This is a genomic window from Klebsiella sp. BIGb0399, assembly GCF_003752615.1.
GTDB classification, from domain to species: Bacteria; Pseudomonadota; Gammaproteobacteria; order Enterobacterales; family Enterobacteriaceae; genus Klebsiella; species Klebsiella lignicola.
Genome location: NZ_RKHT01000005.1, coordinates 1420041 through 1477577 on the forward strand (window position 1 = coordinate 1420041; position 57537 = coordinate 1477577).

The 57537-nt window shown below is 55.1% G+C and carries 54 protein-coding genes (2 of these 54 running past the window's edge); 23 read left to right on the top strand and 31 right to left on the bottom strand.

Annotated elements, in window-relative coordinates; translation table 11 throughout:
- The 3 genes from EDF82_RS07060 to EDF82_RS07070 form a co-directional block, all read right to left on the bottom strand.
- A protein-coding gene (locus EDF82_RS07060) for a carboxylesterase (RefSeq protein WP_154144838.1) crosses the window boundary here: on the bottom strand, nucleotides 1-1378 show its 5' portion. Its footprint begins 113 nt before the window's first position; 1378 of the gene's 1491 nt are visible here — the first part of the coding sequence; it begins with the start codon at nucleotides 1376-1378; its stop codon lies beyond the left edge, outside the window.
- Between the two features lie 211 nt (nucleotides 1379-1589).
- Complete coding sequence (gene dadX, locus EDF82_RS07065) at nucleotides 1590-2660, bottom strand: catabolic alanine racemase DadX (protein WP_123754842.1); 1071 nt, start codon at nucleotides 2658-2660, stop codon at nucleotides 1590-1592.
- 9 nt (nucleotides 2661-2669) lie between these two features.
- Nucleotides 2670-3968 (bottom strand): D-amino acid dehydrogenase, encoded by a 1299-nt coding sequence (locus EDF82_RS07070; RefSeq protein WP_123754843.1) that lies wholly within the window; start codon nucleotides 3966-3968, stop codon nucleotides 2670-2672.
- Between the two features lie 321 nt (nucleotides 3969-4289).
- On the opposite strand from EDF82_RS07070, the gene EDF82_RS07075 reads away from it, so the two are divergent.
- Entirely contained in the window at nucleotides 4290-5822 is a 1533-nt protein-coding gene (locus tag EDF82_RS07075; protein WP_123754844.1) for a SpoVR family protein, read from the top strand.
- 70 nt (nucleotides 5823-5892) lie between these two features.
- Here EDF82_RS07075 and fadR read toward each other — a convergent pair whose 3' ends face one another.
- Entirely contained in the window at nucleotides 5893-6612 is a 720-nt protein-coding gene (gene fadR, locus EDF82_RS07080; RefSeq protein WP_123754845.1) for a fatty acid metabolism transcriptional regulator FadR, read from the bottom strand.
- Nucleotides 6613-6851: 239 nt separating this feature from the next.
- Here fadR and nhaB point away from each other — a divergent pair, with 239 nt between their 5' ends.
- The 3 genes from nhaB to EDF82_RS07095 all read left to right on the top strand — a co-directional run bounded on the left by nhaB (nucleotide 6852) and on the right by EDF82_RS07095 (nucleotide 9629).
- On the top strand, nucleotides 6852-8402 hold the full coding sequence (gene nhaB, locus EDF82_RS07085; RefSeq protein ID WP_123754846.1) for a sodium/proton antiporter NhaB: 1551 nt from the start codon (nucleotides 6852-6854) through the stop codon (nucleotides 8400-8402).
- A gap of 133 nt (nucleotides 8403-8535) precedes the next feature.
- Entirely contained in the window at nucleotides 8536-9066 is a 531-nt protein-coding gene (gene dsbB, locus EDF82_RS07090) for a disulfide bond formation protein DsbB (RefSeq protein ID WP_123754847.1), read from the top strand.
- 215 nt (nucleotides 9067-9281) lie between these two features.
- A complete protein-coding gene (locus EDF82_RS07095; protein ID WP_123754848.1) occupies nucleotides 9282-9629 on the top strand; it encodes a DUF6694 family lipoprotein in 348 nt (115 codons plus the stop codon).
- Between the two features lie 250 nt (nucleotides 9630-9879).
- Here EDF82_RS07095 and EDF82_RS07100 read toward each other — a convergent pair whose 3' ends face one another.
- The 4 genes from EDF82_RS07100 to EDF82_RS07115 all read right to left on the bottom strand — a co-directional run bounded on the left by EDF82_RS07100 (nucleotide 9880) and on the right by EDF82_RS07115 (nucleotide 12004).
- Entirely contained in the window at nucleotides 9880-10395 is a 516-nt protein-coding gene (locus tag EDF82_RS07100; RefSeq protein WP_123754849.1) for a DUF4823 domain-containing protein, read from the bottom strand.
- Between the two features lie 108 nt (nucleotides 10396-10503).
- On the bottom strand, nucleotides 10504-10950 hold the full coding sequence (locus tag EDF82_RS07105) for a YcgN family cysteine cluster protein (RefSeq protein ID WP_123754850.1): 447 nt from the start codon (nucleotides 10948-10950) through the stop codon (nucleotides 10504-10506).
- 95 nt (nucleotides 10951-11045) lie between these two features.
- Nucleotides 11046-11705, bottom strand: coding sequence for a fumarylacetoacetate hydrolase family protein (locus tag EDF82_RS07110; protein ID WP_123754851.1), 660 nt, complete (start codon nucleotides 11703-11705; stop codon nucleotides 11046-11048).
- A 17-nt stretch (nucleotides 11706-11722) separates the two neighbouring features.
- The gene (locus EDF82_RS07115; protein ID WP_123754852.1) at nucleotides 11723-12004 is read right to left on the bottom strand and encodes a YcgL domain-containing protein; all 282 of its coding nucleotides are present in this window, start codon (nucleotides 12002-12004) and stop codon (nucleotides 11723-11725) included.
- Between the two features lie 126 nt (nucleotides 12005-12130).
- Here EDF82_RS07115 and minC point away from each other — a divergent pair, with 126 nt between their 5' ends.
- From minC to minE, 3 genes are read left to right on the top strand one after another with little or no spacing between them, the layout of a single operon-like run.
- Nucleotides 12131-12829: a septum site-determining protein MinC gene (gene minC, locus EDF82_RS07120; RefSeq protein ID WP_123754853.1), complete on the top strand. Its 699-nt coding sequence runs from the start codon at nucleotides 12131-12133 to the stop codon at nucleotides 12827-12829.
- 23 nt (nucleotides 12830-12852) lie between these two features.
- Complete coding sequence (minD, locus tag EDF82_RS07125; protein WP_123754854.1) at nucleotides 12853-13665, top strand: septum site-determining protein MinD; 813 nt, start codon at nucleotides 12853-12855, stop codon at nucleotides 13663-13665.
- Between the two features lie 3 nt (nucleotides 13666-13668).
- Complete coding sequence (minE, locus tag EDF82_RS07130; RefSeq protein WP_123754855.1) at nucleotides 13669-13938, top strand: cell division topological specificity factor MinE; 270 nt, start codon at nucleotides 13669-13671, stop codon at nucleotides 13936-13938.
- A 93-nt stretch (nucleotides 13939-14031) separates the two neighbouring features.
- On the opposite strand, the gene rnd is transcribed toward minE, so the two are convergent.
- The 5 genes from rnd to EDF82_RS07155 all read right to left on the bottom strand — a co-directional run bounded on the left by rnd (nucleotide 14032) and on the right by EDF82_RS07155 (nucleotide 20416).
- Nucleotides 14032-15147 carry a ribonuclease D gene (gene rnd, locus EDF82_RS07135; RefSeq protein WP_199733687.1) on the bottom strand — a complete coding sequence of 372 codons (1116 nt, stop codon included), beginning with the start codon at nucleotides 15145-15147 and terminating at the stop codon, nucleotides 14032-14034.
- 81 nt (nucleotides 15148-15228) lie between these two features.
- Nucleotides 15229-16914, bottom strand: coding sequence for a long-chain-fatty-acid--CoA ligase FadD (gene fadD / locus EDF82_RS07140; protein WP_123755502.1), 1686 nt, complete (start codon nucleotides 16912-16914; stop codon nucleotides 15229-15231).
- 208 nt (nucleotides 16915-17122) lie between these two features.
- Entirely contained in the window at nucleotides 17123-17704 is a 582-nt protein-coding gene (locus EDF82_RS07145) for a Slp family lipoprotein (RefSeq protein WP_123754857.1), read from the bottom strand.
- 38 nt (nucleotides 17705-17742) lie between these two features.
- Nucleotides 17743-18438, bottom strand: coding sequence for a tRNA (adenosine(37)-N6)-threonylcarbamoyltransferase complex dimerization subunit type 1 TsaB (gene tsaB / locus EDF82_RS07150; RefSeq protein WP_123754858.1), 696 nt, complete (start codon nucleotides 18436-18438; stop codon nucleotides 17743-17745).
- 67 nt (nucleotides 18439-18505) lie between these two features.
- Nucleotides 18506-20416 (bottom strand): ATP-dependent DNA helicase, encoded by a 1911-nt coding sequence (locus EDF82_RS07155; RefSeq protein ID WP_123754859.1) that lies wholly within the window; start codon nucleotides 20414-20416, stop codon nucleotides 18506-18508.
- A gap of 130 nt (nucleotides 20417-20546) precedes the next feature.
- On the opposite strand from EDF82_RS07155, the gene EDF82_RS07160 reads away from it, so the two are divergent.
- Entirely contained in the window at nucleotides 20547-20891 is a 345-nt protein-coding gene (locus EDF82_RS07160; RefSeq protein ID WP_123754860.1) for a RidA family protein, read from the top strand.
- A gap of 57 nt (nucleotides 20892-20948) precedes the next feature.
- Here EDF82_RS07160 and EDF82_RS07165 read toward each other — a convergent pair whose 3' ends face one another.
- The 5 genes from EDF82_RS07165 to EDF82_RS07185 are packed head-to-tail and all read right to left on the bottom strand — an operon-like array spanning nucleotide 20949 to nucleotide 26292.
- Nucleotides 20949-22088: an alginate lyase family protein gene (locus EDF82_RS07165; RefSeq protein ID WP_032687010.1), complete on the bottom strand. Its 1140-nt coding sequence runs from the start codon at nucleotides 22086-22088 to the stop codon at nucleotides 20949-20951.
- Between the two features lie 7 nt (nucleotides 22089-22095).
- Complete coding sequence (locus EDF82_RS07170; RefSeq protein WP_032687009.1) at nucleotides 22096-23190, bottom strand: ABC transporter ATP-binding protein; 1095 nt, start codon at nucleotides 23188-23190, stop codon at nucleotides 22096-22098.
- A gap of 10 nt (nucleotides 23191-23200) precedes the next feature.
- Nucleotides 23201-24040 carry a carbohydrate ABC transporter permease gene (locus EDF82_RS07175; RefSeq protein ID WP_004121979.1) on the bottom strand — a complete coding sequence of 280 codons (840 nt, stop codon included), beginning with the start codon at nucleotides 24038-24040 and terminating at the stop codon, nucleotides 23201-23203.
- Nucleotides 24041-24049: 9 nt separating this feature from the next.
- Nucleotides 24050-24991 (bottom strand): carbohydrate ABC transporter permease, encoded by a 942-nt coding sequence (locus EDF82_RS07180; protein WP_227540109.1) that lies wholly within the window; start codon nucleotides 24989-24991, stop codon nucleotides 24050-24052.
- An 11-nt stretch (nucleotides 24992-25002) separates the two neighbouring features.
- Nucleotides 25003-26292: a sugar ABC transporter substrate-binding protein gene (locus EDF82_RS07185; RefSeq protein ID WP_032687008.1), complete on the bottom strand. Its 1290-nt coding sequence runs from the start codon at nucleotides 26290-26292 to the stop codon at nucleotides 25003-25005.
- Nucleotides 26293-26817: 525 nt separating this feature from the next.
- Here EDF82_RS07185 and EDF82_RS07190 point away from each other — a divergent pair.
- Nucleotides 26818-28056 (top strand): alginate lyase family protein, encoded by a 1239-nt coding sequence (locus tag EDF82_RS07190; RefSeq protein ID WP_032687007.1) that lies wholly within the window; start codon nucleotides 26818-26820, stop codon nucleotides 28054-28056.
- Nucleotides 28056-30086, top strand: a complete 2031-nt coding sequence (locus tag EDF82_RS07195; RefSeq protein ID WP_099972945.1) for a heparinase II/III family protein — start codon at nucleotides 28056-28058, stop codon at nucleotides 30084-30086. Before EDF82_RS07190 ends, EDF82_RS07195 begins: the two co-directional genes overlap by 1 nt.
- Nucleotide 30087: 1 nt before the next feature.
- Here EDF82_RS07195 and EDF82_RS07200 read toward each other — a convergent pair whose 3' ends face one another.
- The gene (locus tag EDF82_RS07200; RefSeq protein ID WP_032687005.1) at nucleotides 30088-30267 is read right to left on the bottom strand and encodes a YoaH family protein; all 180 of its coding nucleotides are present in this window, start codon (nucleotides 30265-30267) and stop codon (nucleotides 30088-30090) included.
- 88 nt (nucleotides 30268-30355) lie between these two features.
- Between EDF82_RS07200 and pabB the strand changes: the two genes are divergently transcribed.
- From pabB to EDF82_RS07220, 4 genes are all read left to right on the top strand, one after another.
- Entirely contained in the window at nucleotides 30356-31711 is a 1356-nt protein-coding gene (pabB, locus tag EDF82_RS07205) for an aminodeoxychorismate synthase component 1 (protein WP_123754861.1), read from the top strand.
- 3 nt (nucleotides 31712-31714) lie between these two features.
- Entirely contained in the window at nucleotides 31715-32293 is a 579-nt protein-coding gene (locus EDF82_RS07210; protein WP_123754862.1) for a CoA pyrophosphatase, read from the top strand.
- Between the two features lie 245 nt (nucleotides 32294-32538).
- On the top strand, nucleotides 32539-33903 hold the full coding sequence (gene sdaA / locus EDF82_RS07215; protein WP_123754863.1) for an L-serine ammonia-lyase: 1365 nt from the start codon (nucleotides 32539-32541) through the stop codon (nucleotides 33901-33903).
- A 122-nt stretch (nucleotides 33904-34025) separates the two neighbouring features.
- Nucleotides 34026-35582 carry an EAL domain-containing protein gene (locus tag EDF82_RS07220; protein ID WP_123754864.1) on the top strand — a complete coding sequence of 519 codons (1557 nt, stop codon included), beginning with the start codon at nucleotides 34026-34028 and terminating at the stop codon, nucleotides 35580-35582.
- Between the two features lie 57 nt (nucleotides 35583-35639).
- Here EDF82_RS07220 and yoaE read toward each other — a convergent pair whose 3' ends face one another.
- On the bottom strand, nucleotides 35640-37199 hold the full coding sequence (yoaE, locus tag EDF82_RS07225) for a CNNM family cation transport protein YoaE (RefSeq protein ID WP_123754865.1): 1560 nt from the start codon (nucleotides 37197-37199) through the stop codon (nucleotides 35640-35642).
- Nucleotides 37200-37646: 447 nt separating this feature from the next.
- Here yoaE and manX point away from each other — a divergent pair, with 447 nt between their 5' ends.
- From manX to mntP, 5 genes are all read left to right on the top strand, one after another.
- Entirely contained in the window at nucleotides 37647-38618 is a 972-nt protein-coding gene (gene manX / locus EDF82_RS07230; RefSeq protein ID WP_123754866.1) for a PTS mannose transporter subunit IIAB, read from the top strand.
- Nucleotides 38619-38674: 56 nt separating this feature from the next.
- On the top strand, nucleotides 38675-39475 hold the full coding sequence (manY, locus tag EDF82_RS07235; RefSeq protein ID WP_123754867.1) for a PTS mannose transporter subunit IIC: 801 nt from the start codon (nucleotides 38675-38677) through the stop codon (nucleotides 39473-39475).
- 12 nt (nucleotides 39476-39487) lie between these two features.
- The gene (locus EDF82_RS07240) at nucleotides 39488-40339 is read left to right on the top strand and encodes a PTS mannose transporter subunit IID (RefSeq protein WP_123754868.1); all 852 of its coding nucleotides are present in this window, start codon (nucleotides 39488-39490) and stop codon (nucleotides 40337-40339) included.
- A 55-nt stretch (nucleotides 40340-40394) separates the two neighbouring features.
- Nucleotides 40395-40853: a DUF986 family protein gene (locus EDF82_RS07245; protein ID WP_123754869.1), complete on the top strand. Its 459-nt coding sequence runs from the start codon at nucleotides 40395-40397 to the stop codon at nucleotides 40851-40853.
- Between the two features lie 425 nt (nucleotides 40854-41278).
- Nucleotides 41279-41845 (top strand): manganese efflux pump MntP, encoded by a 567-nt coding sequence (mntP, locus tag EDF82_RS07250; protein ID WP_123754870.1) that lies wholly within the window; start codon nucleotides 41279-41281, stop codon nucleotides 41843-41845.
- Between the two features lie 3 nt (nucleotides 41846-41848).
- Here mntP and rlmA read toward each other — a convergent pair whose 3' ends face one another.
- From rlmA to mgrB, 6 genes are all read right to left on the bottom strand, one after another.
- A complete protein-coding gene (rlmA, locus tag EDF82_RS07255; RefSeq protein WP_123754871.1) occupies nucleotides 41849-42643 on the bottom strand; it encodes a 23S rRNA (guanine(745)-N(1))-methyltransferase in 795 nt (264 codons plus the stop codon).
- A gap of 61 nt (nucleotides 42644-42704) precedes the next feature.
- The gene (gene ftsI, locus EDF82_RS07260) at nucleotides 42705-44453 is read right to left on the bottom strand and encodes a peptidoglycan glycosyltransferase FtsI (RefSeq protein WP_154144711.1); all 1749 of its coding nucleotides are present in this window, start codon (nucleotides 44451-44453) and stop codon (nucleotides 42705-42707) included.
- 188 nt (nucleotides 44454-44641) lie between these two features.
- Nucleotides 44642-44851 (bottom strand): transcription antiterminator/RNA stability regulator CspE, encoded by a 210-nt coding sequence (gene cspE / locus EDF82_RS25275; protein WP_001062678.1) that lies wholly within the window; start codon nucleotides 44849-44851, stop codon nucleotides 44642-44644.
- Nucleotides 44852-44863: 12 nt separating this feature from the next.
- Nucleotides 44864-45010 (bottom strand): DUF2627 domain-containing protein, encoded by a 147-nt coding sequence (locus EDF82_RS25280; protein ID WP_154144708.1) that lies wholly within the window; start codon nucleotides 45008-45010, stop codon nucleotides 44864-44866.
- Nucleotides 45011-45645: 635 nt separating this feature from the next.
- Nucleotides 45646-45930: a YebO family protein gene (locus EDF82_RS07270; protein ID WP_123754872.1), complete on the bottom strand. Its 285-nt coding sequence runs from the start codon at nucleotides 45928-45930 to the stop codon at nucleotides 45646-45648.
- A 74-nt stretch (nucleotides 45931-46004) separates the two neighbouring features.
- Nucleotides 46005-46148, bottom strand: a complete 144-nt coding sequence (gene mgrB, locus EDF82_RS07275; protein WP_041146201.1) for a PhoP/PhoQ regulator MgrB — start codon at nucleotides 46146-46148, stop codon at nucleotides 46005-46007.
- Between the two features lie 284 nt (nucleotides 46149-46432).
- Here mgrB and EDF82_RS07285 point away from each other — a divergent pair, with 284 nt between their 5' ends.
- Nucleotides 46433-46672: a YobH family protein gene (locus tag EDF82_RS07285; protein ID WP_123754873.1), complete on the top strand. Its 240-nt coding sequence runs from the start codon at nucleotides 46433-46435 to the stop codon at nucleotides 46670-46672.
- A 64-nt stretch (nucleotides 46673-46736) separates the two neighbouring features.
- Here the strand turns inward: EDF82_RS07285 and kdgR are convergent, their stop codons facing one another.
- Nucleotides 46737-47528, bottom strand: coding sequence for a DNA-binding transcriptional regulator KdgR (gene kdgR / locus EDF82_RS07290; protein WP_123754874.1), 792 nt, complete (start codon nucleotides 47526-47528; stop codon nucleotides 46737-46739).
- A 179-nt stretch (nucleotides 47529-47707) separates the two neighbouring features.
- Here kdgR and EDF82_RS07300 point away from each other — a divergent pair, with 179 nt between their 5' ends.
- The gene (locus tag EDF82_RS07300; protein ID WP_123754875.1) at nucleotides 47708-49081 is read left to right on the top strand and encodes an MFS transporter; all 1374 of its coding nucleotides are present in this window, start codon (nucleotides 47708-47710) and stop codon (nucleotides 49079-49081) included.
- A 67-nt stretch (nucleotides 49082-49148) separates the two neighbouring features.
- On the opposite strand, the gene htpX is transcribed toward EDF82_RS07300, so the two are convergent.
- From htpX to EDF82_RS07320, 4 genes are all read right to left on the bottom strand, one after another.
- Complete coding sequence (htpX, locus tag EDF82_RS07305) at nucleotides 49149-50030, bottom strand: protease HtpX (RefSeq protein ID WP_123754876.1); 882 nt, start codon at nucleotides 50028-50030, stop codon at nucleotides 49149-49151.
- Nucleotides 50031-50266: 236 nt separating this feature from the next.
- Nucleotides 50267-52315: a carboxy terminal-processing peptidase gene (gene prc, locus EDF82_RS07310; RefSeq protein WP_123754877.1), complete on the bottom strand. Its 2049-nt coding sequence runs from the start codon at nucleotides 52313-52315 to the stop codon at nucleotides 50267-50269.
- A 19-nt stretch (nucleotides 52316-52334) separates the two neighbouring features.
- Nucleotides 52335-53012, bottom strand: a complete 678-nt coding sequence (proQ, locus tag EDF82_RS07315) for an RNA chaperone ProQ (protein WP_123754878.1) — start codon at nucleotides 53010-53012, stop codon at nucleotides 52335-52337.
- Nucleotides 53013-53109: 97 nt separating this feature from the next.
- A complete protein-coding gene (locus EDF82_RS07320; protein WP_123754879.1) occupies nucleotides 53110-53607 on the bottom strand; it encodes a GAF domain-containing protein in 498 nt (165 codons plus the stop codon).
- A 132-nt stretch (nucleotides 53608-53739) separates the two neighbouring features.
- On the opposite strand from EDF82_RS07320, the gene yebS reads away from it, so the two are divergent.
- Complete coding sequence (yebS, locus tag EDF82_RS07325; RefSeq protein ID WP_123754880.1) at nucleotides 53740-55023, top strand: membrane integrity lipid transport subunit YebS; 1284 nt, start codon at nucleotides 53740-53742, stop codon at nucleotides 55021-55023.
- Nucleotides 54992-57537, top strand: partial view of a PqiB family protein gene (locus EDF82_RS07330; RefSeq protein ID WP_123754881.1) — the 5' portion only. 88 nt of this gene lie beyond the right edge of the window; only the first 2546 of its 2634 coding nucleotides appear in the window; its start codon is at nucleotides 54992-54994; the stop codon falls past the right edge of the window. Before yebS ends, EDF82_RS07330 begins: the two co-directional genes overlap by 32 nt.

The following is a 57537-nucleotide window of genomic DNA, read 5'->3' on the forward strand; positions in this document are numbered from 1 at the left end:
TTTCGCCACGCAGCGAAATAGTACCGATGCTGATGCCATAACGATTCTTTTGCGTCGGCTCGCGGCCATACAGCGAATCGCTCATCGGGAACGGCACCGCCACGTGCGAAAGGGAATACATATCCTGCGGCCACGCCAGGTTCAACGGCACCACCTGTTCCGTGTTCTCGCCTGCCGGCGTAGTACGGGCGACGGCTTCGTAGGTCGTGGGCGAGGCATTGGTGATCACCGTGGTGCTGTATCGCCGCGGCACCGGCGGCAGGAGGGTGCTGAGCGCGGTATAGACCGCGGGTCGAAACAGCGCGCGTAAATTCGCGGCCTGGTTGATATCAAATACCACCAGCTCGCTGCCGTTATCCGGCAAATAGCGATACAGCGACTCCACCACCGCCCGGGTGCTGACCGTAGAGTCCATCACCGACTGAAACGTCAGCACCGGCGCCAGCGCCGCCAGACGCTGCGTGCGGGAGTCCTGCACGATTTGCTCCTGCAGCGCCTGGGTTAATAGCCACGACTGCCGGGCCGCCTTCACCGGGAAGGAGTTGTATTTATAAGGGTTAAACTCGGGCACCACGTTAAGCCATGCCGCCCGCGCAAAAGCCGGAAACACCGCCGGTAACCCCGTCAGCCCGGCAAAGCGGGCAAAGGCGGTCACCCCGATCATCGGCGACAGCAGGACTATCTGCTGCGGCTCAGGCAAGGTTTTATCATCCAGCGCGTCGAGCGCATATTTCAGCGCCAGCGCACCGCCGTTGGAATAGCCGATCACATGCAGCGGTGCTTTTCCTCCGGCCAGCCGGGTAGCTTCGCGCACCGCCAGTCGGGTTGTCGCCAGCCACTGCTGCCAGTCTACGGCGGTCAGCGATCCTGGTGCAGTACCGTGCCCCGGCAGCCTCGGCACCACGGCAACAAACCCCTGTTGCTGGTAGGCGACGGCCAGATAGCGCACGCTGTAGGGCGAGTCCGTCAGCCCATGCAGCAGCACTGCAGCACCGCGCGGGGTCCCCTCGGGCAGCAGCACAAAGGAGCGATTCCAGTCAGGCTGAAACTGTTGCGGGTAGACCTGACTGTGGGCGTAAAAGCGGTTAAGCGGCGTTTTATCATCATCATCAAGCCTGTCCATCAGCTCGGTCTTCATATCGCGAAAAATCGCCGCTTCTCGCGCCTGATACCCCGCGAAGGTGGTGCGATCAATCTCAGCGGCGGACATTTCATCAGCGGACCAGGTATGCCACGGATGCAGTGCCGGCCCCCGCTGCGTCTCGTAAATTCGCCCGGCAAAAAAAACGATCACCATGATAAGCAGGCCAATCGCCATCTTTTTGATTAGCGAGGCCACTGTCAGACCCGCTTTATTGAGATATCGGGCAAAACTCATTATTGCTATCCCATAATCGACGCTGTTTGCACGTGCATTGTAGTCATGTCATGGGCATTCTTGCCAGTTGGCGGGCCTGATGAGTTGTTTTTTTGGCTGGAGTAATGGAAAAGCCAGAATGTCAGCAACCGGTTGAAATTCTGGCTTATACCCTTCATCCTTCAAGTTGCTTGGGTATATACGTTCGACGGAGGCGCCGTCTTAGGGGAAGTTACCCTGTCACTACCGGCACGCGAGGGGCCAGCGCGCACATTAACTCGTAGCCGACGGTGCCGCAGGCGCTGGCGACATCGTCAATTTTAATCTCTTTGCCCCACAACTCCACCGGCGCGCCGATACCGGCCTGCGGGCAGGGCGTAAGATCCACCGCCAGCATATCCATCGAAATCCGCCCCACCGTGGTGGTGCGCACGCCGTCCACCAGCACCGGCGTGTTGTCCGGCGCCAGGCGCGGATAGCCGTCGGCATAACCGCAGGCCACAATCCCGATGCGCTGCTCGCCGGAGGCCCGGTAGATACCGCCGTAACCCACCGCGTCGCCCGCCTTCAGGTTCTGCACGGCAATGATTTCGCTGCTGAGGGTCATCACCGGCTTGAGGCCGCTGTTGGCTACGTCCTGCCACTGCCCGGACGGAGACGCGCCATACAGCACAATCCCCGGTCTGACCCAGTCGAAATGAGCTTCCGGATGCCACAAGGTCGCCGCGGAGTTGGACAGCGAACGCGGGCAGTCCAGCCCCTCCGCTGCCTGTTCGATGCGCCGCATCGGCTCAACAATCCCCTGCGGATTTTCCGCATCGGCAAAATGCGACATCAGCGTCATTTCGCTGACGTTACCCAGCGCCCGCAGCTGCTGCCAGACGATATGGATGCGGTCCGGCATAAAGCCGAGGCGATTCATGCCGCTGTTCACCTTGACGTAGATATCCAGCGGCGCGTGCAGCTTCGCCTGCTGAAGCGCCTTGATTTGCCAGTTGCTGTGAACGCTGGTGGTCAGACGGTACTTATCAAACAGCGCCAGTTCATCGGCGTGGAAGAACCCTTCCAGCATCAGAATCGGCCCTTTCCAGCCATGCTCACGCAGCAGGATCGCCTCTTCGAGGTTGAGCATCGCAAAACCATCGGCACCGCTGAGCGCGCTCCACACGCGCGACAGCCCGTGACCATAGGCGTTGGCTTTCACCACCGCCCACAGGCGCGAGGTAGGAGCCGCTCGCCGGACAATCTGCAAATTCTGTCGCAAGGCCGACACATCAATGCTGGCCAGTACGGGACGGGACATGAAGACTCCTTAGTTATGCACACCGTGCAGGTGCTGCGCGCGTGCCGGGACGAAACCAGGGCTGTAACGCGCAACGGCAAGGTCATCATACGGAATGGCCGGCGTGCGGCCGGAAATCAAATCACTGAGCAGCTGCCCGGAACCGCAGGCCATGGTCCAGCCCAGGGTGCCATGCCCGGTATTCAGCCATAAATTCTTATACGGCGTGCGCCCGACGACCGGTGTACCGTCTGGGGTCATTGGGCGCAGCCCGGTCCAGAAGGTCGCCTGCTCGACGTGACCGCCGCGCGGGAACAGGTCGCGCACGACCATCTCCAGCGTTTCACGCCGCGGTTTCAGCAGCTCTTTATTAAAACCGACGATTTCCGCCATGCCCCCGACGCGGATGCGTTGGTCAAAGCGGGTAATCGCGATTTTGTATGTCTCATCGAGGATAGTCGAAACTGGCGCCCCGTCTTCCTCGGCGATCGGAATCGTCAGGGAATACCCCTTCAGCGGATAGACCGGAATATCCACCAGCCCCTTCAGCATCGCGGTGGAGTAAGAGCCAAAGGCCATCACGTAGGCGTCGCCTTTGATAATTTCATCGCCGCATTTTACCCCGGCGATCTGCTCGCCTTCGTACAGCAGCGCATCAACCGAAGTATTAAAGCGGAACGTAACGCCCGCCTGCTCCGCCATGGCTGCCAGCCGGGTGGTAAACAGCTGACAGTCGCCGGTTTCATCATTCGGCAGACGCAGGCCGCCGGTAAGCTTGTGGCTCACTTCCGCCAGCGCCGGTTCGACTTCCAGCAGGCGTTTCGCCTCCAGCAGCTGATACGGCACCCCGGCCTCTTCCAGCACCGCGATATCGCGGGTGGCGTTTTCATACTGTTTTTCGGTACGGAACAGCTGCAGGGTGCCGCCCTGACGACCTTCATACTGGATACCGGTCGTTTCGCGCAGCGCTTTCAGGCAGTCACGGCTGTACTCTGCCAGACGCACCATTCGCCCTTTGTTCTCCATATAATGGCGGGTATCGCAGTTGCGCAGCATCTGCCACATCCATTTCAGCTGGAACTGCGTACCGTCGAGGCCAATCGCCAGCGGCGCGTGGCGCTGGAACATCCATTTGATGGCCTTCAGCGGCACGCCAGGTGCTGCCCACGGTGCCGCATAGCCTGGAGAAATTTGCCCGGCATTGGCGGCGCTGGTCTCTTCCGCCGCACCTGGCTGGCGTTCAATGACCGTCACCTCGTGTCCCGCCTGGCTTAAATACCAGGCACTCGCTACTCCAACGACCCCACTTCCCAGTATGACGACTCGCATAGCGACTCCGTAATAGTTAAAGAACAATCATCTGATTACAAATTGATAACTCAGTTGAAAATATTATTCAACATACGCTTTATTTATGGTGACTTATCTCACAGCACACCGCACCAGCCCTGCCACTATGGATTTACTATCTCCTGCTGCACTTCATTTTTACTCAGAATAATATTCTGCAAATAAGCCGCAATCAGGCCTTTAAGATTGCTAAATCGCGAAGAAAAGAAATTGTCCGCAGGCGCAGTTTGTCATGCCGTGTTCTATGCTTATTGGGAGGCTCTCCGTACAGAGAGGGCCACCTACAACGAGGGCGCGCTAATGGCTACGATTGATTCCATGAACAGGGACACCACTCGTTTAAGCGATGGACCCGACTGGACTTTTGAACTGCTGGAAACCTACCTTGCCGAGGTTGACCGGGTAGCGAAGCTGTATCGTCTCGACACCTATCCACACCAAATCGAAGTCATTACCTCCGAGCAGATGATGGACGCCTACTCCAGCGTCGGCATGCCCATCAACTACCCGCACTGGTCGTTCGGCAAGAAATTTATCGAAACCGAACAGGCCTATAAGCACGGTCAGCAGGGCCTGGCCTATGAGATTGTCATCAACTCAAACCCCTGCATCGCCTATCTGATGGAGGAGAACACCATTACCATGCAGGCGCTGGTGATGGCCCATGCCTGCTACGGGCATAACTCCTTCTTCAAAAATAACTATCTGTTCCGCAGCTGGACCGACGCCAGCTCCATCATTGACTACCTGATTTTTGCCCGCAAATACATTACCGACTGCGAAGAGCGCTATGGCGTCGATGAGGTCGAGAAGCTGCTCGACTCCTGCCATGCCCTGATGAACTACGGCGTCGATCGCTACAAACGTCCGCAGAAAATCTCGTTGCAGGAGGAGAAAGCGCGGCAGAAAAGCCGGGAAGAGTATCTGCAGAGTCAGGTGAATATGCTGTGGCGAACCCTGCCGAAGCGCGAAGAAGAGAAGACCATCGAATCCGCCCGTCGCTACCCGTCAGAGCCGCAGGAAAACCTGCTGTACTTTATGGAGAAGAACGCGCCGTTGCTGGAGCCGTGGCAGCGTGAAATCCTGCGTATTGTGCGTAAGGTCAGCCAGTATTTTTATCCGCAGAAGCAGACCCAGGTGATGAACGAAGGCTGGGCGACCTTCTGGCACTACACCATCCTCAACCATCTGTATGATGAGGGGAAAGTGACCGAGCGCTTTATGCTGGAGTTCCTACACAGCCACACCAACGTGGTGTTCCAGCCGCCCTATAACAGCCAGTGGTATAACGGGATTAACCCGTATGCGCTTGGCTTCGCCATGTTCCAGGATATTAAACGCATCTGCCAGTCTCCGACCGAAGAGGACCGCTACTGGTTCCCGGACATTGCCGGTTCCGACTGGCTGGAAACGCTGCATTTTGCGATGCGCGATTTTAAAGATGAGAGTTTTATCAGTCAGTTCCTGTCACCGAAAATTATGCGTGATTTCCGCTTCTTTACGGTGCTGGATGACGATCATAACAACTATCTGGAGATTTCCGCGATCCACAACGAGGAGGGATATCGGGAGATTCGGTCGAAGCTGTCCGCCCAGTACAACCTCAGTAACCTGGAGCCAAATATTCAGGTCTGGAGCGTCGATCTGCGTGGCGATCGTTCCCTGACGCTGCGCTACGTGCCGCATAACCGCGCGCCGCTGGATAAGGGGCGTCGGGAAGTGCTCAAGCACGTTCATCGCCTGTGGGGGTTCGATATCCTGCTGGAGCAACAAAATGCCGATGGCAGCATCGAACTGCTGGAACGTAGCCCGCCGCGCCCGAATTCGCTGTAACAGGCGCTAACGCAACAAACAAAAACGCCCGGTTCATCGCCGGGCGTTATCATTCTGGAATCTGCGACAGTTAGCGCATGCCGATCACGAGATCGCCCGGCATGGTTTTCTGCATCCGATGCCAGATTTCGCCGCTGTCATGCCCGTAGCGACGGACGATTTCGTAAACCTGCTCGTGCTGTCCTTCTTCACACACTTTTGTCAACTGGTGGTAGAAACCGAGCGCCAGGCTGCGGGCTTCCGGGTTGGCAAAATAGTGGCGGCCGATGCGGGTATACAGGCCTTTCATCCCGTTGATGATCAGGCCGTAGATCGGGTTGCCAGAGGCAAACGCCAGGCCGCGGAAAATGTTGTAGTCCAGGTCTGCAAACGCGTCAGCGTGGTCTTCGACCTCACGCGCGCTGGCGAGCACTTTCAGCGCATCTTCAGGATGCTGGCGGAAGGCGGTACGGATGAAAATGGTGGAGATGTTGGTTCGCACCGACAGCAGATTATCAATCAGCTGCGGAACGCTGTCATGATCAAGACGCGCCAGAGTTTCGAGGATATTCAGCCCGGACGTTTCCCAGAAATTGTTCACCTTCGTCGGCTTACCGTGCTGGATGGTTAACCAGCCGTCACGGGCCAGACGCTGCAACACTTCGCGTAAGGTCGTGCGGGTTACACCGATCAGTTCAGAAAGTTCACGTTCAGCAGGGAGGATGGTGCCTGGGGGGAAACGATTATTCCAGATACTCTCAATAATGTACTCTTCCGCGAAACCCGCAGGGCTTTGCGCCTTAATGACCATAGTTAGATTTCCATTACACAGCGTTGCAAATTCTACTCATCATACCAGAGCCGTTATAGAGCAGATAGCGCCGCGAGGTAATTAAAAAGGGTTCGCTGTTTCATTTTCCGCTTTCCGTCACAGAATGCATTCCCACAACGCGAGGCGAAGAAAGTTGCTTCTCATTTTGCTCAACTGGTAATCTTGCACATAGTTACGTGCAAAATCATGTCATTAAATTGACGGGAAGGATATCTGTCGTGGAAATATCGTACGGCCGCGCACTATGGCGCAATTTTCTTGGCCAGTCACCGGACTGGTATAAACTAACGTTACTGATCGTTTTACTCATCAACCCGCTGGCCTTTTATTTCGACCCTTTCATTGCCGGGTGGATGCTGGTGGTTGAGTTTATCTTCACCCTCGCGATGGCGCTGAAGTGCTACCCGCTGCTGCCGGGCGGCCTGCTGGCGATTGAAGCCGTGTTTATCGGCATGACCAGCCCCGAACATATCCGGGACGAGATCGCCAGTAACCTTGAGGTGCTGCTGCTGCTGATGTTTATGGTGGCGGGTATCTACTTCATGAAGCAGCTGCTGCTGTTTATCTTTACCCGTTTGCTGCTAGGCATTCGGAGCAAGATGCTGCTGTCGCTGGCGTTTTGTCTGGCGGCGGCTTTCCTCTCCGCTTTCCTTGATGCGTTAACCGTCGTGGCGGTGGTGATAAGCGTCGCGGTCGGCTTCTATGGCATCTACCATCGCGTGGCCTCCGCGCGTCCGGATGATAACGATATGCTGGACGACAGCCATATCGACCAGCACTATCGCGACGTGCTGGAGCAGTTCCGAGGTTTTCTGCGCAGCCTGATGATGCATGCCGGCGTCGGTACCGCCCTGGGCGGCGTGATGACCATGGTCGGCGAGCCGCAAAACCTGATTATTGCCAAAGCGGCAGGCTGGCACTTCGGCGAGTTCTTTTTACGCATGTCCCCGGTGACGCTGCCGGTGATGATCTGCGGCCTGCTGACCTGTCTGCTGCTGGAAAAATGGAAGCTGTTCGGCTACGGCGAGCCGCTGCCGCCGGCGGTGCGTAAGGTGCTGCAAGATTTTGACGATCGCAGCACCCAGCAACGCACTCGCCAGGACCGCCTGCGCCTGATTGCCCAAGGGATTATCGGTATCTGGCTGGTGTTTGCTCTGGCGATGCACCTGGCGGAAGTGGGCCTGGTAGGGCTGTCGGTGATCATTCTGGCAACCAGCCTGACCGGCGTCACCGATGAGCACGCCATTGGCAAAGCCTTTACCGAGGCGCTGCCGTTCACCGCCCTGCTGACCGTATTTTTCGCGGTGGTGGCGGTGATTATCGACCAGCATCTCTTTACGCCGGTGATTCAGTTTGTCCTTCAGGCGTCGCCTCACGCCCAGCTGTCGCTGTTCTACCTGTTCAACGGCCTGCTGTCGTCCATTTCCGATAACGTCTTCGTCGGGACGGTGTACATCAACGAAGCCAAAACCGCGCTGCAGCACGGCGTGATCAGCCTGCCGCAGTTTGAACTGCTGGCGGTGGCGATTAATACCGGCACCAACCTGCCTTCGGTGGCGACGCCGAATGGTCAGGCAGCATTTCTGTTCCTGCTGACCTCCGCCCTGGCGCCGCTGATTCGCCTCTCCTATGGCCGGATGGTGTGGATGGCGCTGCCTTACACCGTTGTGATGACGCTGGTGGGGCTGCTGTGTGTTGAATTCACCCTGATGCCGGTGACCCAGTGGATGCTCGATCACCAGTGGATCGTCACGCCGGTACTTCCTTAAGACCCGACAGGCCATTTGCCGCATTGAGACAAATGGCTACGATTCTTTTCGTATTAATTTCGGGCTAGCTGCTGGCGTCGGTTCGGTTTTCGTTTACACTGCCATGATTTAGCATGTTCCAGGGAAATGACATATGTTGCGATATTTAAACCAGTGCTCAAGAGGACGCGGAGCCTGGCTCCTGATGGCGTTAACCGCGTTCGTTCTTGAGCTAGTCGCGTTGTGGTTCCAGCACGTGATGTTGCTGCAACCTTGCGTAATGTGTATTTATGAACGCTGCGCGCTGTTGGGCATTATGGGCGCCGGGATTGTCGGTGCTATCGCACCGAAAACGCCGCTGCGTTATGTGGCGTTGGTTATCTGGCTGTACAGCGCGCTGCGGGGCCTGCAACTGGCATGGGAGCACACTATGATCCAGTTGCACCCTTCCCCGTTCCAGACCTGTGATTTCGCCGCCCGCTTCCCGACGTGGCTGCCGCTGGATAAGTGGATACCGCAGATGTTCGTCGCCAGCGGTGACTGCTCCGTTCGTCAGTGGGAGTTTCTGACCCTCGAGATGCCGCAGTGGCTGGTGGGGATCTTCGCCGCCTACCTGATCGTAGGCGTACTGGTCCTGATTGCTCAGCCTTTTAAACCGAAAAAACGCGATCTCTTCGGCCGCTAAGCCGGTGAAATAAAATACTCCATCAGGAGTCAGGCTGTTCACTTAATAAATCGAGGCCCGCAACCGTGGGCCTCGCAATAAAAGAAAAAGATCTACACACCTGATTTTTTTGTTATCCTTCTACGCGCTTTTATTACTTTTATTTATATAAATAATTAAGTGATGGGTATTGTTTTATATTTAGGATGATTATTAATAACCAAGGAAGGTTAAATATGAAAAAATTATTAGCCGTGGGTATATTAGCCCTGTTTTTAACTGGCTGTGGCGATCTCACGCTGGATGCCTCGACACAAGAAACACTGCAAACCTCAATGGCAAAAATTCAGCAGTCACTCCCTGATGCAAAGCGCACTGAGTTTACCAGTGCAATGAGCACTATTGTTGAACAACAAATAAGTGCTGCATTTGTGATGGGCAGCAACCGGCCGTCCAATCTTGAACTTGAAGATCGCTTTCGCAAATTAATCCATGGAAAAACCGCGGATGAAGTGATTAAAGAAGCCGCAGCGATGAAAGCTGAAGAGGCAAAGGCAAAAGCGAATATGGATTCCATTCAATAATTGATGAAATTAGCCATCCTATAATTTAGGGTAATATCCATCACTTAATCATTTATATATATAATAGTTAATAAAAACACATACAACGAAGGAATCCGGTATGTAGACCCGTTTTCTTTCATCATATGGCCAGGGTTTGTGGGCTTTAATTAATGAGGGAACAGCTGACTCCTGATGGGGCGTTTTTTGCCTGCCGGTTGCCGTCGTTCTGGCGGTGTTATTGAACACGCCAGAACGACCATTTTGTCTGTTAATACAAACTTGCGATGTAGTTATTCACCGGCTGAGGCAGCAGATCCTGAGGATGATCGCCGCCGAAGGTCGCCCATTTACTTTTGCCGCTTAAAATCGACGAGGCAACCACGTGGTCTGTTGCGGAATTATAGACCGTGATTTTTAATTCCATGCGGTCCGGAATACCCGACCATTCGGTGGCCCGATCCTCCCAATGAAGGATCTGCGGGACCACGTAATAACCTTCGGTGAGCGTGTGTTTTTCTTTCAGGCAGCTCAGGGTTGAGCACACCGGCACCACGGACGCATTATCGGTGTAGTGTGAAAACGCGGCGAGGACGGCCTGCGCTGATGTCGCCCCGGAGCCGTTATAGACCGTGGTCTGATAAACACCGTTTTCAGGTTGTGCAATAACGACGGGTTTATTTTTCATCAGCAGCTCCGTACTTTTGGTCACTTCTGCCGATTGATATTTTGCCGAACACCCGCTGAGCAGCAGCCCACCCAAAGCCAGGAGAAGGATTTTCTTCATTTTACATTTCCAGTGATTATATCTGGCAGCAGTTTACCATCCGGATATGTATGACAAAACAAAAACCCCGCATGTTAGCGGGGTTATGTCATGAAAACTGGGGGGATATCACTGCGCCCAGTCTGGCTTATTCAGGATATGGTCCTGCCAGTCGCGCACGGTCTCTTCTTTCACCGCAATGTGCCGCACCGAGATCCGCTCGCCATGCATCGCTGCTTTGGAGCCGCTTAGCAGCGGGTGCCAGTGCGGCAGCGGTTTCCCTTCAGCCAGCAGGCGGTAGGCGCAGGTCGGCGGCAGCCATTCGAACGTCGGCAGGTTATCGCGTGTCAGCTTGATGCAGTCGGGTTCATACTCGAAGCGTCGCTCATAGTTGCGACACTGGCAGGTTTTGATATTTAACTGACGGCAGGCAACGTTGGTGAAATATATTTCATCGGTATCCTCATCCATCAGCTTATGCAGGCAGCACTGTCCGCAGCCGTCACACAGAGATTCCCACTCCGCGTCGGTCATTTCATCAAGTGTCTTGTGCTGCCAGAAAGGTTGTTCGCTCATAGGGGGATGTCCGTCATTGCAATTCAGGGTGCACCTTATAACCAGTCTGGCACACTGATGCAAGTTTTGCCGCCCGTGAAGGCGGCAAGAGGACGTTACAGCACGCGGGTAGAGAGCGTAAGCCCGTTGAAACCCACTTCCAGTTCATCACCGTTGCTGAGCGGGCCAACGCCTTCTGGCGTCCCGGTCAGGATGATGTCTCCGGCCTTCAGGGTAAAGAAACGCGACATGTAGGCGATCAGCGGCACGATTTTATGAATCATATCCGCCGTGGTCCCCTGCTGGCGAATCTCGCCGTTCACTTTCAGACTCAATGCCGTATTTTGCGGGTCGGCGTGAAACTCCGCCGCGGGGATAAAACCAGAAACCGGACAAGAGTTATCAAAGCCCTTGGCCTTTTCCCACGGCTGACCCGCTTTTTTCATTTTGCCCTGCAGGTCGCGCAGCGTCAGATCCAGCGCGACGCCGTAGCCGGCGATCGCCTTCAGCACGTGATCGTCCGTTGCCTGGCGAAGCGTACCGCCAATCAGCACCGCCAGTTCCACTTCATGGTGCACCGAACCCAAACCTTCAGGGAGCACCAGCGGCTGACGGATATCGCATAGCGCCGTCTCAGGTTTAATAAACAGCACCGGTTCTTCCGGCATGACACTGCCCATTTCCTTGATGTGGTTGGCATAGTTACTGCCCACACAAACCACTTTGCTTACCGGATAATCCAGTAATGCTCCCTGCCAGTTATGATGTTGGTACATTATTTCCCCTCAGTGGGTTAATCAGATTTATTCCCCTGTTCCGCCAGGTGTTTCTTCAGTAGATTTTCAGTCGGAGGAGGAAGTTGCAGATAATAGCCCTGATCGGTTAGCGCCTGTTTGACTTTTTCCAGGTCAGCGCCGACGAGCTGCTTACGCCCGTCAAGCGGTAACAGCATGGTCAGTTGCGGCGTACCGAAGCTCGAAAGCAGTTCAGCAGGAACGCGAGAGAAATCGTCCTTTTTTTCGACATATAAATAGGTTTGATCGCGTTTGGCACTTCGATAGATCACACAAAACATAGTTTTACTCGGAATTAGACCCGTGGTCACTTGCCTCAATATAACAGTGACTATAACATGCCTTTTAGTCTTCGGAATATCACCGCACTTCGGCGAGTGATAAACAGCAAATTGAGTAAGGCCAGGATGTCAAATACGCCAATCGAACTTAAGGGCAGTAGCTTCACCTTATCTGTCGTTCATTTGCACGATGCAAATCCCGAGATTATTCGTCAGGCGTTAGAAGACAAAATCGCCCAGGCTCCCGCTTTTTTACGTCATGCCCCCGTGGTGGTGAACATCAGCAATGTCGAAAGCGACATTGACTGGCGTGTCATGCATGAAGCTATCGCGAGCACCGGTTTACGGATTATGGGCGTGAGTGGATGCAAAATCCCTCGGCTGAAAACGGAAATCGACCGCACCGGCATTCCCTTACTAACGGAAGGGAAAGAGAAAATGCCCCGTCAGGCGCCGCCTGAGCCGGTTGCGCCAGCGCCAGTTGTTACTCCGATCACAAAAACGCGTTTAATTGACCTGCCGGTACGTTCCGGTCAGCGCATTTATGCACCAAACTGTGATCTGATTGTTACAAACCATGTGAGTGCCGGTGCGGAACTTATTGCCGACGGTAATATCCATGTATATGGCATGATGCGAGGACGTGCGCTTGCGGGCGCGAGTGGCGATAGAGAAGCACAAATATTTTGTTCAAACCTCACGGCGGAGCTGGTGTCCATCGCGGGGGAATACTGGCTGAGCGATAACATCCCGGCCGAATTTTATGGCAAAGCGGCGCGCCTGCGTTTAGGCGACAGCGCTTTGACTATTCAACCATTGAGTTAGTCCCTTTTTAACAAGGAATTTCTATGGCACGCATTATTGTTGTGACTTCGGGTAAAGGGGGCGTTGGCAAGACCACCTCCAGCGCGGCCATCGCTACTGGTTTGGCTCAGAAGGGAAAGAAGACCGTCGTTATCGACTTCGATATCGGCCTGCGTAATCTCGACCTGATTATGGGCTGCGAGCGTCGTGTGGTGTATGACTTCGTCAACGTAATTCAGGGCGATGCGACCCTGAACCAGGCGTTAATCAAAGATAAACGCACCGAGAATCTCTACATCCTCCCTGCTTCCCAGACGCGTGATAAAGATGCGTTGACCCGCGAAGGCGTAGATAAGGTTCTCGAAGAACTGAAAAAAATGAATTTTGATTTCGTGGTCTGCGATTCACCAGCAGGCATCGAAACCGGTGCCCTGATGGCGCTCTACTTTGCCGATGAAGCCATCATCACCACTAACCCGGAAGTCTCCTCCGTTCGTGACTCCGACCGTATTCTCGGCATTCTCGCGTCAAAATCCCGTCGTGCGGAAAATGGCGAAGAGCCGATCAAAGAACACCTGCTGCTGACTCGCTATAACCCAGGTCGCGTCAATAAAGGCGACATGCTGAGCATGGAAGACGTTCTGGAAATTCTGCGCATCAATCTGGTAGGCGTGATTCCGGAAGATCAGTCCGTGCTGCGCGCCTCAAACCAGGGTGAGCCGGTGATTCTGGATGATACGTCAGACGCAGGTAAGGCCTATGCCGATACGGTTGAACGTCTGCTCGGAGAAGAACGTCCTTTCCGCTTCATTGAAGAAGAGAAGAAAGGTTTCCTCAAACGCCTGTTCGGAGGATAAATTATGGCATTACTCGACTTTTTTCTCTCGCGGAAAAAGAACACGGCCAATATTGCGAAAGAGCGCCTGCAAATCATCGTCGCCGAGCGTCGTCGCGGCGATGCTGAACCACACTATCTGCCGCAGTTACGCAAAGATATTCTGGAAGTGATCTGTAAGTATGTGCAGATTGACCCGGAAATGGTTAGCGTCCAGCTGGAACAACGGGATGGTGATATTTCGATTCTGGAGCTGAACGTGACTTTACCAGAACCGGAAGAGTCGAAACCCTGACGCTGGATCCACCCGGTAGCCTTGCGCTATCGGGCCAGTTTGAAAATAGCCCGGATAACGCATCCGGGCTATTTGCTGTGGCTTAGATAGCGTTTAGCGCGGGTATTCGCTCAGCAGCGCTTTCAGACGATCGGCCATCAGATCGCTACGCCAGCCGGAAATCAGTTCAGGCAAGGTCGCCCCACTCTTCAGCTGCCAGTGCCAGTTCAGCAACTGGTTAATCTGCCGTCTGGAGGCCAGCAGCTCCGCACTCAGCCCCGTCTCAGTGCTCACTTCCTGCACCAGCGCTTTAATCTCTTTAAAGACTTTGCGGTAGCCCGGCATATCAATCAGGTTTTGCAGCGGCTCCGGCAGCGCCGATTCCGGTAGCTGCTGCGCTTTCTCTACCAGGCTAATCAGCGTTTTACCATGGAAGCGAATTTCGCTGCCGGAAAGCCCAAGGCTGTCCAGCTCGCCGAGGCTCCCCGGCATGTAGCGGGCAACGTTCCACAGATGCTCTTCGCGAACGACAAAATTCACCGCCATATCGCGATCGCGCGCCTTGCGTAAACGCCACTCTGCCAGCAGCTGCAGACAGCCAAGCTGACGGGTGCGTAACTGCCAGGCGTTGCCGATATCGCGCCACGCCTGCGCCGGGTCCTGCACTTCCTGGCGGCGCTGCTGCATCAGACGGCATTCGTCCAGCGCGGCGTCCAGCCAGCCTGCGGCTTCGGTTTCCGCCATCAGTTTGCTGGCGATAGGCAGCAGGTACCAGACATCCGCGGCGGCATAGTCGCACTGACGTGAAGTCAGCGGGCGCGCCAGCCAGTCGGTCCGTGATTCGCTCTTATCCAGCGCCACGCCCGAGTACTCCTCAACCATCGAGGCAAATCCCCAGGACATCGGACGACCGCAAAAGGCTGCCAGAATCTGGGTATCAATCAACGGCTGCGGCATCAGATTAAAGGTGTTAAGGAACACTTCCAGATCTTCACTACCCGCGTGCAGGAATTTGCTGACCTGCTGATTCAGCAATAGCTCGCGCATCGGCGCCCAGTCGGTGATGGTCAACGGGTCGATCAGGGAAACCTGTTCGCCGTCGAACAGCTGGAGCAGGCCCAGTTGCGGGTAGTAGGTGCGGGTACGGACAAATTCGGTATCCAGCGCAATCGCCGGGGCCGCGCTAGCCGCTTCACAGATGGCGCGCAGCTCATCGTCGGTGGTGATCATCTGATAGTTCACATCATGCTCTCTTAACTTGCGCCCATAAAAAACGCCGGCTTGGCCGGCGTCTGGCGACTCGTGTATACCTTAGGCTTTATTGTCTACTTTAGCGCGCGCTTCGTCACGCAGTTCTCGCCGTAAAATTTTTCCAACATTGGATTTTGGCAGCTCATCACGAAATTCAACCAGTTTCGGGACTTTATAGCCTGTCAGATGGCGGCGACAGAACGTCACCAGCGCCTCTTCGGTCAGCGTCGCGTCTTTTTTGACTACGAAAATCTTCACCGCTTCGCCGCTGCTTCCTGACGGTACGCCGACGGCAGCCACTTCCTGAACCCCGGAGTGCTGCATCACCACCTCTTCAATTTCGTTCGGGTAAACGTTGAAGCCGGAGACCAGAATCATGTCTTTTTTACGGTCGACAATGCGCATAAAGCCTTCATCATCCATTACCGCAATGTCGCCGGTGTGCAGCCAGCCGTCTTTGATAATCTCGTCGGTGGCGTCCGGACGCTGCCAGTAGCCCAGCATCACCTGCGGCCCCTTCACGCACAGTTCGCCAGGCATACCCAGCGGCACTTCGTTGTCGTCATCGTCCACCAGTTTGGCTTCGGTCGACGGTACCGGCAAGCCGATGCTCCCGCTGTGATAGTCAATATCATGCGGGTTCACGCTGACCAGCGGCGCGCACTCGGTCAGGCCGTAGCCCTCCAGCAGATACTGCCCGGTGAGTTTAACCCAGCGTTCGGCAACTACCTGCTGTACCGGCATTCCGCCGCCGGCAGACAGGTGCAGCGAGGAGAAATCAAGCTGCTGAAACTCTTTGTTATTCAGCAAGGCGTTGAACAGCGTATTTACCCCGGTCATCGCGGTGAACGGATACTTCGCCAGCTCCTTCACCAGCCCCGGAATATCACGTGGGTTGGTAATCAGCAGGTTCTGCCCGCCAAGCTCAATGAACAGCAGGCAGTTCATGGTCAGCGCAAAGATGTGGTACAGCGGCAGCGCGGTGACGACAAACTCTTTGCCCCGGTGCAGCAGCGGGCCGTAGGTCGCATTGACCTGTTCAAGGTTGGCCAGCATGTTGCGGTGGGTCAGCATCGCCCCTTTGGCCACCCCGGTGGTGCCGCCGGTGTACTGCAGGAACGCCAGATCCTCAGAGACAATTTCCGGCTTGATGTATTGCATCCGGTAGCCGTTATGCAAGGCACTGCGGAACGAGATAGCATCTGGCAGGTGATACTTCGGCACCAGCCGTTTGATGTACTTGACCACGAAATTGACCAGCGTGCCTTTCGCCGTCGAGAGCTGATCGCCCATGCGGGTCAGGATCACATGCTTCACCTGGGTTTTATCAACCACTTTTTCCAGGGTATGCGCAAAGTTGGAGACGATCACAATCGCCGCTGCGCCGCTGTCATTCAGCTGATGCTCTAGCTCGCGCGGGGTATACAGCGGGTTAACGTTCACTACGATCATCCCGGCACGCAGGATACCGAACAGCGCAATCGGGTATTGCAGCAGGTTTGGCATCATCAGCGCGACGCGGTCGCCCTTTTGCAGCCCCAGCCCCTGCTGAAGGTAAGCGGCGAAGGCCCGACTGCGCTCTTCCAGCTTACGGTAGGTCATCACCTCGCCCATATTGATAAACGCCGGTTGGTCGGCGTAGCGCGCGGTGCCGTGTTCAAACAATTCAACCAGGGATTGGTAGCGGTCAGGATTTATCTCCGCCGGAACATCGGCGGGATAACGGTTTAGCCAAACCTTTTTCACTGCATCACCTCTGAAATAGTTATTCGTCGTCATCACAGCCCCTGATCAACAAACATTCTGTTAACATTATATTAACTCAGCGTACCAGTTTATTAATTAGGCGTTTTACAGGTTGCGAAGCGCGTCACTATTTATTTTTCTTATCAGGCCAGAAATAGCGAAACAGCGGACAAGCCGCTGTTTCGTCTGGCTTACAAAAACTGCAAAATCATTCAGTTACGACATTTCTGACTTCTGCAGGGCCTGGATTGTACCAGCCCCAGCCGCCATAGCCGTAAGCCCAGGGGCGCGGACCGATCATCCACGGGTCAATCGGCTGCGGTGGCATTACCACCTGCTGCACCACGTTCCAGCGCTTGTAGCCGGTCGCATTCATCAGCATAAACTTATACGGCGTGCTGCCGACTTTGCCGTCCACCGTCCCGGTAATCGGGCCGACGACGGTGACCAGTTGACCGCGGAAATCGACCGGGTCGAGGAAGCCGTTCACATCGGCGTAAATACGCCCGCGCGAAGGCTCATTCAGCTCAGGCCGGGCGCCGCTGTCCAGCGGAACCGTCGCAATTTCCAGCCGGGTTTTGCCCTGCTGGTTCTGAATGTTGACGACTTTGCCGCCAAAACGGGCTTCCTGGCCTACATACAGCTGTGGTGCGGCCATCACCCGGACTAAATCTTGCTGTGGCGTCGGGCTGGTGCCTTTAATGGCATCCGGCACGGAAACGCACCCACTTAACGCAGCGACAACGGCGCCCGCTAAAAACCAACGTACTGCTTTGCTTTGACCCGCCATGATGCGACTCCTTCTCTCAGTCTTATGATTACTGAGATTCATCCTCGGCCAGGAAGTTTCTTCCACGCCACTTCGTTACGCAAATAAACCGGTTCGGCTTTCTCTACGGCAACGGTTTTGCCACTGGCAAGCAGCACGCAGGCCAGCGGCAGCATGTCTTCTGCTGTCGGCAGCGTAATGTCACCATCGGTTAATGTCAGCGCTGAGTCCTTAGCCAGATCGGGCCAGGCTTGCCAGCCGGTCCCGACGGTCGCCCAGTCGCCTTCGAGCTGTTGCAGGCGCTCGCTGACGGCTTCGGGTTTCAGCACGGCTTCAGTTTCTTCACCATGCCAGACGCCCTGCTCATCACGCTGGTATTCGGCCCAGTAGACCTCGCCCATTCGCGCATCAATAGCCGCCAGTACACGGGTAGCCCCGGTTTTACGCCATGCGCCTTGCGCCATGGTTGCCAGCGTCGACACGCCAATCATCGGCAGTTCGGCCCCCAGCGCCAGTCCTTGTGCGATACCGATCCCAATACGCACCCCGGTAAAACTGCCGGGACCGCGACCAAAGGCCAGCGCGTCGAGGTCAGTCAACGACAGTTTGCTTTCCGTCAGGACATCCTGCACCAGTGGCAGAATACGTTGGGTGTGTTCACGGGGACAAATTTCGAAATGAGCACAAAGAGTGCCATCATTCCACAGCGCCGCGGAGCAGGCCTCCGTGGCGGTATCGATAGCCAAAATTCGCATGGGTTGTCGCGCTCTCGCTATAGCAGATTGACAAAATGGCGCGCAGCTTACCACATTTTGCGACAGATTACCTTGCTGGCGGCACGGCGAGAAAACGCACGGCCCGGCGGATATCGCGGGTTCGCGGCGCCGGCGGCAGGCTGGCCAGGAACACTGCACCATAGGGACGCATCACCAGACGGTTATCGCAAATCACCAGCACGCCGCGGTCGTCGATATCACGGATCAAACGCCCGACCCCCTGCTTAAGGGTAATGACCGCATCCGGCAGTTGTACTTCGTCGAAGGGATCGCCGCCGCGCAGACGGCAATCTTCCATCCGCGCTTTCAGCAACGGATCGTCCGGCGAGGTAAAAGGCAGTTTATCGATGATCACCAGCGACAGCGCATCGCCGCGCACGTCCACCCCTTCCCAGAAGCTGCTGGTCGCCACCAGCAGCGCGTTACCGGCACTGACAAACTGCTGCAACAGCTGGCCTTTGCTGGTTTCGCCCTGCAGCAGCACCGGCAACGTCATGGTGGCGCGGAACTGTTCGGCCAGGTCACGCATCATCGCGTGCGAGGTGCACAGCATAAAGCAGCGCCCGTCGTTCGCCTCAATCAACGGTTTGAGCATCGCCGCCAGATGACGCGCTGCCCCAGGTTGATTAGGCAGCGGCAGATTACGCGGTACACAGAGCAACGTCTGGTGGGCATAGTCAAACGGGCTTGGCAACAGCAGCGATTGCGCCTCTTCAATGCCGAGGCGGGCGGTAAAGTGGTGTAGATCGTCATTCACCGACAGCGTGGCCGAGGTAAAAATCCAGCTGCCTGATTTTTGCGCCATGACCTCTTTGAATTTTTCCGCCACGGTCAGCGGGGTGAGCGCCAGGGTAAAATGACGGGAAGTGCATTCGTACCAGTAGCTAAAGCCCGGCTGGTTAATCTCTTTCAGGCGCTTCAACCGCGCACGGTAAACCGTGGCGCGCTCGAAAGCCGCATCCAGCAGCGCCGAGCGGCCAAGCGACAGCTTTGCCACGTCGTAACAGAGTTCAAGCGCATCATCGAGCAGCAACAGCGCACGTTGAATATGACTGTCCGCCAGCAGATCGCGCAGGTTGCCCCGGTAGCCGGGATCCCCCAGCTGCAGGTGAAAATCCTGCGCGCTCTGGGCCAGACGGTCGGCGCATTTTTGCAACTGCTGGGTATCTTTAAGTTCGGTGCGGTAGGCAATAGTGATGTCTTTCGCCAGATCTAACAGCTGACGGCTGGAGAGCGACTGACCAAAATACTGGCTGGCGATGTCGGGAAGCTGATGGGCTTCATCGAAGATCATCACCTCAGCCTCGGGGATAAGCTCGGCGAAGCCGCTCTCTTTCACCACCATATCGGCGAGGAACAGGTGATGGTTCACCACCACCACGTCGGCATCCATCGCTTTTTTACGCGCTTTGACGACAAAGCAGTCCTGATACACCGGGCAGTCGCTGCCGAGACAGTTATCGTTGGTGCTGGTGACCAGCGGCCAGGCCTGAGAATCTTCGGCAACGCTGACGCAGGTGCTGATATCGCCATCAAGGGTCTGATTTGACCACGAACGGAGCAGAATAACATCACTCAGGGTTTGCACCGGCAGATCGCCGCCGGCCAGGGTCTGCTGCTCCAGGCGTTCAAGACACAGGTAGTTCGAGCGCCCTTTGAGCAGCGCCAGCTTACCGGTGAATTTTAACGCTTTTGCCACCGTCGGCAGGTCGCGACTGTACAGTTGATCCTGCAGCGCTTTCGAACCGGTGGAGATAATCACCTTCTTATTGGCCCGCAGCGCAGGCGCCAGATAGGCGTACGTCTTACCGGTACCGGTCCCCGCTTCCACCACCAGCGGCTGCGCCTGCTGGATGGCCTCAGCCACCGCGATCGCCATCTGGCGCTGCGGCTCGCGTGGTTTGAATCCGGGAATGGCGCTGGCCAGCTGGCCGTCTGCTGCAAAATCGTCGATCACATTGCCCCCTGGTTATTTGGACAGTGATTATGTCAGGGAGGGCGTCGTTTCACCAGCCCGGGTAGTGACGTGAGCAGAACATTATGGCAGTCTTGCCGCTGTCTGATGGAATGAAACCAAGGAAATGATAATGACAATTACGCGTATCGATGCTGAAGCCCGCTGGTCTGATGTAGTAATTCACAACCAGACCATTTACTACACCGGCGTGCCGGCAAACCTCGAAGCGGATGCGTTTGAGCAAACCGCGAACACCCTGGCACAGATTGACGCCGTGCTGGAAAAACAGGGCAGCAACAAGTCGCGTATTCTTGATGCCACCATTTTCCTGGCGGACAAAAGCGATTTTGCCGCCATGAATAAAGCCTGGGACGCCTGGGTAGTTGCCGGTCACGCCCCGGTACGCTGCACCGTTCAGGCCGCGTTAATGAAGCCTGAATACAAAGTCGAAATTAAAATTATCGCCGCGGTGTAAGCGGCAACTCAGCAAGCCGGATAGCCACCCGCCTTCCGGCCTGCCGGTTCGTTTCTCTCAACCCGCGCACCACATTAGCTGTTCCTTCAGCTGCAGCGTCTCCTGCGGCACGCATTTCAGCGCTTCACGATAGCTGGCAGCTTGTTTTGCATACCCTCGCACAGACTGCAGCAGCACCCGCAGCGCGCTATCCCACACAATCCCCTGCAGGTCGCTGTATGGCCACAGATCCGGTTCCCGGATAAACGGCACCAGGTAATCAATCCCCTGCTTCACTCCTCGCCCATCGCGGATGGCGTTCCAGCGGTCAAACTCGACGTGCTCGGCGTAGCGGTTGAGCAGCAGATGCGCCTCCAGGTTAAACAGCGAGTAGTGGAAAGGGATGGTACGTTCGAGCTCCATGGTCTGTTTGCCATCCTGGTCAATCTGCGCCGCCATCCGCTGGGTGATCCCCTGCTCGATGATCCGCGCCGCCAGCCCTTTATCGCCATAGAAAAGCGCGTTCACCGTCCGCTGGGCGTCGTACCAGGTACCGTGGTTGTTGTGCCAGACGTACTCTGAGTGGCCAATTTCGCTGTAGTACATCCAGTGGTTAAAATCGCGGAACCACTGGTGCAGGCCGATAATATCGTCGGTATCCAGCACGTTCGCCGAACTCATCAAGCCGATGGTATCAACCACCATCCACATTAAGCGGGTGTCAATCAACCCGGTACCGCGGCCGGAAACAATCCCCGGGATCGCTTGGCCATAGTTGAGATGCGGATTCATTCGCGTGTCAGCATCGAGGAACCAGCAGCGGATCTGCGCGGCCGCCGCCTGTGCGTACTGGCGCTGGCCGGTGAAGTACCACGCCAGCCCCAGGGTCAGACACCGTTCGCACATACGGATAATGCGCGAAGTATCGGTATCGTTATTTTCACACTGCGGGTTGATATGCCCGTCGCGACGAATGTAGGGTAGCCCGTTGGGACGCCGTGGGTTTGGCCACCAGTAGGTACCCAGACTGTAGTAATCGTGCGCGTCACCGCTCGCCGGCCGCAGTTTTTTGTGTACCACGCTTTCCGGCGCTTCGCGGCGCAGGATATCGGCCTCCGACACCAGCTTGCTCAGCGCCAGCTGCAATGGCGAGAACGGCTGTTTTAAGCCAGCACGGGCGTTTTCCAGGCAGGTTTCATCAAGGGTGTACAGCTTCATCGCCACCTTAAACGCCCTCCCGGCACGCGATGCGTTGACCGCTTTGCGCATCGAACAGGTGCACGCCCGAGAGCTTCGGCTGTAGCCAGATCTTATCCCCCTCTTTTACCGCCAGACGCTGTTTGAACACCGATGTAAACGCCCCGCCTCCGGTATCGCAGAAAAGCTGCATATCCGAACCGGTGTTCTCCACCGCCGTGACCTTCGCCGCCAGCGCATCGTCGCGCGCTTCATGGACCACGTTGACCTGCTCAGGGCGAATGGCATACACCACCTGCTGACCGTCGGTCACTCGTAACCCCGCGGGCAAAGCCAGCAGTGAGGCATCTTTAAGACGCAGGCTGGTCGCGTTGCCGTTCAGCACGACCTCGCCGGGAAGCTGGTTAATCTCCGGCGAACCGATAAATCCGGCAACGAACAGATTCGCCGGCTGGTCGTACAGCTCCAGCGGGGTACCCGCCTGTTCAATTCGCCCATCGCGCAGGACGACTATCATCTGTCCCATGGTCATGGCTTCAATCTGATCGTGGGTGACGTATACCGAGGTCGTTTTCAGTCGACGATGCAATTCGCGGATCTCGCCGCGCACTTGGGTACGCAGCTTGGCGTCCAGGTTGGATAGCGGTTCATCGAATAAGAAGACCTGCGGCTTACGTACGATCGCCCGCCCCATCGCCACGCGCTGGCGCTGGCCGCCGGAGAGATCTTTTGGCAGGCGCTCCAGCAACGGCTCCAGCCCCAATAGCGCCGCCGCTTCATTGACCTTCTGTTGGATATCCGCTTTCGGCAGTTTAGCCATCTTCAGGGCAAAGCCCATATTTTCACGCACCGTCATCTGCGGGTAGAGCGCATAGCTCTGAAACACCATTGCAATGTCGCGCAGCTTCGGCTCCACTTCCGTGACGTTACGCTCGTTGATGTGCACTTCCCCGCCGGAGATCTCCTCCAGGCCTGCGATCATGCGCAATAGCGTAGACTTGCCGCAGCCGCTGGGCCCCACAAGGACGCAGAACTCGCCGTCCGGGATAGTCAACGACACGTCTTTAATCACCTGCGCATCACCATACGATTTACGTACGCTATTCAGTACAACAGATCCCATCGGTAACTCCTTATCCTTTGACCGCGCCGGACATAATCCCGCGATTGAAATGTTTTTGCAGACCCAGGTAGACGATGATGCTGGGCAGCATCGCCAGCAGCGTTATGGCGATAAAAATGTTCGGCGTGATGCTCTCATCGGTACGCAGCGTGCCGAGGATCACCGGAATGGTATTCAGGCTGTCCTGGTTGACCACAATCAGCGGCAGCAGGTACTGGTCCCAAATCATAATAAAGCCGAAGGTCACCACCGTGCCGAGCGCCGGTTTCACCAGCGGCAGAATGACGTGGAAGAAAATCTGCCACTCGTTAGCGCCATCAATACGCGCCGCCTCCTCCAGCTCTTTCGGTATCGCCGACATAAATTCGGTCAGGACAAAGATGGAGAACGCCCAGCCGACGACCGGCAAAATCATCCCGAGGTAGCTGTTGTAGAGCGAGGCATCGATAAACGGCAGCCGCCAGTTAATAATCATGTACAGCGGAATCGCGATGACCTCTTCCGGCAGCATCATGGTGGACAAAATCACCAGGCTCACCAGCGCCACGCCGCGAAACTTCTTACGCGCCAGCGCATACGCCGCCAGCGCGCTGACCGACACCTGCAGAACGGTGCCAAAGAACACCACCAGAATGGAGTTCAGCAGATACTGCCAGACGCCAATATCCATCCACGCAAAGATGAAGTTTTCAAACGAGAACTGATTCGGCCAGGCCAGCAGCTCGCCCGGTTTCACCGGCGCACCGCTGAATGCCGTGGCGACGATGCCCCAGAACGGACCGACAAAGACAATCAGCAGCAGCGCGTAGATGCACCAGCGTCCTGCTGTATCCCAACGTTTACTTAACATCGCGGCTCCTTAGTAACGGGCGATACGTTTTTTCAGCGTCAGATGACAAATGGTTAAGAAAACCGTGAAGGTGAACAGCAGGAACGACACCGCCGAAGCGTAGCCATAGTCAAACTGTTCAAAGCCCAATTTATAGATGTGGGTCATGACCATTTCCGTGGCGTTAGACGGCCCCCCGCCGGTGGTGGCATACACCTCGGCAAACACGCGGAAACCACGAATAAAGGAGAGCATCAGCACCACCGAAAGCGCCGGAATCATGCCGGGCAGTGTGACGTAGCGCAGACGGTTCCACCAGCTGGCGCCGTCGACGTTCGCCGCATCGTATAAATCGCGGCTGATCCCCGCCAGACCGGCAATAAAAATCACCATGTTGTAAGGCACCGCCTTCCAGATGTGCAGCAGCATGATGACCCCCAGCGCCTGGTCGGAACTGGCAAGAAAGCCCTGGTCGGCGACGCCAAACCAGCTCAGGATGTGGTTAACCACGCCGTTGGGCGTTGGGTTGAATAAAATACGCCACATTTCGGCGACGATTGCCGCGCTGGTGACCGCGGGTAAAAAGATGGCGGTGCGAATAAAACGCAGATGGCGCGCCGGGCCTTCCAGCAGCATGGCGAGAAAGAAGGCCAGGATAGCCGCGGCAAACATCGTTACCACGACGTACAGCAGGGTGTTTACCACCGCCGCGTGCAGTTCTACGTCGGAAAAAGCGCGGGTGAAGTTATCGAGCCCTACCCACTCGTTCGGCTGATTAAAGTTGACCTTGTAAAAGCTCATCACCAGACCCTGAACCATCGGGATAAACTTAAACCAGCTGAAAATAATTAGCGCAGGCGCTAAAAACAGCCACGGGATCAGCGCCCGCTTACGCTTTGCACTCAGCCATCCGGTCGAGTAAGGCGAAGCGGCCTGCTTTAGCGGCGAGGATTTCGTCTCATGCAGGGTCATAACGTAGGTCCTCAGTTAGCCAGCACATTTTGTTTTTTCAGCTCAGCGTTAACCTTGCCGTCGAGAGTCTTCAGCCCGGCGGCGATATCGCTGTTGCAGTCGGCAAAAATGCGGTTAAAGCCTTCGGCTGCCGCCTGACGCACCGGCGTCCAGTTGGGGATTTGCGGCACGTAGCGTCCCTGCTCGTTATAGAGGCGGGCGAAGGTTTCCCAGCGCGCATCCTGATAAACGTCCTTAACGTCGACGTTCTTGTTAACCGGCAGACGCACCACCGGAATATGCTGACTGCCTTTACCCATGCCGATCTCCTGGCCTTCCGGGGAAATCATGAATTCAATGAACTTGCGCGCCGCCTCTTTTTGTTGACTGCTCTTCATCATAAAGACCGTGGTACCTTCAGCGAGAGTGGCTTCGCCTTTCGGCCCCACTACCGGAACCACTTCAAAGTTGTCTTTACCCGGGTCTTTATCGAACAGCGCAATATGGTACGGACCGCTGAAGAACATACCGCTCTGCCCGGAGCGGAAGGAGGGGATAACGTCGGCGGTGGTGGCGTTAATTGCGCCCGGCTGGGTGACTTTTTCGCACATCATGGTGCGCATAAAGGTCATCGCTTCAGCCACTTCCGGCGTATTAAGCGAGGCGCTGAATTTTCCGCTCTCTTCTTTAACGAAATCGCCGCCCGCCTGCCAGATAAAGCTGCTCATAAACCAACTGGCGTAGCCGCGCGTCGTCGAGGCGGGAACGATAAATCCGTAGGTATCATTTTTGCCGTTGCCATCGGGATCCTGGGTGGTGAAGGCTTTTGCCAGGGCCCGAATATCATCCCAGCTCCTGGGCTGCGGCAGCCCCAGTTTTTCCCGCCAGTCTTTGCGCACAAATAGGGCGAAAGTTTGCGCGGAGGTCGGTACGCCATAGTATTTACCGTCGATATAGCGAGTACTCTTCCATGCCGTCTGGAATAGCTGGTCGCCGCCCGCTATCGCTTGCGGGTCAATTTCTTCGGCAATACCCAACTGGATAAACTGCCCCAGCGAGGCCGCATCGTTAAAAATCAGATCGGGTAAGGCGTTGCCGGCAGTGGCGCGCGCCAGCCGCTGTTCAAAGTCTGTGGTGGCGTTGAAATACTCAATTTTGATACCGGTTTTTTCTTCAAACTTTTCCGCCTCTTGTTTGTAGATATTCTTCGAGTCATTGCTGGCGCGGATCCAGACGTTGAGGGTAGTCGCGGCATAGCTTTGGCTGACGCCGAGCCCAAGCGCGGTGAGAAGTAATAAGGAGCGTAATTTATTGGCAGACATGATGGCATATCCTTTATTGTAGAGCACAAAGGTAATTAAATTCTCAATTAATACATGAAAAGGAGTTTGAATATCGCTCAGGCGTTAATACAGCTGACGCAAGAAATATTTCCATTCATTAGATAGAAATGTATTTCCCAATACAACCATGCAAAAAAGAAATTGCGTTTCAAAAACAAGAAAATTGAGGCAGATCACACCAAAAAGTGACAAGAAAAGTGACAAGAAACAAATAACAATAAAAATCAACGACTTAATAATTTATTAAATTTGTTAAAACATTCAAGAAATATAGAAAAAAGCCAAATTCCGTGATGTACCCAGCATTAAAAACGTCATTATTTATCCATAACAATAAACTTGATGGATATCACAAAAAAAATCACTTTGTCTTTTACACTGCTCGCCAGCGAACATTCAAATATATTGTTTTTAATTACACTGCCTGTTTCATGCGTCATTTAAATACGCGTCAGGTATAATTCTGCTGTTATCTTTTCTCATATTTGTAGAAGGGTTATCACGATGAACTCAATACCTCGCCGAGGTTTGTTATGCATTGCGCTGTTTTGTTCCGGCCTTAGCGCCTCCTCATATGCCGCTGAGCCGTACACGCTAGACGGAAAGGATTTAGCCTTCAGCCGCCAGCAGATTGCCGCGAAAGATCCGCTATTTGTGCAGGCGCAAGCGGCTCTGCTAAAAAAAGCCGATCTGGCGCTCAAGCATCCGCTGTTCTCGGTGATGGATAAAACGCTGGTCGCCGCCAGCGGCAACAAGCACGACTATTACAGTTTCCCTCCCTACTGGTGGCCGAACCCTGATACCAAAGACGGACTGCCTTATATTCGTAAGGATGGGCAAACCAACCCGGATGCCAATAGCGATGCCACCGATAAAAACCGGCTGGTGAAGATGAGTAACGACGTTTCAACGCTGGCGCTGGCGTGGTACTTCTCCCACGACGATCGCTATGCGCAAAAGGCGGCGGCCCAGTTGAGGACCTGGTTCCTCGATCCAAAGACGCGTATGACCCCCAACCTGCAGCATGCGCAAGCCATTCCCGGTATTAATACCGGACGCGGTATCGGCATTATTGATAGCCGGGCGCTGGTTGACGTCGTTGACGCAATCGCCCTGCTGCAATCCTCAGCAGCCCTGAGTGAAAACGACGTTAGCGCATTAAAGCAGTGGTTTGGCGACTATTACCAGTGGATGACCACCAGCCAGAACGGCTTTGAAGAAGAGAACTGGCATAACAATCACGGCAGCTATTTCGATATGCAGGCCGCCGCCTTCGCCCTGTTCAGCGGGAAAATCGACGAGGCGAAAAAGCGCCTGTACATCACCCAGCTGCGGCGTATTGCGGGTCAATTTGATATCGAAGGCCGCCAGATGGCCGAACTGGAGCGCACGCGTCCGTGGCACTACAGCAATTTCAACCTCGAAGCCTATAACCGCCTCGGACGACTGGGCGAGAAAGCGGGCGTCGACATCTGGAATTTCACCTTGGATGGCCATAGCCTGCGCAAAGGCTATCAGTACATCGCCAGCTTTATTGACAGCGATACCCCGTGGCCCTGGAAAGACATCGATAAAATGGACGACAAGAAAGCGCTGCGCAATATCGCCACCGCCGCGCACGCCTGGCCGGAAGATGCGCTGTTCAGTGACAAAGCGCAGTGGCTGCGGGCGAAATATCCCGACGATATCACTACGCTCATCGCCCCGCTTTCCGCATCATCAGAGGTCAGGGATAACCGCTAATGAAACAATTTTCCGGGCTCTGGCCCAACATTGTCGGACGTGCAGCCGCTGATAACGCACTGCTTGAACGGCTCGTGAAGGATGCGCAGCCGGTACTTCAGGCAGCGGTGCTCATTCCGCAGTCAGGGATCGCCAGTTGGAATCTCTACTACTTTTGTCCACACCACGGCGTACGCTTGACGTGGCGGGCGGGTACCCCTCACCAGCATGCCTGCCCGGTTGATGGCGAAATATTTTGCGGCGAACCGTGGGACGGCGCCTGGTGGCGCGAGATGAACGGCCGTAACGCCAGCGCATGCCAGCAGCTCGGACTGATATGGCAGTTGACCGGCGAAACGGCGTATCGCGATAGAGTTCGCACGCTGCTTATGGGTTACGCGGATGTCTATCCCGGCTATGAGATTCACGGCGATATTCCCAACAACGGACCGGGAAAGATGAACGCCCAGACGCTGTGCGAAGCCAACTGCATTCTGGAGATGGCGCTGGGTTATGACTTTATTCGCGACAGCCTGACGCCCGGCGAACAGCGACACATCAGTGAAAACCTGCTGCGCTGTGCGGCAACGTTTTTGCGCGATCATCGTAGTCCACAGATTCACAACCATGAAGTCAAAATCAGCGCGGCACTTGGCATACTGGGTTTCGTCCTCGAAGATGACACGCTGCTGGAGTTTGCCGTTAACCAGCCGTACGGCCTGCGCTGGCAGTTGGAACACGGCCTGCTGGCGGAAGGGCTGTGGTTCGAAGGCTCCGTACACTATCACTATTACGCGCTGCAGGGCTTTTTCGCCTTCGAGAAACTGGCGCGCGGCACCCGCTGGAGCCTGCTGGACGGCCCCTGGTATCAGGCGATGCTGAAGTTCCCGCTGTCGCTGCTGCTGCCGGACGGCACTTTCCCTCGGCTTAATGACTGCCTCGCCGGGCAGGAGAAGCTCCATCACCGGGATCTGTACGAGTTTGCCTGGTTTATCTGGCGTGACCCGCAGTACGCCGCGGTCCTGCAGTTTACCGAAACGGCGCCCGATGCGCGTGAAACCCTGCTATGGCGCGAACAGTCTCTGCCGGAATCCCCCCTGGCGCTCATCCCGCAGCAGTCGCTGTTTGCGCCGGGCGCGGGTCTGACGTTATGGCGGCGGCCGCAGCAGGCGCTATTGATCAAACACAGTCCCTGGGGGGGCGAACACGACCATTACGACCGGCTGGGACTGATGCTCTGGCATCGTAACGGCTGGCTACTCACGGATATGGGCACCACCGGCTACGGCGCGAAAATGCACTACGACTATTACAAAAACAGCGCCACGCACAATACGCTTTGCGTAAATCAGAGCAACCAGCCTCCGGCCAATCCGCAGGTGTTAGGCTGGCATATGGATGACGACTCTCTGTGGCTGGATAGCGAGGTTGACTGGGGCAAACCCCCGCCGAAGCTCAACAGCCATAGCCGCGTCGAGTGGGACGCTGCGGCCTGGCGAGACGTGCGCTTCCGCCGTCGCCTGCTGTGGCTTGAAGATGTGCTGATCGATCTATCCTCCGTGGAGAACCCGCATCGCCAGCAGCTCGACTGGACGCTGCATCTGGCGGCACAGGCGCTGGATCAGAGCGGCACGGCCCAGCCCTTTTCGCTCAGCGGGCCACTGCGGCGAATGACCGAAACAACCATGACGCCGCTGAACGGCTGTCAACCGCGCCACTTTGCGCGCGGTGGCGATACCGTTGCGCTCTGGCTGTCCGGTGATGGTGAACTCTGGCAAGGGCTGGCACCCGATAACCCGGCAATTCGCAATCTCAGCTATCTGGTGATACGCAATCACCTGCCGCAGGCGCGTTTTGTGTGTCTGTGGGATCTGGCAAACCGCGCGCCGCTGACGGAAGTGACCGTGCATCATACGCCAGTCGGTACGCAAATTACCTTCTGGCGCGGCGAACGCGTGACGCACGTGACGTTGTACGACGAGCCCGGGAAACGGCCTGATGCAATCCTTCCGCTCGCGGAAAGCGGCCTCTCACCTCAGTACACGGAGTAATTTACTCGTCTTCATCTTCAAAGCGCGCTACGATCCGGTCGCCGGTATGCGTGGCGCGCAGTTCACTCGCCACCAGCGCAATGGCTTCACCGCTACTCATCCCGTTAGCCATCAGCTCCTGAATACGTTCTACCGCTTTTTGCTGCTGCTCGTGGCTCAGCGAAGGTAAACCTGCAAACATGACTCACTCCTGCTACATTGTGTGGCGTAATTATTTCATGCCGCCCGCCTGATTTTCCAGAGGACGGTGACGATTAGGATCGAGGAAGATGTTGTCCCCCGCTATTATTACCCTGCCATGGCACCCGGATGCTGCCGAGCGTTACTTTACTCCTTTAAGCACGACCCCGTGGGCAATGCTGCTGCATTCTGGTTTTGCTGACCATCCGCATAACCGTTTTGACATCATCGTGGCCGATCCGTGCGCCACGCTGCTTACGCGCGGCGGGACAACCATGGTGGATGACGGCCAAAGCCGCAGCCAGTCGACGCAAGATCCGCTGACGCTGTTACAAACGCAGCTGGACAAGCGGGGATTAACACCCGTGGCGCATTCCCATTTGCCGTTCCTCGGCGGCGCGCTGGGGCTGTTCGGTTACGACCTTGGCCGGCGCTTTGAATCTCTGCCCTCGCACGCGGTGGCGGATATCGCCCTGCCCGATATGGCCGTGGGGATCTACGACTGGGCGCTGATTGTCGATCATCAACGCCAGGAAGTCTCGCTGCTTAGCTACGGCGATCCGCATGCCCGTCTACAATGGCTGCAAGCGCAGTCCGCCGCACCTACCGCGCCGTTCGCCCTGACTTCCGCCTGGCGATCCAACATGAGCCGCGAGCAATATGGCGAGAAATTCCGCCAGGTTCAGGCCTGGTTGCACAGCGGCGACTGCTACCAGGTCAACCTGGCCCAACGTTTTCAGGCCAGCTACCGCGGCGATGAGTGGCAGGCGTTTTGCCAATTGAATCGCGCCAATCGCGCGCCGTTCAGCGCCTTTATTCGCCTCGAAGACGGCGCCGTGCTCAGCCTGTCTCCGGAGCGTTTTATCCAGCTTCATCAAGGTGAGATCCAGACTCGCCCGATCAAAGGCACGCTGCCGCGGCTGGCCGATCCGCAACAGGATGCCCTGCAGGCGGAAAAACTGGCCCACTCGCCAAAAGATCGGGCAGAGAACCTGATGATAGTCGACCTGATGCGCAATGATATTGGCCGGGTTGCCGAGCCCGGTAGCGTCCGGGTTCCGGAACTGTTCGTCGTGGAACCCTTCCCGGCGGTGCACCATCTGGTGAGCACCATTACCGCCAGGCTGCCGGCCCGTCTTCACGCCAGCGATCTGCTGCGCGCGGCGTTCCCCGGCGGCTCCATTACCGGCGCCCCTAAAGTGCGGGCGATGCAGATCATTGACGAGCTGGAACCCCAGCGGCGTAACGCGTGGTGCGGCAGTATCGGCTATCTCAGCCTGTGTGGCAATATGGACACCAGCATTACGATCCGCACGCTGACGGCCTACCAGGGAGCGCTATACTGTTCTGCCGGCGGCGGTATTGTGGCCGACAGTGAAGAGGCCGCTGAGTATCAGGAAACCTTTGATAAAGTTAATCGAATCTTGCAACAACTGGAGAGCTAGACCATGGCGGATGACGCCCTTGCGCTGGACGACTTTCTTTCTCGCTTTCAATTACTGCGCCCGCAGCCATCGCGCAGCGCGCTGAATCAGCGCCAGGCGGCGGTGCTGGTGCCCATCGTGCGTCGACCGCAGCCCGGCCTGCTGTTGACGCAGCGATCGCCGCGGTTACGTAAGCATCCCGGTCAGGTTGCCTTTCCCGGCGGGGCCGTCGATAACACCGATGCTACCCTGATTGCCGCCGCGCTGCGTGAGGCCCAGGAAGAGGTCGCGATTCCTCCCGATCGGGTGGAGATTATTGGCGTTCTGCCGCCGGTGGACAGCGTCACCGGCTTTCAGGTCACGCCGGTGGTCGGCATTATTCCGCCCAATCTTCACTATCATGCCAGCCAGGATGAAGTGTCGGCGGTGTTCGAAATGCCGCTTGCTGAAGCATTGAGCCTAAGCCGCTACCACCCGCTGGATATCCATCGCCGCGGGAATTCGCATCGTGTCTGGCTGTCATGGTATCAGCACTATTTTGTCTGGGGCATGACCGCCGGTATTATTCGCGAACTGGCCCTGCAAATCGGCATCAAACCCTAGCCTGCTGGCTTACGGCTGGCGCGAAGGTCACCCTGCCCCGCGACAGCCGGTTTCCTTGTGCAATCCACCCTCTGAGATAGCGTATATACTTAAAATGAGATTGCGCTCTCACCATTAGTAATTTCGCCGTTATCCATTAATTTAATTCATGTGAATAGTTAAGCTGATGGTGCGGTTCCCTCTTACACTATGCGCAGTTTTCACATCGTTACCGCCACTGCGGTAACCCTGTCAGGAGTGTTATCGTGATTAGTATATTCGACATGTTCAAGGTGGGGATCGGTCCCTCATCTTCCCATACTGTAGGGCCGATGAAGGCCGGTAAACAGTTCGTCGATGACCTGGTCGAAAAAGGATTGCTTAATGAAGTGACCCGGGTGGCGGTTGACGTCTACGGCTCGCTTTCATTAACCGGCAAAGGCCACCATACGGATATCGCCATTATTATGGGCCTGGCGGGCAATCAGCCCGATACGGTCGATATTGATGCCATACCTGGATTTATCCGCGATGTCGAAACCCGCGGACGTTTGCTGCTGGCACAAGGTCAGCACGAAGTTGATTTCCCGCACGATGACGGCATGCGTTTTCGTAGCGACAACCTGCCGCTGCACGAAAACGGCATGACCATTCATGCCTGGGCCGGCGAGAAAGAGATCTACTGCAAAACCTATTACTCCATCGGCGGCGGTTTTATCGTCGATGAAGAACATTTCGGCAAAGACAGCGTGGATGAGTTAAGCGTGCCTTATCCCTTCAAGTCGGCGCAAGAGATGCTGGCTTACTGTAAAGAAACCGGAATGTCGCTCTCCGGCATGGTGATGCAGAACGAACTGGCGCTGCACAGCAAGAAAGAGATTGAAGACTATTTTGCTCACGTCTGGCAGACCATGCGTGCCTGTATCGATCGCGGCATGAACACCGAGGGCGTGTTGCCTGGTCCTCTGCGCGTACCGCGTCGGGCATCGGCACTGCGTCGTCTGCTGGTAGCCAGCGATAAACTGTCCAATGACCCAATGAACGTCGTTGACTGGGTGAATATGTTCGCCCTGGCGGTCAACGAAGAGAACGCCGCCGGCGGGCGCGTGGTCACCGCGCCGACCAACGGCGCGTGCGGTATCGTCCCTGCCGTACTGGCCTACTATGACCACTTTATCGAGTCGGTCAGCCCGGATATCTATATTCGTTACTTTATGGCCTCCGGCGCCGTGGGGACGTTATACAAAATGAACGCCTCCATTTCCGGCGCTGAGGTGGGCTGTCAGGGTGAAGTTGGCGTCGCCTGTTCGATGGCGGCGGCGGGCCTGGCTGAACTGCTTGGCGCCAGCCCGGAGCAGGTGTGCGTCGCGGCGGAAATCGGTATGGAGCATAACCTGGGTCTGACCTGTGACCCGGTGGCCGGACAGGTACAGGTTCCGTGTATCGAACGTAACGCCATCGCTTCGGTGAAGGCAATCAACGCCGCACGTATGGCGATGCGTCGCACCAGCGAGCCGCGCGTCTCTCTCGATAAAGTGATCGAGACCATGTACGAAACCGGTAAAGACATGAACGCCAAGTATCGCGAGACGTCTCGCGGCGGCCTGGCCATCAAAGTTCAGTGTGACTAAACTATTTTTTATCCAAATGCGCCCACGGGGCGCATTTTTTATGTTATTTATTTACACCCACTACACTTGCTCACTCGCGGTTGTTATTCTCGTCCGCATTCAGAGCCGACAGGGTGTCGCGCATGCACAATGCTCAGAAAGTCATTTCGACTTACCGCCGTAAACGCGTTGTCATTTGTTTGATTGTGGCGTTGTTGACGTTAACGACCACACTGGTTATCCGATTTATTTCACAGCGTAGTTTAAATCAGCAACGTATCCAGAGCACTACTCATCAGATGGTGGTGGCCATGGATAGAATGCTGCGCCCTTTATCAGAGCAACAACATCCCTTGCTACAGCTGGTGGGGAAACCGTGCCAGGATGTCCGTCTGCCGCTGCGCAAACTGGCGGCGTCGCTGCAAACAGTGCGCTCCATCGCCCTGGTAAAGTCCCGGACGTTGTATTGCTCCAGTATCTTTGGCGACCGTAACGTTGCCATTCATCAGCTCCAGTCGGCGCTCCCTTCTCCTCAGCCATTGCTGATGCTTTCAACAGACCACTCGCTGCTGCTCGGCTCGCCGGTATTAGTGCAATGGTATCCCTCCCGATTAAACAGCGACGATGGCGTGATGATCGTCATCAATATCGAACTGCCAGGGGAGTTAATTCTCGCCGCAAAATCCCCCCTGATTACCGGTATCGGGTTAAGCGTCGGCGCACAGAATTTTATTCATGGTATTGGCATCACCGAGCAGCAAGTGCCGCCAGGCGAGAAGATGATTTACCACCAGCAGTCAACCCAGTTTCCGTTCGCGATTAACGTCAGCGGCCCAGGCGCCACGGCGATCGCCCTTGCGGAACTTCCTGGCGCACTGCCGCTGGCGCTGATCCTCAGCGTGATGCTGGGTGGCATGATGTGGCTGATTACGGCGGGGAGAATGAGCTTCGCCCGGGAGATCAGCCTCGGGATCGCCGCCCGTGAATTTACGTTGTGGTGCCAGCCGCTAAAAGATCTGCGGTCGCAAAAATGCGTCGGCGTCGAGATTTTGCTGCGCTGGAACAATCCGCGTCGCGGAAATATCCCTCCCGATGTATTCATTCCTCTCGCGGAAGGGGCGAACTTAATTGTGCCCCTCACCCGCTATGTCCTGAAGGAAACCGCCCGCCAGCTATCGCAGTTCCCCGAGGATAAAAACTTCCATATTTCGATTAACGTCGCCGCCCGCCATTTTGCCAACGGCGAACTGATGCGCGATTTGCATCATCTGTGGTTCAGCGCCCACCCGGTGCAGCAGCTGGTGGTGGAACTGACCGAACGCGATGTGCTGCAGGAGGGAGACCACCACATGGCGGAGCTGCTGCATTTTAAAGGAGTCATGCTGGCGATTGATGATTTCGGTACCGGAAATAGCTCACTGTCATGGCTGGAAAAGCTGCGCCCGGACGTATTGAAAATTGATAAATCCTTCACCAGCGCCATCGGCGTCGATAGCGTGAATACGACGGTGACCGACATGATCATTGCCCTGGCACGCCGCCTGAACATCCTGACGGTTGCCGAGGGGGTTGAAACCGCAGCTCAGTCGCGGTATCTGCAGCAGCACGGGGTTGATGTCCTGCAGGGGTTCTACTACGCCAGACCGATGCCGGTCGCGGCGTTTGCGCAATGGCTGGCAGAGCATGGCGAAGGCGGATAAAAAAAACCGGCCAGCCCCCTGAGGAGACTGGCCGGTCAGCATCACGCCGAGAGCAGATTACTCGTCTTCGTGATTTTCGTGCTGGGTTTTAATCACCCGCACCAGATCGACACGATAGTTGTTCGCTTCCACGATGGTAAACTGCAGCGGCTCCCGCTCCACCACATCGCCAACGCGCGGGATATGGCCGTTTACGGCAATGACCAGTCCGGCTACCGTCGCGATATCGTCCTCTTCATGAAGCAGATCGTCCAGCCCCACCGCCTGTTGCAGCGCATGCAGGTCCGTAGAACCTTTAATCAACCAGCCGTCGCCATCGGCGACGATTTCCGGGGTTTCATCGGCATCCGGGAATTCACCGGCAATCGCTTCCAGGACGTCCAGCGGCGTCACCAGACCTTGCACCACACCAAATTCATTGGTGACGATGACAAAGCTCCCACGTGCCCGACGCAGTACACCCAGCAGGTTGATCGGGTCCAGCGTTTCCGGCACCACTATCGCCGGTGAAGCCGAGGCCAGCGCCGCGACATTCTCACCCGCTTCCAGCGCCACCAGCATCTCTTTCGCCCGGACGATACCAATGATTTCATCCAGTTCGCCGCGGCACACCGGGAACAGACTGTGTGGCGAGGAGAGCAACTGGCGACGAATCTCTTCTTCGCTTTGCTCCACGTCCACCCAGCTGATTTCACCGCGCGGGGTCATGATGCTGCGCAACGAACGCTGAGCCAGGGTCAGAACGCCGTTGATCATGTAGCGTTCTTCTTCGGCAAACGCCCCTTCAGGCACCGGAACCGGCGCCGGGCTATCACCATCGTGGCTCACGGCGTGTTGTTTACGTCCGCCCATCAGGCGCAAAATTGCATCTGCTGTACGTGCACGCAGCGGCAGCGTTGACTGATGGCGAATAAAGTTACGACGCGCAATCTGATTGAAGAACTCGATGGTGATCGAGAAGCCAATCGCGGCGTACAGGTAGCCTTTCGGAATATGGAAACCAAAGCCTTCAGCCACCAGGCTCAGGCCAATCATCAACAGGAAGCTCAGGCACAGCACGACCACGGTCGGATGCTGGTTAACGAAGCGGGTTAACGGCTTCGATGCCAACAGCATCACCGCCATGGCAATCACTACCGCCGCCATCATCACCGGTAGGTGGTTCACCATACCAACGGCTGTAATCACCGCATCCAGCGAGAAGACCGCATCCAGCACCACGATTTGCAGTACCACCACCCAGAAGCTGGCATAGCCTTTCCCATGACCCTCATCGTGCTGACGATTCTCCAGCCGCTCATGCAGTTCCGTGGTGGCCTTAAACAGCAGGAACAGCCCCCCGACCAGCATGATCAGGTCGCGTCCGGAAAAGGTTAAATCGGCGACGCTAAACAGCGGTTTAGTCAGGGTCACCATCCACGAAATAACCGACAGCAGACCAAGTCGCATGAACAACGCCAGCGACAGACCAATCAAACGTGCTTTATCACGCTGTTTGGGTGGCAGCTTATCCGCCAGGATGGCGATAAATACCAGGTTGTCGATACCGAGCACGATCTCCAGTACGACCAGCGTCAGCAAGCCGACCCAGATAGAGGGATCCATCAAGAGTTCCATGAGTTGCTCCAGTTGACGACAGACGAAGTCATCGTGATGTCACGCACGACAGAGATAATGGTTGCGGGTAAAAAAGCGTAGCAGGTTGTCGCGGCAGAATAGTGCCAGAAAGTGAAAAGACGTCGATGAGGGTCCATACAGCGGGCTATGCCCTATACTCCTGAGTAATTAAACGGAAGCTAAACATAGCAAAAAATGCAGAGAGTTTGGAAAAAACTTTACCAGTCTTTGCAATAGCTAAGGCTATTTTTTGCGCTGCGAAATTATTAATTGCAGATGAGTGATTTACGGATCTTCATCACATTAATTATTTTTTCACTATCTAAAATAAATCACGGTAGTCAATATTTTCGATCTTACACCCTTACTGAATCGATTTTGTTCGCAAGAGTGATTCAGGATGTATCAACACAGATGATGCATTCACGATAATAAAGGAGGTAGCAAGTGACGATTGCTATTGTAATAGGCACACATGGTTGGGCTGCAGAACAACTGCTAAAAACAGCAGAAATGTTGTTGGGCGAGCAGGAAAACGTTGGCTGGATTGATTTCGTTCCTGGTGAAAACGCAGAAACGCTGATCGAGAAGTACAACGCACAGCTGGCAAAGCTTGATACGTCGAAAGGCGTGTTGTTCCTCGTCGATACATGGGGAGGCAGTCCGTTTAACGCTGCCAGCCGCATTGTCGTTGATAAAGAACAGTACGAAGTCATTGCCGGCGTCAACATTCCCATGCTGGTCGAAACGCTGATGGCGCGTGACGACGATCCCTCTTTCGATGAACTAGTGGCGCTGGCAGTAGAAACGGGTCGTGAAGGCGTGAAAGCGCTGAAAGCGAAAACCGTGGAAAAAGCCGCTCCGGCACCGGTTCAGGCAGCAGCACCGAAAGCGGCAGCGCCGTTAAAACCAATGGGCCCCGATGACTATATGGTTATCGGACTGGCACGTATCGATGACCGACTGATCCATGGTCAGGTCGCGACTCGCTGGACCAAAGAAACCAACGTCACCCGCATTATTGTCGTGAGCGATGAAGTCGCGGCCGATAACGTTCGTAAGACGTTACTGACCCAGGTTGCTCCTCCGGGCGTCACTGCCCACGTTGTTGATGTGGCGAAAATGATCCGCGTGTACAACAACCCGAAATACGCAGGCGATCGTGTCATGCTGCTGTTTACCAACCCAACCGACGTAGAACGTATCGTTGAAGGCGGCGTGAAACTCACCACCGTCAACATCGGCGGTATGGCTTTCCGTCAGGGTAAAACGCAGGTGAACAACGCCGTTTCGGTCGATGAAAAAGATATTGAAGCATTCAAAAAGCTGAATGCTCGCGGTATCGAACTGGAAGTCCGTAAAGTTTCCACCGACCAGAAACTGAAAATGATGGACCTGATTAGCAAGGTAGCAAAATAACCTTGCAAGTCGTGTCCCCGTTTTCAACTTAAGACTTAATCAACAGGAGAAGTACAATGGAGATTACCCTTCTTCAGATTGTGCTGGTGTTCATCGTCGCGTGTATTGCGGGTATGGAGTCGGTACTTGATGAGTTTCAGTTCCACCGTCCTCTGATCGCTTGTACGCTGATCGGCGCCGTTCTCGGCGATATGAAAACCGGTATCATCATCGGTGGTACGCTGGAAATGATCGCTCTGGGCTGGATGAACATCGGTGCCGCCGTTGCACCTGATGCGGCACTGGCATCTATTATATCCACCGTTCTGGTTATCGCCGGCCATCAAAGCATTGGCGCCGGTATCGCCCTGGCAATCCCGCTGGCAGCAGCAGGCCAGGTACTGACCATTATCGTTCGTACTATTACCGTGGCATTCCAGCACGCCGCTGATAAGGCCGCCGAAAACGGCAACCTGACAGCGATTTCATGGCTGCACGTGTCGTCCCTGTTCCTGCAGGCAATGCGTATCGCTATCCCTGCGGTTATCGTGGCAATCTCTGTCGGCACCAGCGAAGTACAGGGTCTGCTGAATGCGATTCCTGAAGTGGTTACCGGTGGTCTGAACATCGCGGGCGGTATGATCGTCGTCGTCGGTTACGCAATGGTCATCAACATGATGCGTGCGGGCTACCTGATGCCGTTCTTCTACCTGGGCTTCGTTACTGCCGCGTTCACCAACTTCAACCTGGTTGCTCTGGGTGTGATCGGTACCGTAATGGCTATCCTCTATATCCAGCTGAGCCCGAAATACAACCGCGTAGCGGGTGCGCCAGCGCAGGCTGCTGGTAATAACGATCTCGATAACGAACTGGACTAACAGGTGAGCGAAATGGTTGATATGACTAAAAATACCACCGAGAAAAAACTCACTCAGAGTGATATTCGTGGCGTGTTCATTCGTTCTAACCTGTTCCAGGGGTCATGGAACTTTGAACGTATGCAGGCGTTGGGCTTCTGCTTCGCAATGGTACCGGCAATTCGTCGTCTGTACCCGGAGAACAACGATGCCCGTAAACAGGCGATTAAACGTCACCTGGAGTTCTTTAACACCCATCCATACGTCGCGGCGCCGGTTCTTGGCGTAACGCTGGCGATGGAAGAGCAGCGTGCTAACGGTGCAGAGATCGACGATGGTGCGATTAACGGCATCAAAGTCGGTCTGATGGGGCCGCTGGCCGGCGTCGGCGACCCGATCTTCTGGGGTACCGTTCGTCCGGTATTCGCTGCACTGGGCGCAGGTATCGCGATGAGCGGCAGCCTGCTGGGTCCTCTGCTGTTCTTCATCCTGTTTAACGCAGTACGTCTGCTGACCCGTTACTACGGCGTGGCATACGGTTACCGTAAAGGTATCGACATCGTTAAGGATATGGGCGGCGGCTTCCTGCAGAAACTGACCGAGGGGGCGTCAATTCTCGGCCTGTTTGTCATGGGGGCTTTGGTTAACAAGTGGACGCACGTGAATATCCCGCTGGTGGTATCAACAATCACCGGTCAGGATGGCCAGACTCGCGTCACCACCGTGCAGACCATTCTTGACCAGCTGATGCCTGGCCTGGTTCCGCTGCTGCTGACCTTCGCCTGTATGTGGCTGCTGCGTAAGAAAGTGAACGCCCTGTGGATCATCGTTGGCTTCTTCGTCATCGGTATCGTGGGCTATGCTATCGGCCTGCTGGGCCTGTAAGTATCTTGTTGTACGCCGGGGGCTTAGCCCCCGGTTTTTTTTTACCGGAGGATGGATGACAATCACGGATCTGGTGCTGGTTCTGTTTATTCTTGTTCTGCTGGCGTTTGCAATTTATGACCAGTTTATTATGCCGCGGCGCAACGGTCCGCAGCTCCTGACTATCCCCCTGCTCCGCCGCAGTCGTGTCGATGGGATCATCTTCGTCGGCCTGGTGGCCATTCTGATTTACAACAATATCACCAACCACGGCGCGTTAATCACCACATGGTTATTATCTGCACTGGCGTTGATGGGCTTGTACCTGTTCTGGATCCGCACGCCGAAAATCATCTTCAAAGCCAGTGGCTTTTTCTTCGCCAATATCTGGATTGAATATAGCCGTATCAAAGAAATGAATTTATCGGAAGATGGCGTGCTGGTGATGCAATTAGAACAGCGGCGTTTGCTTATTCGGGTCAAAAACATTGATGACCTTGAGAAGATATACAAATTTCTCGTTTCAACTCAATGAGTTAAAAATATAACTCGTGCTATATCTCGTCAATTTTTAACCAATTCCAGCGAATGAAATATAGCACCGGCTATATTTCATTCGTCCACTTCACCGATATTAATTAACGAATCATTTACTTGTAAATTCAAATGAAAATCGTTATCATTTGGTTATCGAAATAAATAAATCCTGTTATTGTTTTATATTCTAAAAATATGTTAAGGTTGCGCCCGTCGTTGGGGAGTAGCCGATTTCCTGCCTGCCAGGAAATGTACGTGTCAACATACTCGTTGCAAAACGTGGCACGTACGGGTCGAAAAGATGTTCGATCAGGCGAGACCATAGACACATCACCGCTATACGCCATACCTCTTTACCGGGTCGCGTATGTTTACTGGGGGTAGTGATGTGTCATATGGATTTTCCCCGGTCAGGACGCATGTATGAACCTATCTGCCACGATTCTTCTTGCCTTTGGCATGTCCATGGACGCTTTCGCTGCCTCAATCGGGAAAGGCGCCACCTTACACAAACCTAAATTTTCTGAAGCCTTACGCACCGGACTGATTTTCGGCGCGATCGAAACCCTCACGCCTCTCGTTGGTTGGGGCATGGGAATGCTCGCCAGCCAGTTTGTCCTCGAATGGAACCACTGGATCGCCTTTGCGCTGCTGATTTTTCTTGGCGGCAGGATGGTAATTGAAGGTTTCCGCGCAGGCGATAGCGAAGTCTGTGAGGCTCCTCTCCGTCATGGATTCTGGTTGCTGGTGGTGACCGCTTTCGCCACCAGCCTCGATGCAATGGCCGTCGGCGTGGGCCTGGCTTTCCTGCAGGTGAACATCATTGCCACCGCCCTCGCGATCGGCTGCGCAACGCTTATCATGTCAACGCTGGGGATTATGGTCGGACGGTTTATCGGCCCGCTGCTTGGCAAACGGGCCGAGATTCTGGGTGGTATCGTCTTGATTGGTATCGGCAGCGAAATTCTCTGGAGCCACTTCGCCGGCTAATTCTCAGGCCTCGCGCTGCCAGAAGTGGAGCATAAAATCCGTCTGGCAGCTAAAAATGTCCTGCGCTCGTAGCGTTTCACGCACCTCAGGCTTTGCCCGCCACGCAAACGGCGTCATCTGCAGTAACGCTTCGGCTTCTTGCCCGCTCAGCTGCATCGGATAGGCCAGTTGTTGCTGCTGACGTAAAACAAAGCCGGGCATTGCCTCATGATTTTCCTCATGCAGGCGCACCTCATCATAAATCAGCCCTTTCAGCTCCATCAGATGGCGAGGCCCAGGCGTCGCGGTAATCACCCAGCCACCAGGGACGATCGCCCGGGCCAGCTCCTGGGCATTGCAGGGGGCATAAATCCGCACCACCGCATCAAGGCTGGCATCATCAAACGGCAGACGCTGGCTGGAAGCAACACAAAAATCCACCTGCGGGTAGCGTTTTGCTGCCGCACGAATGGCTGATTTAGAGACATCCAGGCCCCAGCAGTGCCCGGCAATACTGGCGAAGGCGTGGGTGTAGTACCCTTCTCCACAGCCAATATCCAGCAGACGTGCAGGGGTCTCGGTGCGCAGAAACTCGCAGATCGCATCGCGCAGGGGTTGATAGTGACCGGCGTCGAGAAACGCCCGGCGGGCCTGCATCATCTCGGCGCTATCGCCCGGATCGCGAGAGCGTTTGAACTGCACCGGCAGTAAATTGACATACCCCTCTTTCGCCAGATCGAACTGGTGCCGCTGCGGGCAGGTAAAACTGTTGTCGCGGCGGACAAGCGGCGCGTGGCAAAGCGGGCAACTGTATGACATAACAACTCCGGTGTCGCTAAAAGGGCGAAAGTGTAGCGCTATTCGCCCTTTCAGACCACTGTTACAACGCAGGCGGCGCGGCTTCTCCGTTGTGCATCACGATAAGATTCTCTGACCCCTGCGGCATCCCATCCGGCATGACATTTTCCAGACGCAGCACATCGCCCATGATCTGGCTGAATACCGGTGCGGAAACAGCTCCGCCATAATAGGCCCCGTTGCTGGGGTCGTTTATCACCACCACCAGCGCGAACTGCGGGTGGCTGGCGGGAGCGACCCCTGCCGTATAGGCAATATATTTGTCGATGTATTTGCCGTCCGGGCCGATTTTTTTCGCCGTCCCGGTTTTTACCGCAATACGGTAATCACGAACTGCCGCCTTGGTCCCACCGCCGCCAGGCAGAGCCACGCTCTCCATCATGTGCTCCACTTCATGCACGATCGGTTCCGGCATCACGCGGGTGCCGATCACCGGCGGGTCGATTCGGGTTATCGATAATGGGCGCTCGATGCCAAAACCACCGATGGTGGCATAGACGTGCGCCAGCTGGAGCGGCGTAACCATCAGGCCATAGCCAAACGCAAAGGTCGCCCGGTCAAGCTGTCCCCAATAGCGACGCTGCGGCATCAGGCCCGAACTTTCGCCGGTGAGGCCCAGGCCGGTCGGATCGCCAAACCCAAACGCTTTGTAGGTATCGAGAAGATGCTGAACCGGCATCGCCAGTGAAAGGTGCGAGACCCCGGTATCGCTGGATTTCTGCAGGATGCCGGTCAACGTCAGCTCCGGGTAATAGCCTACATCGCGGATCCGGTGGCCATCCAGCACAAACGGGTGGGTGTCGACCACGCTGTCCGGCTGCACGATCCCCTGCTGGAGAGCCGTCATGACCACCAGCGGCTTAACCGTCGATCCGGGTTCAAAGGTGTCACTGATGGCCCGATTGCGGAAATCATCCAGTTTCGCGTCATCACGGTTGTTAGGGTTGAAATCCGGATAGCTGGCCATCGACAGAATTTCCCCGGTGTCGATTTTAATCAGCACCGCGGCGCCAGACTCGGCCTTATTCCACTTCACGGCATTATCCAGCGCATCTTCCGTCACCGTTTGCAGGCGCTCATCAATACTTAACTGAATGGTGTGCGCCGGCACCGCCGGCACCTCGGTGATATTTTCGATCACGTGGCCATGACGGTCTTTACGCACCAGCCGCCGCCCGGCTTTCCCCGTCAGCTGACTGTTGAAACTCTTCTCAACCCCTTCAATGCCCTGGTTATCAATATTGGTGAATCCCAGCAGGTTGGCCGCCACGTGCCCTGCCGGATAAAACCGCCGCGACTCATCGCGCAGGTTAATCCCCGGCAGATGGAGTTTATCGATCCATTCGGCCTGTTCCGGATTGACCTGGCGAGCCAGGTAGATAAAACGCATGTGAGGATGAGCCTCGATGCGTTTGGCCAGGTCCCCCAGGTTAAGGTGTAGCGCCTCCGCCATCGCCTGCCAGCGCGGACCATAGCCAACGCCGCCCTTCTCCATCATCGTCTGCGGGTCGGCCCAGATGGCGCTGACCGGGACGCTGACTGCCAGCGGACGGTTTTCACGATCGCTGATGGTGCCACGCTGAACGTCAATGGGTTCTTCCCGTAACGAGCGCATATCTTCTTGTTTAACCAGGTTATCTGGTGAAATGATTTGCAGCCAGGCCACGCGGCCTAACAGGAATCCGAGACAACCCAAAATCGCTACGCACAACAATCCAAAACGGACCGGGGTGAAATGCGCGGCTGACTGATTTTTATTCTTTGGCACCATAGCTCCAGCATTATTTTGCAACCACCTGATTTAACAGGAAATCACCAAATCAGGATGCGAAACAGTGCGAATAACGGTGATGTTTTGCAACAAGGCGCGACAAAGGAGGGAGAATGGAAATGTTTTGCAATAAATACTAAAAAGCCCCGCAGAGGCGAGGCTTTTCTTACAAGATGAGTGGTCTTGAATCAGATAGCAGTAACGTTAACTGCTGCCGGACCTTTCTGGCCGTCCTGAATTTCGAACTCAACGTTCTGGCCTTCAGCCAGAGTTTTGAAACCATTACCCTGGATAGCGGAGAAGTGTACGAACACATCTTTGCTGCCATCAGCCGGAGTAATGAAACCAAAACCTTTAGACTCGTTGAACCACTTAACCTGACCTTTAATCTTTGCCATTTGCAAAATTCCTTAGACTGTTTTCTTCGCCCATCGGCGCTTACATAGATAAAACTCTGACACACTACTGCATGAGGCACTAATATAAGGTTCGGCAGAGAAGCAGTATTCAACGACAACGTGTTTACTCAGGACTTCTTTACTGAAAATGCCACACATAAACAGAACTGTACCTCGTTTAACCCGAAACGTGTTATCACATACAACGTAAATAATGGCAAGCCATTTTTAAAGGTGTCTCGATCCTTCGCACAGATTATAAGGGAATCATTTGATCACCTGCACATTTATGCGTCCTTAACTGCTGCGGACAGTACTCGTCAGCGCCCCGCTCTGGCCCAGATAATGCGCGCAAAGATTGCAACTTTTTTACCATTGCTCAACAACTTCTGTCGGTTCAACACGCCGGCATATGCGCGGTGTCCTGGGTTCGGATGTGCAAAATCATGCGCATAATGATGCACATGCTGGTGTATATCGATAGTTGAATATTGTCTTAAATGGAGCCTGTATGGTGATATAAAACCGACGCAGCGGTCACAGTATGAATATTATGGATAATACTATTTAAACATGAAGTATTAATGACAAAATTGTCCATCAGGTAATTAAAACATATTGTTATTACTTTATTTGATTTACTAAAAAGCCGTGACACTGGCAGGAAGAATTGAGATCCAGTCCACATTAACGCACAAGAATTGGGCGATCGGAGTCAGAAAAAAGATAAGAAAAAGTTATAGCGTGATGGGTTAATCCAGGTGCACACCGGGCGGTGCACACCTGTCAGCGTGTTACCGTTCAGCGACCAGACGGATGAAGTCATCCCCGTCTTTTTCTGCCACTGATGCGTTGGCAACCTCTTCCTTCTCAGGTTCATTGGCTTCACAGAGACGACGCAGCAGCACATTTTGCCGCTTTTGCTGGTCCAGTAACGCCTGCAGCAGTTCAATCTGCTCATTGGTGCGCGAACTTGCGCGATTAACAAAAAACCACAACAACAAACCAACAAGCACCAGCACGATGGAAAGCGCCAGTGAAGCCAGATTTAAGATCCCAGGATTTAGTAACTCACTCATTTCACCACCTCAAAGAGAAGGCGTTTATTCTACCACTCGCAGAGCAGAAGAAAATCCGTCGTAATAAAAATGTCTTACCAGGGGATAAATTTGTTGATGGTGCAGATGCCGCTGAAAAATTGTACATCTTGATCGCACATTACGTTAAGCATCTGAGTCCATAGCAATAAGCAACCGGCTATGACGACGATCAGCAAAACCCAGCGTAATTTTTTCACTCCACTCTCCGCATCAGTATCAGATGTTTCCAGGATAACATGCGCATCTTAAACCGTGACTAACTGTAATACGAAAGGTAAGTTTAGGAATCATAGACTTGTTTCAAGGCATGTAACTGTCAATATACCCGGCATACTTCAAGCTGCATATGTGTTGGCTGCACCCGCTCACCCCAGTCACTTACCGGTGTAAGCTCCTGGGGATTTACGGCCTTGCCGCCTTTATGCAACTTGAATTATTTAGGGAATAAAACCTTGAGAATAATGCAAACAATGAGGCAACAATGCGATTAATCATTCGTTCCATTGTAGTACTGGCCATCGTGTGGATTGGTATTCTGTTAAGCGGTTATGGGATTTTGATAGGCAGTAATGAGAACGCCGCAGGACTGGGGCTTCAGTGTAAATACCTGACCGCTCGCGGCACCAGCACCGCGCAATACGTGCACTCCGACAGCGGAATTATCGGGCTAACCGATTGCCCGGTTTTACGCAAAAGTGAAACGGTCATCGACAAAGGCTAACGCATTCCGGCAACAGCAGAAGCGTGACGCCTGCTGTTGCCGGTAAACCCGACGGCCATTCACATCAGAATGGATAGTCGTTGTATCCCATCTGTTCTGAAATTTTGCGCGCCGCGGTGTGCAGCATCTCAACATACTCGTGCAGACGCTCTTCAGAGAAGCGCAGCGTCGGGAATGAGATACTCAGGCCGGCAATCACCACGCCAAAGCGGTCGAATACCGGTACGCCGATGCAGCGCAGTCCTTCTTCCTGCTCTTCGTTGTCTTCGCCATAACCCTGCTGACGCACCTGCTCCAGTACCCCAATCAGCTCTTCCGTGCTGGTAATGGTACGGTCGGTGCTGCGCTTGTACTCAACGCCTTCCAGAATTTGCTCGACTTCTGCGCGATCGCGCCACGCCAGCAGCACTTTACCGATAGCGGTACTGTACAGTGGGTTGCGACGGCCAACGCGCGAGTACATACGCAGATTGTACATTGAGTCAATTTTGTGGATATAGACAATGCTGTCTTCATCCAGCGCGCCCAGGTGGACAGTCTCTTTGGTCAGACGTGAAAGTTCACGCATCTGAATGTCGGCACTGCGGATCAGGTCGACGTTTTGCAGCGCACGGGCACCCAACTCAAATAGCTTCAGGGTCAGAGAGTATTTCTCCGATTCGCCTTCCTGAGCCACATAGCCCAGCGATTTCATGGTCTGCAAAAAGCGATAAACGGTGCTTTTTGACATCATGACGCGCTGGGACAGTTCGGTAATGCCAATTTCACGCTCTTCACCAAGCGCCTGCAGAATGCCAAAAACCTTCAATACCGAAGAGACAGAATCTGGCTGTTTATCCAAATCTGCAACTGCCATTTATCACCTCATCGTAACTGTTTTATAAAAATTAGAACCGGTTTTTATTATAAATTCGCATCAGCGCCCCCGCAATCGATCTTCTGCCCATTCGTTACAAATCTGCGACATACAACCGAATAATCAATGCTAAAATTATTATCCATAGAATAATACCCCCTTAAAGACACATATTTGACATGGATAAAAATATTTCTGATGGCCTGCCGACGCCCCAGCGCCATGGCGCCATCCTGACCATCATTTTGGGGTTGGCCATGGCGGTCCTCGACGGCGCGATAGCCAACGTCGCGCTGCCGACCATTGCAACGGACCTGAATGCCTCCCCCGCGGCATCGATATGGATAGTCAACGCTTACCAGATAGCCATCGTCATCGCTCTGCTGCCGCTCTCCTTTCTGGGCGACATGTTTGGCTACCGTCGGGTCTACAAAATCGGCCTGGCGCTTTTTACCCTGACCTCGTTAGCCTGCGCCCTCTCCCGTAGCCTGGAGATGCTGACCCTCGCCCGCGTCGCTCAGGGTCTTGGCGGCGCGGCGTTGATGAGCGTGAATACAGCGCTGATCCGCCTTATCTTCCCCCAGCGTTTCCTCGGGCGCGGGATGGGGATTAACTCATTCGTGGTGGCGGTGTCATCGGCGGCAGGTCCGACAATTGCTGCCGCGATCCTCTCAGTCGCCTCCTGGCAATGGCTGTTTTTGATTAATATTCCGCTGGGGATTGTGTCGCTGCTCCTCGCCATGCGTTTTCTGCCCCCCAACACCGGGCGGAGTAAGATCACCCGCTTCGACCTTCCCAGCGCCATTATGAATGCGCTGACTTTTGGCCTGCTGATTACCGCCCTCGGCGGCTTTGCGCAAGGTCAGTCCGGTCAACTGGTGCTGGCTGAAGTGGCCGCGGTCATCGTGATCGGCTTCTTTTTTGTCCGCCGCCAGCTGCAAATGCCGGTGCCGCTGTTACCGATAGATCTGCTGCGGATCCCGCTGTTTTCACTCTCTATCTGCACCTCAATTTGCTCGTTCTGCGCGCAAATGCTGGCGTTGGTCTCCCTGCCCTTCTTCCTGCAGTCAATGCTGGGGCGTAGCGAAGTGGAAACCGGGCTATTGCTGACGCCGTGGCCTCTAGCCACGATGGTGATGGCGCCGCTGGCAGGTTATCTGATTGAGAAAGTCCATGCGGGATTACTTGGCGCGGTCGGCTTGCTGGTGATGGCCGGTGGCCTGTTTGGTCTGGCGCTGTTGCCCGCCTCGCCCTCTGACCTGGATATTATCTGGCGCATGGCGCTGTGCGGTGCCGGTTTTGGTCTGTTCCAGTCGCCGAATAACCACACTATTGTCTCTTCCGCCCCTCGCCATCGCAGCGGCGGCGCCAGCGGCATGTTAGGGACCGCGCGTTTGCTGGGGCAAAGTGCCGGCGCGGCTTTGGTTGCGCTGTTCCTGAATTTACAAGGCAACAGCGGCACCCACAGTGCATTGCTGCTGGCCGGCGGACTAGCGGTGATGGCCGCCGCCGTCAGCGGACTTCGGGTCACTCAGCCTCGTCCTGAGTCCTGATCGACGGCGTTCGTGCGGCATAAAAAAACGCGGCCCGGAGGCCGCGTTTTTGTCTGCAAGTACGGTGTTACTTCAGGTATTCACCGCTACGCAGCGCTTCGATACGCTTATCCAACGGCGGGTGAGTCATGAACAGTTCGCTCATAGACTTCGCTTTACCGTTAATGCAGAACGCCATCATGCTGCTGGCTTCCTGCGGCTCGTAGCTGGTTTTCAGACGCTGCAGCGCCGCAATCATTTTCTCACGGCCAACCAGCTTCGCAGAGCCAGCATCGGCGTGGAATTCACGATGACGCGAGAACCACATGGTAATAATGCTCGCCAGAATACCAAACACCAGTTCCAGCACCGTCGCCACCGCGAAGTAAATCAGCGGGTTGCCGTTACTGCTTTCGCTGTCATCACGGTTGCCGCCAAGGAATCCGGCCGCAATCTGCGCGATGACGCGCGAGATAAAGATAACGAAGGTGTTCACCACACCCTGGATCAGGGTCATGGTCACCATGTCACCGTTGGCGATATGGCTGATTTCGTGAGCGATAACGGCTTCGGCTTCGTCACGGCTCATGTTTTGCAGCAGTCCGGTACTGACGGCCACCAGCGACGCATCACGGCGCGCACCGGTCGCGAAAGCATTGATGTCCGGCGCATGGTAAATAGCGACCTGCGGCATACCGATCCCCGCCTGCTGCGCTTGCTGCGAGACGGTATTCATCAGCCAGCGTTCGGTTTCGTTACGCGGCTGCTCAATCACTTCCCCACCCACTGATTTCAGCGCCATCCATTTCGACATCATCAGCGAAACGATCGAGCCACCAAAACCAAAAAGCAGCGCCATGATCAGTAATCCGGTCATGCTGCTTGACTGAATTCCCGTCAGGCTTAGCACCAGCCCGAACACCACCATAACTGCCAGGTTGGTCATCAGGAAAAGCGCGATTCGCATCATAATTTTCTTTTAACCTCGATTTAACAAAACGCACTATGCGATTACCCATATCGTATGGGTAGTAGGCTAATTTTCAACTATCAGCCCCTGCTAAGTCACGAGAAAAACACAACTTTACATTTTGTCGCATTGTTCTGACACCAGCACAGCTTGTTGACATTTTGTATATTCGACGAGGGAATAACCGGCGGGAAGCAGAAAAGAAAACGGGCACATGATTTGTGCCCGTTGGGTACTTATTTCGCTACCGGTGGCTCTACCGCCGGCTGCGCTTTCTCAAGGTGCGCAAGGTCGATCGCGATGTGGACCGTTTCATCGAGATACGGATCCGGCTCCTGGTAATCTTTCGGCAGATCGTCCAGTTTCTTCAGCGCCGGTTTGCCTTCACGCTTCAGACGGTCATTGATCCGCGCCAGGCGGGTCGCATCGTCTTCTTCGTTCTCTTTCTCACGCTGGGCGTAATTCAGAGAGACGATATAACGCTTATCTTTCATTGCGTTATAGCGGGCAATATCCTTCATGATGTACTGGAATTCCGGATCTTTGGCAATGCGTGCATCATGCAGCTTCAGCAGCTCCGGGTCGAAAGGCTGCAAATCACCGGATTTCACGTAGGTCGCGGCATTCACGCTATCCCACGGCAGGGCGTTATCTTCATACTGCTCGCCGGTTTCACGATCTTCGGTACCGGTTGGCATCATGATGTCCGGCGTCACACCTTTACGCTGAGTACTGCCGCCGTTGATGCGGTAGAACTTCTGGATGGTGTACTGTACCGAACCCAGCGCAGGCCAGTCAGGACGCAGCATCTGATCGTAAATACGGTTCAGAGAGCGATACTGCTGAACGGTGCCTTTACCGAAGGTCGGCTCGCCAACGATCAGCCCGCGGCCATAATCCTGCATAGCGGCGGCGAAAATTTCAGACGCGGAAGCACTGAAACGGTCAACCAGCACCACCAGCGGACCTTTGTAATAGACCACGCCATCGGTGTCGCTGTCTTCGCGCACTTTGCCGTTGTTATCACGCACCTGGACTACCGGCCCTGACGGAATGAACAGACCAGAAAGCGAAACCGCTTCGGTCAGTGCCCCACCGCCATTGCTGCGCAGGTCGATAACCACGCTACTGACGTTCTGCTTCTCCAGCTTCTGCAGCTGAACTTTCACATCGTCCGTCAGACCAACATAGAAGCCAGGAATGTCCAGCACGCCGACTTTTTCTTTACCGACGGTTTTCACCGACATTTTCACCGCGCGATCTTCAAGACGAATTCGCTCACGGGTCAGCGTCACGATGCGGGTTTTCGCGCCCTTGCCAGCCGGCAGAACTTCAAGGCGAACCTTGCTGCCCTTCGGCCCTTTAATCAGGGCAACCACGTCATCCAGACGCCAGCCGATAACATCGACCATGCCTTTTCCAGACTGGCCGACACCAACAATACGATCGCCAACGCTAATTGACTTACTCTTCGCCGCAGGGCCGCCGGCCACCAGCGAGTTGATCACCGTATAGTCGTCGTCCATCTGCAATACCGCACCGATCCCCTCTAACGACAGGCTCATTTCGGTGTTGAACTGCTCAGTATTACGCGGTGACAGATAGTTGGTGTGCGGGTCGATTTCGCGGGCAAACGCGGTCATCACCAGCGAGAACACATCTTCGCTGTTGGATTGCGCCAGGCGGCGAATCGCAAATTTATAACGGCGCGTTAAGGTCTCGCGGATCTCTTTGTCATCTTTGCCAGTGAGCTTCAGGCTCAGCTGGTCAAACTTCACTTTGGCGTCCCACAGCGCATTCAGCTCAGCTTCGTCTTTCGGCCAGGGCGATTTGCTGCGGTCAAGATTGAAGCTATCGTTGCCGGTGAAGTCCATCGGACGTTCCAGCACCTTCAGCGCGTACTGATAACGCTCAAAACGACGCTTCTGCCCCAGGTTATACAGGTCGTAGAATACGTCCAGCTTTCCGGTGCGCAGTTCATCGCCGATTTGATTTTTCTTTGCCGAAAACTGAGCAATATCGCTGGCCAACAGCACGTTGTGGCTGTAGTCCAGCAGGTTCAGATAACGATCGAAAATTTTTGCCGAGAAGGCGTTGTCGAGATCAAACTGCCGGTAGTGAGAACGCGTAAAGCGGGAAGTGACACGTTCACTCACCGTCGCGTGCTGCGGCTCTTCTTTCAGCACCGGTATTTGATCGACTCGGGTAATATCGTCCACGGCGAACGCATGGCCTGCTATTGCTAGCAGGCCCGCAAGCGCGGTGAGCTTAAAGAGTTTGTTCATGCCTGGCCCGGCCTCCGTTTCAGAACACCAGGTGTTCTGCGCGTACAATCATTGACAAACCAGAAGTCAGCTGTACACGAACGCCATCTTTGGTGATTTCCAGAACGGTGGCGTCCATCGCGTTGTTGCCTGCTTTCACCTTCAGCGCCTGACCCACGCTTAACGCGGTCAGATCTGAGACTGGAGTCAGACGCGGCTCTTCACGCGGTGCTTTCGCAACGGCAGGACGCGGCTTACGCTGTTCGGTGCCTTCTTTGCGGCGAACCTGAGGACGTGGCTTACGCTCGCGACGCGCACCCTCTTCCTGCTGACCTGCAGCAGCGGCGGCTTCGCGCTTTTTAGCCTGCTGGCTTGCGCGCTGCGCCTGGACGCGAGCTTTTGCTTCTTCGAGCTGCTGACGGGCATGAGCAACATGCTGCTCTTCCAGTTCACCACACGGGTTGCCATCAAGGTCAACGCGGATAGCGCCTGGTTTAACGCCGTACAGATAACGCCAGCTCGAAGTATAAAGACGTAAAGCGGCACGAAGTTGGGTTTTACTGAGATTCATCTCCCCCCCAACACGCTCAACAAGATCCTGAAAAATACCGACTTTCAGGGGGCGAGCTTCGCCTTCAGCGCTAAAACACTGAGGGAAACGTTCGGCCAGAAACGCGATAACTTCTTTACTGCTATTCAACTTAGGTTGATTTTCCATGAAATTTCCTGATTACAACGGACGTAGCCAACAAGCCGCAGGCATGAACAGGCGACATTATAATGACGCCATCGCTAAATGCTACGTTATCCGTTGATTATCCTGCGACGCGGGCAAATATTTTTTGGTAGTCGGTCGCAGAAATGAGTTTTTCCAGATGCGCGACCAGTTCAGCCAGCCCCTGCTCATCTTCAGCAGTGAAGCGGCCGTACGCGGTACTGTCGATATCCAGAACGCCAATAATCTGGTTGTTCACCTGCAAAGGAAAAACGATTTCCGAATTGCTGGCGGCATCACAGGCAATGTGCCCGTCGAAGGCATGGACATCTTCCACACGCTGTACGCGGTTTTGCGCAACAGCTGCACCGCAGACCCCACGTCCGACCGGGATCCGCACGCACGCCAGCTTGCCCTGGAATGGGCCCAACACCAGCGTATCGTCTTCAAGCAGGTAGAAGCCTGCCCAGTTGACCTCAGTCAGGCGCTCAAACAACAGCGCGCTGGTATTAGAGATCATCGCCAGAAAACTGGTTTCACCTGCCATTAATGCCTGAAAGTCACGGTTAAGATCCGCGTAAAATTCTGTTTTGTTCATTATGTAATCACTTAGTTGTCTTACTGCCAAATACGTACAGCCTAATAAAATAAGCATTAAATGCGTTCAGGCTCAAGATGAATTCAATCCTGGGTTAAGATAGTGAGATACATTCATCCCTGTACGTAATAAATGCCACTAAAAACACAACCGCTGACACCAGCGAAAAAAATGATCGTGCATGCGGTCAGTAGTCCACTGCCGCAAGCGCATTATCACCGCTGCCCGCAGTGCGATATCCTGTTCAGCCTGCCGGTGCTAAAGCGCCATCAGAGCGCCTGGTGTCCGCGCTGCAATGCGAAGATCCGCGATGGCCGCGACTGGTCGCTCACTCGTCTGGGCTGTATGGCTATCGCCATGCTGCTGCTGATGCCCTTCGCCTGGACTGAACCGCTGCTGCGCCTGCATCTGCTTGGCGTGCGCATCGACGCTAACGTTTTACAGGGCATCTGGCAAATGACCGACCAGGGCGATCCGCTCACCGCCGCGATGGTGCTGTTCTGCGCCATTGGCGCTCCGGCAATCCTGGTCATCGCCATCGCCTACCTGTGGTTGGGAAACGTACTGGGCATGAATCTCCGCCCGGTATTGCTGATGCTGGAAAAGCTCAAAGAGTGGGTGATGCTGGATATTTATCTGGTCGGCATTGGCGTGGCGTCCATCAAGGTGCAGGACTATGCGTTTCTGCAGCCTGGCGTCGGGCTTGTGGCCTTCATTTCACTGACTTTGCTCAGCATTCTGACGATCATTCACATGAATGTGGAAGAGCTCTGGGAGCGCTTTTACCCCCAGCGGCCCGCCCTGCGTCCCGACCCGGCGCTACAGGTGTGTACCGGCTGTCATCACACCGGTTTTCGCGATGCTCGCGGGCGCTGTCGGCGTTGTCATACGCCGTTACACCATCGGCGGCCGCAAAGTCTGCAGCGCAGCTGGGCCGGGTTGATTGCCTCCATGGTCTTTCTGCTGCCCGCAAACCTGCTGCCGATATCGGTCATCTACGTGAACGGCGCGCGGCAGAATGATACGATTCTGTCCGGCATTATGTCGCTGGCAAACAGTAACGTGGCGATCGCCGCCGTGGTGTTTATCGCCAGTATTCTGGTGCCATTTACCAAAGTTATTGTGTTGTTTACGCTGCTGGTCAGCATACAATTCAAGTGCGAGCAGGGTCTGCGCACCCGCATCCTGCTGCTCAGGCTGATTACCTGGATTGGCCGGTGGTCAATGTTAGATCTGTTTGTTATCTCATTAACCATGTCACTGATTAATCGCGACCAACTCCTCGCTTTTACGATGGGGCCCGCTGCGGTATATTTCGGCGCCGCAGTAATATTAACTATCCTTGCTGTTGAATGGCTGGACAGCCGCTTACTTTGGGACGCACATGAGTCAGGAAACGCCGGCTTCACCGACTGAAGCCAGAATTAAAACCAAACGTCGCATCTCACCTTTCTGGCTGCTGCCGGTGATTGCGCTGATGATCGCCAGCTGGCTCATCTGGACCAGCTATAACGATCGCGGAACCACCATTACGATTGATTTCCAGTCGGCCAACGGCATTGTCCCGGGGCGCACCCCTATCCGCTATCAAGGGGTAGAAGTGGGCACCGTTGAAAATATTTCATTAAGCAAAGACCTGAGCAAAATCGAAGTGTCTGCCAGTGTTAAAGGCGACATGAAAGGGGCGCTGCGCCAGGACACTCAGTTCTGGCTGGTGACGCCAAAAGCCTCTCTGGCCGGCGTATCGGGTCTTGATGCCCTGGTTGGCGGTAACTATATCGGCATGATGCCGGGGAAAGGTGAAGCCCAGGACCATTTCGTCGCCCTCGATACCCAGCCGAAATACCGTATCAGCAACGGCGAGCTGATGATTCATCTGCAGGCGCCTGACCTCGGTTCGCTGACCAGCGGCTCGCTGGTCTATTTCCGCAAAATTCCGGTGGGCCGGGTGTACGACTTTGCGCTCAATGCGAACAATCAGGGCGTCAACATCGATGTGCTGATCGAGCGTCGCTTCACCAATCTGGTGAAAAAAGACAGCCGTTTCTGGAATGTCTCCGGTATTAAGGCAGATGTCGGTCTGAGCGGCGCGAAGGTCCAGCTGGAAAGCCTGTCGGCGATGGTCAATGGCGCGATTGCCTTTGACTCACCTGCCAGTTCCCAAAGCGCACCGCAAAATGCCGAATACGGGTTATACGAAGATTTGGCCCACAGCCAGCGCGGGGTGCTGGTGACCCTTGACCTGCCGGGCGGCGAAGGCCTGAAAGCCGGTTCTACCCCCCTGATGTATCAGGGGCTGGAAGTCGGGCAACTGACCAAACTTAACCTCGCTCCCGGCAGTAAAGTCACCGGTGAGATGACGGTCGACCCGAGCGTGGTGACCCTGCTACGGGATAAAACGCTTATTCAGATGAAAAAACCTAAGATTTCGCTGGATAACCCAAGCCTGAGCGCCCTGCTGACCGGTAATACCTTTGAACTGGTGCCCGGCGAAGGGGAAACCCGCAATCATTTCGTGGTTCTGTCGGCAGACAAAGCGCTGCTTGAAGAGCCGGATGTTGCCACCCTCACCCTGACGGCGGCGGAAAGTTACGGTATCGATGCCGGGCAACCGCTGGTGCTGCACGGTGTCAAAGTCGGTCAGGTTCTTGAGCGCAAGCTCACGGCCAAAGGCGTCACCTTCCAGGTCGCGATTAACCCTGAATATCGCGATCTGGTCCGCGGCGACAGTAAGTTTGTCGTCAACAGCCGCCTGGATGTCAAAGTCGGTCTGGACGGCATTAAAGTTCTGGGCGCCAGCGCCAGCGAGTGGGTCGATGGCGGTATCCGCATTATTCCTGGTGACAAAGGGGCAATTCAGTCCAGCTATCCCCTGTATGCCAATATGGAAAAAGCGGAAGAAAATAGCCTCAGCGACGTCCCAACCACCACCCTGAGCCTGACGGCGGAGACCTTACCGGACGTGCAGGAAGGCTCGGTTGTGCTGTACCGTAAATTTGCCGTCGGCGAGATTATCTCCGTCAAGCCGCGACGTAATGCCTTCGATATCAACCTGCATATCAAGCCGGAATACCGCCACCTGCTGACCAGCAACAGCGTCTTCTGGGCCGAAGGCGGAGCTAAGGTGCAGCTCGACGGCAACGGTCTGACCGTACAGGCATCTCCGCTGTCCCGCGCCCTGCGAGGAGCTATCAGCTTTGACGAGCTCAGCGGCAACAGCGCCAGCGCCCGGGTGGACAATAAACGCATTCTCTATGCATCAGAAACTGCCGCGCGCGCCGTCGGCGGGCAGATTACATTGCATGCGTTTGACGCCGGCAAAATTTCTGAAGGGATGCCGATTCGCTACCTCGGGATTAACATCGGCCAGATTCAAACCCTGAATCTGATTACCGCGAAAAACGAAGTGCAGGCGAAAGCGGTGCTCTACCCGGAATACGTCAACACCTTCGCCCGCGCCGGGACGCGTTTCTCGGTGATCACGCCGCAAATTTCAGCCGCCGGTGTTGAACATCTGGATACCATTTTCCAGCCTTATATCAACGTCGAACCGGGCCGCGGTTCACCGCGTCGTGATTTTGAGATTCAGGAAACGACCATCAGCGACTCGCGCTATATCGACGGGCTGAGCATCGTAGTTGAAGTGCCGGAGGCAGGTTCACTGGATATCGGTACGCCGGTGCTGTTCCGTGGGCTTGAAGTCGGGACCGTCACCAGCCTGACGCTCGGCTCCATGTCGGATCGGGTGATGGTCAAAATGCGCATCAGTAAACGCTACCAGTACCTGGTGCGCAACAACTCGGTATTCTGGCTCTCTTCCGGCTATAACTTCGACTTTGGCCTGATTGGCGGCGTGGTGAAAACCGGGACGTTCAACCAGTTCATTCGCGGCGGCATCTCCTTTGCGACACCGCCTGGCACGCCGCTGGC

Bases quoted from the DNA above. Each gene is read 5' to 3' on its own strand.
- dadX (WP_123754842.1), bottom strand. From the start codon at position 2,660: ATGTCCCGTCCCGTACTGGCCAGCATTGATGTGTCGGCCTTGCGACAG.
- EDF82_RS07070 (WP_123754843.1), bottom strand. From the start codon at position 3,968: ATGCGAGTCGTCATACTGGGAAGTGGGGTCGTTGGAGTAGCGAGTGCC.
- EDF82_RS07075 (WP_123754844.1), top strand. From the start codon at position 4,290: ATGGCTACGATTGATTCCATGAACAGGGACACCACTCGTTTAAGCGAT.
- fadR (WP_123754845.1), bottom strand. From the start codon at position 6,612: ATGGTCATTAAGGCGCAAAGCCCTGCGGGTTTCGCGGAAGAGTACATT.
- dsbB (WP_123754847.1), top strand. From the start codon at position 8,536: ATGTTGCGATATTTAAACCAGTGCTCAAGAGGACGCGGAGCCTGGCTC.
- EDF82_RS07095 (WP_123754848.1), top strand. From the start codon at position 9,282: ATGAAAAAATTATTAGCCGTGGGTATATTAGCCCTGTTTTTAACTGGC.
- EDF82_RS07100 (WP_123754849.1), bottom strand. From the start codon at position 10,395: ATGAAGAAAATCCTTCTCCTGGCTTTGGGTGGGCTGCTGCTCAGCGGG.
- EDF82_RS07105 (WP_123754850.1), bottom strand. From the start codon at position 10,950: ATGAGCGAACAACCTTTCTGGCAGCACAAGACACTTGATGAAATGACC.
- EDF82_RS07110 (WP_123754851.1), bottom strand. From the start codon at position 11,705: ATGTACCAACATCATAACTGGCAGGGAGCATTACTGGATTATCCGGTA.
- EDF82_RS07115 (WP_123754852.1), bottom strand. From the start codon at position 12,004: ATGTTTTGTGTGATCTATCGAAGTGCCAAACGCGATCAAACCTATTTA.
- minC (WP_123754853.1), top strand. From the start codon at position 12,131: ATGTCAAATACGCCAATCGAACTTAAGGGCAGTAGCTTCACCTTATCT.
- minD (WP_123754854.1), top strand. From the start codon at position 12,853: ATGGCACGCATTATTGTTGTGACTTCGGGTAAAGGGGGCGTTGGCAAG.
- minE (WP_123754855.1), top strand. From the start codon at position 13,669: ATGGCATTACTCGACTTTTTTCTCTCGCGGAAAAAGAACACGGCCAAT.
- rnd (WP_199733687.1), bottom strand. From the start codon at position 15,147: ATGATCACCACCGACGATGAGCTGCGCGCCATCTGTGAAGCGGCTAGC.
- EDF82_RS07145 (WP_123754857.1), bottom strand. From the start codon at position 17,704: ATGGCGGGTCAAAGCAAAGCAGTACGTTGGTTTTTAGCGGGCGCCGTT.
- tsaB (WP_123754858.1), bottom strand. From the start codon at position 18,438: ATGCGAATTTTGGCTATCGATACCGCCACGGAGGCCTGCTCCGCGGCG.
- EDF82_RS07160 (WP_123754860.1), top strand. From the start codon at position 20,547: ATGACAATTACGCGTATCGATGCTGAAGCCCGCTGGTCTGATGTAGTA.
- EDF82_RS07165 (WP_032687010.1), bottom strand. From the start codon at position 22,088: ATGAAGCTGTACACCCTTGATGAAACCTGCCTGGAAAACGCCCGTGCT.
- EDF82_RS07170 (WP_032687009.1), bottom strand. From the start codon at position 23,190: ATGGGATCTGTTGTACTGAATAGCGTACGTAAATCGTATGGTGATGCG.
- EDF82_RS07175 (WP_004121979.1), bottom strand. From the start codon at position 24,040: ATGTTAAGTAAACGTTGGGATACAGCAGGACGCTGGTGCATCTACGCG.
- EDF82_RS07180 (WP_227540109.1), bottom strand. From the start codon at position 24,991: ATGACCCTGCATGAGACGAAATCCTCGCCGCTAAAGCAGGCCGCTTCG.
- EDF82_RS07185 (WP_032687008.1), bottom strand. From the start codon at position 26,292: ATGTCTGCCAATAAATTACGCTCCTTATTACTTCTCACCGCGCTTGGG.
- EDF82_RS07190 (WP_032687007.1), top strand. From the start codon at position 26,818: ATGAACTCAATACCTCGCCGAGGTTTGTTATGCATTGCGCTGTTTTGT.
- EDF82_RS07195 (WP_099972945.1), top strand. From the start codon at position 28,056: ATGAAACAATTTTCCGGGCTCTGGCCCAACATTGTCGGACGTGCAGCC.
- EDF82_RS07200 (WP_032687005.1), bottom strand. From the start codon at position 30,267: ATGTTTGCAGGTTTACCTTCGCTGAGCCACGAGCAGCAGCAAAAAGCG.
- pabB (WP_123754861.1), top strand. From the start codon at position 30,356: ATGTTGTCCCCCGCTATTATTACCCTGCCATGGCACCCGGATGCTGCC.
- EDF82_RS07210 (WP_123754862.1), top strand. From the start codon at position 31,715: ATGGCGGATGACGCCCTTGCGCTGGACGACTTTCTTTCTCGCTTTCAA.
- EDF82_RS07220 (WP_123754864.1), top strand. From the start codon at position 34,026: ATGCACAATGCTCAGAAAGTCATTTCGACTTACCGCCGTAAACGCGTT.
- yoaE (WP_123754865.1), bottom strand. From the start codon at position 37,199: ATGGAACTCTTGATGGATCCCTCTATCTGGGTCGGCTTGCTGACGCTG.
- manY (WP_123754867.1), top strand. From the start codon at position 38,675: ATGGAGATTACCCTTCTTCAGATTGTGCTGGTGTTCATCGTCGCGTGT.
- EDF82_RS07240 (WP_123754868.1), top strand. From the start codon at position 39,488: ATGGTTGATATGACTAAAAATACCACCGAGAAAAAACTCACTCAGAGT.
- EDF82_RS07245 (WP_123754869.1), top strand. From the start codon at position 40,395: ATGACAATCACGGATCTGGTGCTGGTTCTGTTTATTCTTGTTCTGCTG.
- mntP (WP_123754870.1), top strand. From the start codon at position 41,279: ATGAACCTATCTGCCACGATTCTTCTTGCCTTTGGCATGTCCATGGAC.
- rlmA (WP_123754871.1), bottom strand. From the start codon at position 42,643: ATGTCATACAGTTGCCCGCTTTGCCACGCGCCGCTTGTCCGCCGCGAC.
- ftsI (WP_154144711.1), bottom strand. From the start codon at position 44,453: ATGGTGCCAAAGAATAAAAATCAGTCAGCCGCGCATTTCACCCCGGTC.
- cspE (WP_001062678.1), bottom strand. From the start codon at position 44,851: ATGGCAAAGATTAAAGGTCAGGTTAAGTGGTTCAACGAGTCTAAAGGT.
- EDF82_RS25280 (WP_154144708.1), bottom strand. From the start codon at position 45,010: ATGTGTGGCATTTTCAGTAAAGAAGTCCTGAGTAAACACGTTGTCGTT.
- EDF82_RS07270 (WP_123754872.1), bottom strand. From the start codon at position 45,930: ATGAGTGAGTTACTAAATCCTGGGATCTTAAATCTGGCTTCACTGGCG.
- EDF82_RS07285 (WP_123754873.1), top strand. From the start codon at position 46,433: ATGCGATTAATCATTCGTTCCATTGTAGTACTGGCCATCGTGTGGATT.
- kdgR (WP_123754874.1), bottom strand. From the start codon at position 47,528: ATGGCAGTTGCAGATTTGGATAAACAGCCAGATTCTGTCTCTTCGGTA.
- EDF82_RS07300 (WP_123754875.1), top strand. From the start codon at position 47,708: ATGGATAAAAATATTTCTGATGGCCTGCCGACGCCCCAGCGCCATGGC.
- htpX (WP_123754876.1), bottom strand. From the start codon at position 50,030: ATGATGCGAATCGCGCTTTTCCTGATGACCAACCTGGCAGTTATGGTG.
- prc (WP_123754877.1), bottom strand. From the start codon at position 52,315: ATGAACAAACTCTTTAAGCTCACCGCGCTTGCGGGCCTGCTAGCAATA.
- proQ (WP_123754878.1), bottom strand. From the start codon at position 53,012: ATGGAAAATCAACCTAAGTTGAATAGCAGTAAAGAAGTTATCGCGTTT.
- EDF82_RS07320 (WP_123754879.1), bottom strand. From the start codon at position 53,607: ATGAACAAAACAGAATTTTACGCGGATCTTAACCGTGACTTTCAGGCA.
- yebS (WP_123754880.1), top strand. From the start codon at position 53,740: ATGCCACTAAAAACACAACCGCTGACACCAGCGAAAAAAATGATCGTG.